68 protein-coding genes (1 of these 68 running past the window's edge) are annotated in these 54,530 nt (G+C 70.9%); 16 read left to right on the forward strand and 52 right to left on the reverse strand.

Annotated features, from left to right (window positions below):
- Together Mam01_RS04650 and guaB are read right to left on the reverse strand one after the other, a co-directional pair.
- The coding region (locus Mam01_RS04650; RefSeq protein ID WP_204284245.1) for a GuaB3 family IMP dehydrogenase-related protein at positions 1–733 on the reverse strand (733 nt) is incomplete at its 3' end.
- Between the two features lie 33 nt (positions 734–766).
- Positions 767–2,251, reverse strand: a complete 1,485-nt coding sequence (guaB, locus tag Mam01_RS04655; protein ID WP_138460484.1) for an IMP dehydrogenase — start codon at positions 2,249–2,251, stop codon at positions 767–769.
- Positions 2,252–2,736: 485 nt separating this feature from the next.
- Here guaB and Mam01_RS04660 point away from each other — a divergent pair, with 485 nt between their 5' ends.
- Both Mam01_RS04660 and Mam01_RS04665 read left to right on the forward strand, forming a co-directional pair.
- Positions 2,737–3,741: a helix-turn-helix transcriptional regulator gene (locus tag Mam01_RS04660; protein ID WP_204284246.1), complete on the forward strand. Its 1,005-nt coding sequence runs from the start codon at positions 2,737–2,739 to the stop codon at positions 3,739–3,741.
- A gap of 144 nt (positions 3,742–3,885) precedes the next feature.
- Positions 3,886–4,263 (forward strand): DUF5319 family protein, encoded by a 378-nt coding sequence (locus Mam01_RS04665; RefSeq protein WP_191909912.1) that lies wholly within the window; start codon positions 3,886–3,888, stop codon positions 4,261–4,263.
- Here Mam01_RS04665 and Mam01_RS04670 read toward each other — a convergent pair.
- The 6 genes from Mam01_RS04670 to Mam01_RS04695 all read right to left on the reverse strand — a co-directional run bounded on the left by Mam01_RS04670 (position 4,224) and on the right by Mam01_RS04695 (position 9,922).
- The gene (locus Mam01_RS04670) at positions 4,224–4,439 is read right to left on the reverse strand and encodes a hypothetical protein (RefSeq protein ID WP_150930771.1); all 216 of its coding nucleotides are present in this window, start codon (positions 4,437–4,439) and stop codon (positions 4,224–4,226) included. The genes Mam01_RS04665 and Mam01_RS04670 overlap by 40 nt on opposite strands.
- Positions 4,436–5,062: a sigma-70 family RNA polymerase sigma factor gene (locus tag Mam01_RS04675; RefSeq protein ID WP_111699861.1), complete on the reverse strand. Its 627-nt coding sequence runs from the start codon at positions 5,060–5,062 to the stop codon at positions 4,436–4,438. Before Mam01_RS04675 ends, Mam01_RS04670 begins: the two co-directional genes overlap by 4 nt.
- A 304-nt stretch (positions 5,063–5,366) precedes the next feature.
- A complete protein-coding gene (locus Mam01_RS04680; RefSeq protein ID WP_204284247.1) occupies positions 5,367–6,536 on the reverse strand; it encodes a hypothetical protein in 1,170 nt (389 codons plus the stop codon).
- Between the two features lie 215 nt (positions 6,537–6,751).
- Positions 6,752–8,377 carry a chaperonin GroEL gene (gene groL / locus Mam01_RS04685; protein ID WP_204284248.1) on the reverse strand — a complete coding sequence of 542 codons (1,626 nt, stop codon included), beginning with the start codon at positions 8,375–8,377 and terminating at the stop codon, positions 6,752–6,754.
- Positions 8,378–8,449: 72 nt separating this feature from the next.
- On the reverse strand, positions 8,450–8,761 hold the full coding sequence (gene groES / locus Mam01_RS04690; protein WP_030508383.1) for a co-chaperone GroES: 312 nt from the start codon (positions 8,759–8,761) through the stop codon (positions 8,450–8,452).
- 321 nt (positions 8,762–9,082) lie between these two features.
- A complete protein-coding gene (locus Mam01_RS04695) occupies positions 9,083–9,922 on the reverse strand; it encodes an NAD-dependent epimerase/dehydratase family protein (RefSeq protein ID WP_204284249.1) in 840 nt (279 codons plus the stop codon).
- 91 nt (positions 9,923–10,013) lie between these two features.
- Between Mam01_RS04695 and Mam01_RS04700 the strand changes: the two genes are divergently transcribed.
- The 3 genes from Mam01_RS04700 (at position 10,014) to Mam01_RS04710 (ending at position 13,141) form a co-directional block, all read left to right on the forward strand.
- Positions 10,014–10,616 (forward strand): MarR family winged helix-turn-helix transcriptional regulator, encoded by a 603-nt coding sequence (locus tag Mam01_RS04700; RefSeq protein WP_307819835.1) that lies wholly within the window; start codon positions 10,014–10,016, stop codon positions 10,614–10,616.
- 38 nt (positions 10,617–10,654) lie between these two features.
- On the forward strand, positions 10,655–12,007 hold the full coding sequence (locus Mam01_RS04705; protein ID WP_239101042.1) for a class I SAM-dependent methyltransferase: 1,353 nt from the start codon (positions 10,655–10,657) through the stop codon (positions 12,005–12,007).
- 159 nt (positions 12,008–12,166) lie between these two features.
- Positions 12,167–13,141, forward strand: coding sequence for a hypothetical protein (locus tag Mam01_RS04710; protein WP_204284250.1), 975 nt, complete (start codon positions 12,167–12,169; stop codon positions 13,139–13,141).
- Between the two features lie 12 nt (positions 13,142–13,153).
- On the opposite strand, the gene tsaD is transcribed toward Mam01_RS04710, so the two are convergent.
- The 10 genes from tsaD to Mam01_RS04760 form a co-directional block, all read right to left on the reverse strand.
- The gene (tsaD, locus tag Mam01_RS04715; protein ID WP_150930781.1) at positions 13,154–14,191 is read right to left on the reverse strand and encodes a tRNA (adenosine(37)-N6)-threonylcarbamoyltransferase complex transferase subunit TsaD; all 1,038 of its coding nucleotides are present in this window, start codon (positions 14,189–14,191) and stop codon (positions 13,154–13,156) included.
- Entirely contained in the window at positions 14,188–14,688 is a 501-nt protein-coding gene (rimI, locus tag Mam01_RS04720) for a ribosomal protein S18-alanine N-acetyltransferase (protein ID WP_345530596.1), read from the reverse strand. Before rimI ends, tsaD begins: the two co-directional genes overlap by 4 nt.
- Positions 14,689–14,707: 19 nt before the next feature.
- On the reverse strand, positions 14,708–15,430 hold the full coding sequence (gene tsaB, locus Mam01_RS04725; protein ID WP_150930783.1) for a tRNA (adenosine(37)-N6)-threonylcarbamoyltransferase complex dimerization subunit type 1 TsaB: 723 nt from the start codon (positions 15,428–15,430) through the stop codon (positions 14,708–14,710).
- A gap of 42 nt (positions 15,431–15,472) precedes the next feature.
- Complete coding sequence (locus Mam01_RS04730) at positions 15,473–16,027, reverse strand: class F sortase (RefSeq protein ID WP_204284251.1); 555 nt, start codon at positions 16,025–16,027, stop codon at positions 15,473–15,475.
- Between the two features lie 2 nt (positions 16,028–16,029).
- Positions 16,030–16,677 (reverse strand): hypothetical protein, encoded by a 648-nt coding sequence (locus Mam01_RS04735; RefSeq protein ID WP_204284252.1) that lies wholly within the window; start codon positions 16,675–16,677, stop codon positions 16,030–16,032.
- Positions 16,678–16,943: 266 nt separating this feature from the next.
- A complete protein-coding gene (tsaE, locus tag Mam01_RS04740; RefSeq protein ID WP_239101049.1) occupies positions 16,944–17,357 on the reverse strand; it encodes a tRNA (adenosine(37)-N6)-threonylcarbamoyltransferase complex ATPase subunit type 1 TsaE in 414 nt (137 codons plus the stop codon).
- 164 nt (positions 17,358–17,521) lie between these two features.
- Positions 17,522–18,574, reverse strand: a complete 1,053-nt coding sequence (locus Mam01_RS04745; RefSeq protein ID WP_204284254.1) for an alpha/beta fold hydrolase — start codon at positions 18,572–18,574, stop codon at positions 17,522–17,524.
- 25 nt (positions 18,575–18,599) lie between these two features.
- Positions 18,600–19,745: an alanine racemase gene (alr, locus tag Mam01_RS04750; protein ID WP_204284255.1), complete on the reverse strand. Its 1,146-nt coding sequence runs from the start codon at positions 19,743–19,745 to the stop codon at positions 18,600–18,602.
- A 52-nt stretch (positions 19,746–19,797) separates the two neighbouring features.
- Complete coding sequence (locus Mam01_RS04755; protein WP_204284256.1) at positions 19,798–21,372, reverse strand: NAD(P)H-hydrate dehydratase; 1,575 nt, start codon at positions 21,370–21,372, stop codon at positions 19,798–19,800.
- 160 nt (positions 21,373–21,532) lie between these two features.
- Positions 21,533–21,883 carry a holo-ACP synthase gene (locus tag Mam01_RS04760; protein WP_204284257.1) on the reverse strand — a complete coding sequence of 117 codons (351 nt, stop codon included), beginning with the start codon at positions 21,881–21,883 and terminating at the stop codon, positions 21,533–21,535.
- A 124-nt stretch (positions 21,884–22,007) separates the two neighbouring features.
- On the opposite strand from Mam01_RS04760, the gene coaA reads away from it, so the two are divergent.
- From coaA to Mam01_RS04800, 8 genes are all read left to right on the forward strand, one after another.
- Positions 22,008–22,931 (forward strand): type I pantothenate kinase, encoded by a 924-nt coding sequence (gene coaA / locus Mam01_RS04765; RefSeq protein WP_204284258.1) that lies wholly within the window; start codon positions 22,008–22,010, stop codon positions 22,929–22,931.
- Between the two features lie 10 nt (positions 22,932–22,941).
- Positions 22,942–23,871, forward strand: a complete 930-nt coding sequence (locus tag Mam01_RS04770; protein WP_204284259.1) for a DUF389 domain-containing protein — start codon at positions 22,942–22,944, stop codon at positions 23,869–23,871.
- A 78-nt stretch (positions 23,872–23,949) separates the two neighbouring features.
- Complete coding sequence (locus Mam01_RS04775; RefSeq protein ID WP_150930802.1) at positions 23,950–24,876, forward strand: ABC transporter ATP-binding protein; 927 nt, start codon at positions 23,950–23,952, stop codon at positions 24,874–24,876.
- Positions 24,873–25,739 (forward strand): ABC transporter permease subunit, encoded by an 867-nt coding sequence (locus tag Mam01_RS04780; protein WP_204284260.1) that lies wholly within the window; start codon positions 24,873–24,875, stop codon positions 25,737–25,739. Before Mam01_RS04775 ends, Mam01_RS04780 begins: the two co-directional genes overlap by 4 nt.
- The gene (locus Mam01_RS04785; protein WP_239101043.1) at positions 25,736–26,689 is read left to right on the forward strand and encodes an ABC transporter ATP-binding protein; all 954 of its coding nucleotides are present in this window, start codon (positions 25,736–25,738) and stop codon (positions 26,687–26,689) included. The genes Mam01_RS04780 and Mam01_RS04785 overlap by 4 nt, the downstream gene beginning before the upstream one ends.
- Positions 26,686–27,402, forward strand: coding sequence for an ABC transporter permease subunit (locus Mam01_RS04790; RefSeq protein WP_204284261.1), 717 nt, complete (start codon positions 26,686–26,688; stop codon positions 27,400–27,402). Before Mam01_RS04785 ends, Mam01_RS04790 begins: the two co-directional genes overlap by 4 nt.
- 183 nt (positions 27,403–27,585) lie before the next feature.
- The gene (locus tag Mam01_RS04795; protein WP_204284262.1) at positions 27,586–27,816 is read left to right on the forward strand and encodes a FitA-like ribbon-helix-helix domain-containing protein; all 231 of its coding nucleotides are present in this window, start codon (positions 27,586–27,588) and stop codon (positions 27,814–27,816) included.
- Positions 27,813–28,205, forward strand: a complete 393-nt coding sequence (locus Mam01_RS04800) for a type II toxin-antitoxin system VapC family toxin (RefSeq protein WP_204284263.1) — start codon at positions 27,813–27,815, stop codon at positions 28,203–28,205. Before Mam01_RS04795 ends, Mam01_RS04800 begins: the two co-directional genes overlap by 4 nt.
- Positions 28,206–28,288: 83 nt before the next feature.
- Here Mam01_RS04800 and glmM read toward each other — a convergent pair whose 3' ends face one another.
- The 3 genes from glmM to rplM are packed head-to-tail and all read right to left on the reverse strand — an operon-like array spanning position 28,289 to position 30,671.
- Positions 28,289–29,674: a phosphoglucosamine mutase gene (glmM, locus tag Mam01_RS04805; protein WP_204284264.1), complete on the reverse strand. Its 1,386-nt coding sequence runs from the start codon at positions 29,672–29,674 to the stop codon at positions 28,289–28,291.
- A 1-nt stretch (position 29,675) separates the two neighbouring features.
- Positions 29,676–30,197 carry a 30S ribosomal protein S9 gene (rpsI, locus tag Mam01_RS04810; protein ID WP_150930818.1) on the reverse strand — a complete coding sequence of 174 codons (522 nt, stop codon included), beginning with the start codon at positions 30,195–30,197 and terminating at the stop codon, positions 29,676–29,678.
- Positions 30,198–30,227: 30 nt separating this feature from the next.
- Positions 30,228–30,671, reverse strand: coding sequence for a 50S ribosomal protein L13 (gene rplM, locus Mam01_RS04815; RefSeq protein WP_150930820.1), 444 nt, complete (start codon positions 30,669–30,671; stop codon positions 30,228–30,230).
- Between the two features lie 338 nt (positions 30,672–31,009).
- Between rplM and Mam01_RS04820 the strand changes: the two genes are divergently transcribed.
- From Mam01_RS04820 to Mam01_RS04830, 3 genes are all read left to right on the forward strand, one after another.
- Positions 31,010–31,741: a CAP domain-containing protein gene (locus Mam01_RS04820; RefSeq protein WP_204284265.1), complete on the forward strand. Its 732-nt coding sequence runs from the start codon at positions 31,010–31,012 to the stop codon at positions 31,739–31,741.
- Positions 31,742–31,782: 41 nt separating this feature from the next.
- A complete protein-coding gene (locus Mam01_RS04825; protein ID WP_204284266.1) occupies positions 31,783–32,946 on the forward strand; it encodes a hypothetical protein in 1,164 nt (387 codons plus the stop codon).
- 106 nt (positions 32,947–33,052) lie between these two features.
- On the forward strand, positions 33,053–37,030 hold the full coding sequence (locus Mam01_RS04830) for a hypothetical protein (RefSeq protein ID WP_204284267.1): 3,978 nt from the start codon (positions 33,053–33,055) through the stop codon (positions 37,028–37,030).
- A 13-nt stretch (positions 37,031–37,043) separates the two neighbouring features.
- On the opposite strand, the gene truA is transcribed toward Mam01_RS04830, so the two are convergent.
- From truA to rplD, 31 genes are all read right to left on the reverse strand, one after another.
- Positions 37,044–37,934 (reverse strand): tRNA pseudouridine(38-40) synthase TruA, encoded by an 891-nt coding sequence (gene truA, locus Mam01_RS04835; protein ID WP_204284268.1) that lies wholly within the window; start codon positions 37,932–37,934, stop codon positions 37,044–37,046.
- An 86-nt stretch (positions 37,935–38,020) separates the two neighbouring features.
- Positions 38,021–38,545 (reverse strand): 50S ribosomal protein L17, encoded by a 525-nt coding sequence (rplQ, locus tag Mam01_RS04840; RefSeq protein WP_204284269.1) that lies wholly within the window; start codon positions 38,543–38,545, stop codon positions 38,021–38,023.
- A 146-nt stretch (positions 38,546–38,691) separates the two neighbouring features.
- Positions 38,692–39,708, reverse strand: a complete 1,017-nt coding sequence (locus Mam01_RS04845) for a DNA-directed RNA polymerase subunit alpha (RefSeq protein WP_030508347.1) — start codon at positions 39,706–39,708, stop codon at positions 38,692–38,694.
- Between the two features lie 157 nt (positions 39,709–39,865).
- A complete protein-coding gene (gene rpsD / locus Mam01_RS04850; protein ID WP_150930830.1) occupies positions 39,866–40,492 on the reverse strand; it encodes a 30S ribosomal protein S4 in 627 nt (208 codons plus the stop codon).
- Positions 40,493–40,512: 20 nt separating this feature from the next.
- Positions 40,513–40,917 (reverse strand): 30S ribosomal protein S11, encoded by a 405-nt coding sequence (gene rpsK, locus Mam01_RS04855; protein WP_020542285.1) that lies wholly within the window; start codon positions 40,915–40,917, stop codon positions 40,513–40,515.
- Between the two features lie 95 nt (positions 40,918–41,012).
- Positions 41,013–41,393, reverse strand: a complete 381-nt coding sequence (gene rpsM / locus Mam01_RS04860; RefSeq protein ID WP_111699893.1) for a 30S ribosomal protein S13 — start codon at positions 41,391–41,393, stop codon at positions 41,013–41,015.
- Positions 41,394–41,612: 219 nt separating this feature from the next.
- Positions 41,613–41,726: a 50S ribosomal protein L36 gene (gene rpmJ, locus Mam01_RS04865; RefSeq protein WP_003956441.1), complete on the reverse strand. Its 114-nt coding sequence runs from the start codon at positions 41,724–41,726 to the stop codon at positions 41,613–41,615.
- Between the two features lie 46 nt (positions 41,727–41,772).
- The gene (infA, locus tag Mam01_RS04870) at positions 41,773–41,994 is read right to left on the reverse strand and encodes a translation initiation factor IF-1 (protein WP_030508344.1); all 222 of its coding nucleotides are present in this window, start codon (positions 41,992–41,994) and stop codon (positions 41,773–41,775) included.
- 250 nt (positions 41,995–42,244) lie between these two features.
- The gene (locus tag Mam01_RS04875) at positions 42,245–42,688 is read right to left on the reverse strand and encodes a DUF1707 SHOCT-like domain-containing protein (protein WP_204284270.1); all 444 of its coding nucleotides are present in this window, start codon (positions 42,686–42,688) and stop codon (positions 42,245–42,247) included.
- Positions 42,689–42,753: 65 nt separating this feature from the next.
- A complete protein-coding gene (map, locus tag Mam01_RS04880) occupies positions 42,754–43,596 on the reverse strand; it encodes a type I methionyl aminopeptidase (protein WP_204284271.1) in 843 nt (280 codons plus the stop codon).
- Positions 43,597–43,682: 86 nt separating this feature from the next.
- Positions 43,683–44,336 (reverse strand): adenylate kinase, encoded by a 654-nt coding sequence (locus Mam01_RS04885; RefSeq protein WP_204284272.1) that lies wholly within the window; start codon positions 44,334–44,336, stop codon positions 43,683–43,685.
- Entirely contained in the window at positions 44,336–45,643 is a 1,308-nt protein-coding gene (gene secY / locus Mam01_RS04890) for a preprotein translocase subunit SecY (RefSeq protein WP_150930837.1), read from the reverse strand. Before secY ends, Mam01_RS04885 begins: the two co-directional genes overlap by 1 nt.
- A gap of 181 nt (positions 45,644–45,824) precedes the next feature.
- Positions 45,825–46,280 carry a 50S ribosomal protein L15 gene (gene rplO, locus Mam01_RS04895; protein ID WP_150930840.1) on the reverse strand — a complete coding sequence of 152 codons (456 nt, stop codon included), beginning with the start codon at positions 46,278–46,280 and terminating at the stop codon, positions 45,825–45,827.
- A 2-nt stretch (positions 46,281–46,282) separates the two neighbouring features.
- Positions 46,283–46,465, reverse strand: coding sequence for a 50S ribosomal protein L30 (gene rpmD, locus Mam01_RS04900; protein WP_111699899.1), 183 nt, complete (start codon positions 46,463–46,465; stop codon positions 46,283–46,285).
- A gap of 2 nt (positions 46,466–46,467) precedes the next feature.
- Positions 46,468–47,100 (reverse strand): 30S ribosomal protein S5, encoded by a 633-nt coding sequence (gene rpsE / locus Mam01_RS04905; RefSeq protein ID WP_030508336.1) that lies wholly within the window; start codon positions 47,098–47,100, stop codon positions 46,468–46,470.
- Positions 47,101–47,164: 64 nt separating this feature from the next.
- Positions 47,165–47,548 carry a 50S ribosomal protein L18 gene (gene rplR, locus Mam01_RS04910; RefSeq protein WP_111699900.1) on the reverse strand — a complete coding sequence of 128 codons (384 nt, stop codon included), beginning with the start codon at positions 47,546–47,548 and terminating at the stop codon, positions 47,165–47,167.
- A gap of 2 nt (positions 47,549–47,550) precedes the next feature.
- The gene (gene rplF, locus Mam01_RS04915; protein WP_150930842.1) at positions 47,551–48,093 is read right to left on the reverse strand and encodes a 50S ribosomal protein L6; all 543 of its coding nucleotides are present in this window, start codon (positions 48,091–48,093) and stop codon (positions 47,551–47,553) included.
- Positions 48,094–48,111: 18 nt separating this feature from the next.
- On the reverse strand, positions 48,112–48,510 hold the full coding sequence (gene rpsH, locus Mam01_RS04920; RefSeq protein WP_111699902.1) for a 30S ribosomal protein S8: 399 nt from the start codon (positions 48,508–48,510) through the stop codon (positions 48,112–48,114).
- 110 nt (positions 48,511–48,620) lie between these two features.
- Entirely contained in the window at positions 48,621–48,806 is a 186-nt protein-coding gene (locus Mam01_RS04925) for a type Z 30S ribosomal protein S14 (protein WP_030451489.1), read from the reverse strand.
- Positions 48,807–48,808: 2 nt separating this feature from the next.
- Positions 48,809–49,378: a 50S ribosomal protein L5 gene (gene rplE / locus Mam01_RS04930; RefSeq protein ID WP_150930844.1), complete on the reverse strand. Its 570-nt coding sequence runs from the start codon at positions 49,376–49,378 to the stop codon at positions 48,809–48,811.
- Positions 49,378–49,677: a 50S ribosomal protein L24 gene (gene rplX, locus Mam01_RS04935; RefSeq protein ID WP_150931294.1), complete on the reverse strand. Its 300-nt coding sequence runs from the start codon at positions 49,675–49,677 to the stop codon at positions 49,378–49,380. The genes rplE and rplX overlap by 1 nt, the downstream gene beginning before the upstream one ends.
- 8 nt (positions 49,678–49,685) lie before the next feature.
- A complete protein-coding gene (gene rplN / locus Mam01_RS04940; RefSeq protein ID WP_150930845.1) occupies positions 49,686–50,054 on the reverse strand; it encodes a 50S ribosomal protein L14 in 369 nt (122 codons plus the stop codon).
- A 187-nt stretch (positions 50,055–50,241) separates the two neighbouring features.
- A complete protein-coding gene (gene rpsQ / locus Mam01_RS04945; protein ID WP_150930847.1) occupies positions 50,242–50,541 on the reverse strand; it encodes a 30S ribosomal protein S17 in 300 nt (99 codons plus the stop codon).
- On the reverse strand, positions 50,534–50,770 hold the full coding sequence (rpmC, locus tag Mam01_RS04950) for a 50S ribosomal protein L29 (RefSeq protein WP_030508328.1): 237 nt from the start codon (positions 50,768–50,770) through the stop codon (positions 50,534–50,536). Before rpmC ends, rpsQ begins: the two co-directional genes overlap by 8 nt.
- Positions 50,770–51,189, reverse strand: a complete 420-nt coding sequence (gene rplP / locus Mam01_RS04955; RefSeq protein ID WP_030508327.1) for a 50S ribosomal protein L16 — start codon at positions 51,187–51,189, stop codon at positions 50,770–50,772. Before rplP ends, rpmC begins: the two co-directional genes overlap by 1 nt.
- A 2-nt stretch (positions 51,190–51,191) precedes the next feature.
- Positions 51,192–52,040, reverse strand: coding sequence for a 30S ribosomal protein S3 (gene rpsC / locus Mam01_RS04960; protein WP_111699906.1), 849 nt, complete (start codon positions 52,038–52,040; stop codon positions 51,192–51,194).
- The gene (gene rplV / locus Mam01_RS04965; RefSeq protein WP_111699907.1) at positions 52,040–52,393 is read right to left on the reverse strand and encodes a 50S ribosomal protein L22; all 354 of its coding nucleotides are present in this window, start codon (positions 52,391–52,393) and stop codon (positions 52,040–52,042) included. Before rplV ends, rpsC begins: the two co-directional genes overlap by 1 nt.
- 33 nt (positions 52,394–52,426) lie before the next feature.
- Positions 52,427–52,705, reverse strand: coding sequence for a 30S ribosomal protein S19 (gene rpsS / locus Mam01_RS04970; RefSeq protein ID WP_055506384.1), 279 nt, complete (start codon positions 52,703–52,705; stop codon positions 52,427–52,429).
- 11 nt (positions 52,706–52,716) lie between these two features.
- The gene (gene rplB / locus Mam01_RS04975) at positions 52,717–53,553 is read right to left on the reverse strand and encodes a 50S ribosomal protein L2 (protein ID WP_150930849.1); all 837 of its coding nucleotides are present in this window, start codon (positions 53,551–53,553) and stop codon (positions 52,717–52,719) included.
- Between the two features lie 130 nt (positions 53,554–53,683).
- Positions 53,684–53,986, reverse strand: a complete 303-nt coding sequence (gene rplW, locus Mam01_RS04980) for a 50S ribosomal protein L23 (protein ID WP_139573662.1) — start codon at positions 53,984–53,986, stop codon at positions 53,684–53,686.
- On the reverse strand, positions 53,986–54,530 hold the 3' portion of the coding sequence (rplD, locus tag Mam01_RS04985; RefSeq protein ID WP_150930851.1) for a 50S ribosomal protein L4. It continues 106 nt past the right edge of the window; only the last 545 of its 651 coding nucleotides appear in the window; the start codon falls outside the window, past its right edge; the stop codon is at positions 53,986–53,988. The genes rplW and rplD overlap by 1 nt, the downstream gene beginning before the upstream one ends.

A 54,530-nucleotide genomic window follows, 5' to 3' on the forward strand; every position in this document is an offset into this window, starting at 1 on the left:
GGCGGGCCGCCGCGACGTCGGAGATCGCGGTCGCCATCGGCACGACCACGCCGAGCACGTTGCGGGTGGTGTGCGAGGCGCCGCCGCCGAAGCCGACCAGCACGCCCGCCGCGCCGGTCCGCATGAGGTGCAGCGCGGCCGTGTACGTCGCGCAGCCGCCCACGATCACCGGGACGTCGAGTTCGTAGATGAACTGCTTGAGGTTGAGCGGCTCGGCCCGGCCCGACACGTGCTCGGCGGAGACGGTCGTGCCGCGGATGACGAAGATGTCGACGCCCGCGTCGATGACGGCCTTGTGGTGCTGCACCGTCCGCTGGGGCGACAGCCGTACGGCGGTGGTGACGCCGGCGGCGCGGATCTCCTCGATGCGCCGGCCGATCAGCTCGTCCTTGATCGGCGCGGTGTAGATCTCCTGCAGCCGCCGGGTCGCGGCCTCCCGGTCGAGGGTGGCGACCTCCTCCAGCAGCGGCGCCGGGTCCTCGTAGCGGGTCCAGAGCCCTTCCAGGTCGAGCACGCCGAGGCCGCCCAGGCGGCCGATCTCGATCGCCGTCGCGGGCGACACGACGCTGTCCATCGGGCTCGCCACGAGCGGAGAGTCGAAGCGGTAGGCGTCGATCTGCCAGGAGATCGACACCTCCTCCGGGTCGCGGGTGCGCCGGGAGGGCACGATGCCGATCTCGTCCAGCGCGTAGGCCCGCCGCCCGCTCTTGCCGCGCCCGATCTCCTGAGTCATATCGCCTTTTCTTTCTGTTCTTCCGCTACCGGGCTATCGCCGGTGGTAGTTCGGGGCCTCGACCGTCATCTGGATGTCATGCGGGTGGCTCTCCTTGAGCCCGGCCATCGTGATCGGCATGAGCTGCGCCTTCTCGTGCAGCTCCTCGATCGTCCGGGAGCCGGTGTACCACATGCCCTGCCGGAGGCCGCCGACGAGCTGGTGGGCCACCGCCGCGGCCGGGCCGCGGTAGGGCACCTGGCCCTCGATGCCCTCGGGGATGTACTTGTCCTCCCCGGACACGTCGGCCTGCGCGTACCGGTCCTTGCTGAACGACGCGCCGCCGCGCTCGCGGTTGCGCACCGCGCCGAGCGAGCCCATGCCGCGGTACGACTTGAACTGCTTGCCGTTGATGAAGATCAGCTCGCCGGGCGACTCCTCGCAGCCGGCCAGCAGCGAGCCCAGCATGACCGTGTCGGCCCCGGCGGCCAGCGCCTTGGCGATGTCGCCCGAGTACTGCAGGCCGCCGTCGCCGATCACCGGGATGCCGGCCGGGCCGCAGGCCAGCGCCGCCTCGTAGATCGCGGTGAGCTGGGGCGCGCCCACGCCCGCGACGACCCGGGTGGTGCAGATCGAGCCGGGCCCCACGCCCACCTTGACGGCGTCGGCCCCCGCGTCGACCAGCGCCTGCGCCCCCGCCCGGGTGGCCACGTTGCCGCCGATGACGTCGACCCGCCCGTTGTTGGCCTTGACCTTGGCGATCATGTCGCACACGCCGCGCGAGTGCCCGTGCGCCGTGTCGACGATGATGACGTCGGCGCCCGCGTCGATGAGGGCCATCGCGCGCTCCTCGGCGTCGCCGGCCACGCCCACCGCGGCGCCGACCATCAGGCGGCCGTCCGCGTCCTTCGTGGCGAGCGGGTACTGCTCGCTCTTGGTGAAGTCCTTCACTGTGATCAGGCCCTGAAGGCGACCGGCCTCGTCCACGAGCGGGAGCTTCTCGACCTTGTTCTGCCGCAGCAGCCGGAAGGCCTCCTCGCGGTCGACGCCCACCGGCGCCGTCACCAGCGGCATCGGGGTCATGACGTCGCGCACGGCCTTGCCCTGGTCGCTCTCGAAGCGCATGTCCCGGTTGGTGACGATGCCCACGAGCACGCCGTCGGCGTCGGTGACCGGAACGCCGGAGATCCGGTAGGTCGCGCACAGCCGCTCGACGTCGGCGAGGGTGTCCTCGGGGGAGCAGGTGACGGGGTTGGTCACCATCCCCGCCTCCGAGCGCTTGACCAGGTCGACCTGCTGCGCCTGCTCCTCGATGGAGAGGTTGCGGTGCAGTATGCCGATGCCGCCCTGCCGCGCCATCGCGACCGCCATGCGCGCCTCGGTGACCGTGTCCATCGCGGCCGAGACCAGCGGGATGCGCAGCGTGACGTTCCGGGACAGCCGGGTCGTCGTGTCGGCCTCGCCCGGCTGCAGGTCCGAATAGGCGGGAACGAGGAGCACGTCGTCGAACGTGAGTCCCGGTTCGGTGAACTTGGCCATCTGACTGCACCCTCCTCCTGGATCCCTCGCCAGACCCGAGGTCAGTCTAGTGGCCGCCCGAAACCGCACCGGGCACACCTGTCAAGAGGGGCGACACAAAAAGTGGGGGGACCGGATTCCGGTCCCCCCACTCGGGGCGCGTCCCGCCCGCCGCTCTCGTCGAGCCCCCCTCCGCGCCCCGCCGAGGCGGCGTTCCGGCTAACGCTGCGTCAAGAATGCGTCACGCAGCGTCCACGCGCAATGTCGCAAGCTGCAACTGCACAAAGATGCATTCCCCGCCAATTCGAAGATCCACCCGGAACAATTACAAACCATCGCATTCATACATGAACAATCAGGCGCGGTGATGCCGAATGTGCGAACGGAACGGACAACGCGAAAAGGCCGGGTTATTCTCGCGGGCCGAGGCGTGACGGGGATCTGAGCGGGGAGTTCACACTTCCCGCCAGTGCGACCACCGACGTGCGACCACCGACGGAGCGAGCATGAGTACGACGGGAAACGCCGTCCCGCGGACCGGCCCATTCGAAAGTCTCGGGCTCTCCCCCGGCCAGGCGGCCCTCTACGCGGCCGCGCTCCGCCTCCACCGGGCCACCCCGGCCGAGCTCGCCGAGGCGGTCGACCGGCCCGCCGCCGACGTGCTCGACGCCCTCGACTCCCTCGTACGGCTCGGCGCGGTCGACCGGCGGCGGGAGGAGGTCGTCGCGCGGCATCCGGCCGAGGTGATCGGCCGGCTGGTCGCCGAGCGGCTGGACCGCATGGCCCGGGAGAGCCGGTGTCTCGACGAGATGATCACGGCGGCCGGGCGCCTGGCCCGCCACTACGACACCGGGCGCGACTGGCGGGGCGGAGGACTGCCGGTCGAGCGGGTGAGCGGCGCCGGCGCGCTCTACGAGGGCGTCATCGGCCACGCCCTGCAGGCGCCTCCCGCCGATCTGGTCATGGCCGTCCCGGACCACCGCACCGTGGTGCGGTTCGCGAACACCCACAGCGCGCAGTGGATCCGGGCCGCCGCGGACGGCGTCGTGCGGTTGCGCGCGATCGTCCCGCACGCCGCTCTGTCGTCGCCCGCCGTACGGGAGATGTATGAACGGTTCACGGCGGCGGGTGCGAATCTGCGCGCGCTCGACGAGGTGCCGAGCTGGTTCCTCGCGCTCGGCGACGGCACCGCCTGGCTGCCGGTCCAGTGGGGCGTCCCGCTGCCCGACAACGCCTACAACTGCTGCGTCGTCCACGCCCCGGCTGCGGCGGGAGCCCTGCGCGCGCTGTTCGGGGAGCTGTGGGCCCGGGCCGCCCCGATCTCCCCGCACAGCGGCGCCCGGCAGGTGCTGCGACTCGCCGCCCAGGGGCTCTCCGACGACGCCGTCGCCCGCCGTCTCGGGGTGTCCGTGCGCACGGTGCGGGCCAGATTCGCCGAGGCGATGGCGGAGCTGGGCGCCCAGTCACGCTTCCACGCCGGGGTCGAGGCCGCCCGCCGCGGCTGGCTGTGACCCGCCCCCAGATCCGGCGGCGAATGCGGCAGCGAATTCGGCGGCGGACCCGGCCGCGGACCGTGCCGCCGGAGCGGCGGGCCTGACGAGCAGATGAGGCGCACTTTCGCTCCCGGAGGGGGCCGTGGTCATAAGGTGGGATGCGTGCTCGAAGACGTCCCCCGCGACCCGTTCGCGGATGACCCTGACGACCCCGCGGCGGAGCTCGGATCGCCCGACGACGTGGAACCGCTGTCGCTCGCCGAGCGCGACGAGGCACTGACCGATCTCGCCGACGTGGAGGTCTTCCGTTCCCTGCTCGAACCCCAGGGCGTGCTCGGGCTGGTCCTCGACTGCCCCGAGTGCGGCGAGCAGCACTACTTCGACTGGGACCTGCTGCGCGGCAACCTGCGCCAGATGATCGACAACGGCCGGCCGCAGGTCCACGAGCCCGCCTTCCAGCCCGATCCGTCCGACTACGTGAGCTGGGAGTACGCCCGGGGCTACGTGGACGGCGTGATCGACACCGAGGAGAGCCGCTGACTGTCCACGTCGGCGACCAGTGCGCCGAGCAGCCGGAGGGCCGCGTCGGTCCCGCCCAGGGGCTCCCGGCGGGCGAGGGCGTCGAGGAGGACGTCCGTCCGAACTACGTCGCCCTCCACGTCGCCATCGCCGTACGGCCCGGGAAGGCCCGCCGTACGACGACGTTTCATGGTCACGCAATCGACTCCAGCTCGGCCAGCTGCCGGAGCCTGGCGAGCGCACGATGTTGCGCGACCCGGACGGCACCAGGGGTCATGCCGAGTACATTACCCGTCTCCTCGGCGGAAAGACCCGAGACGACCCGCAGGATGAGAAGCTCGCGCTGGGTGTCCGGCAGCCGGGCCAGCAGGTCCCGGGCGTGCTGCGCCTCGATGTAGCGCACCACGGTCTCCTCCGGCCCCGGGCCCTCGTCGGGCCCGTCCGGCAGGTCCTGCGTCGGCACCGCGGAGCGCACCGAACTGCGCAACGCGTCCGCCACCTTGTGCGAAGCGATGCCGAACACGAACGAGGCGAAGGGGCGGCCCATGTCGCGGTAGCGTGGCAGCGCCGACAGCACCGCGATGCACACCTCCTGAGCCACGTCGTCGGCGATGTGGTACTGACCGGAGACCCTCCCCAGTCGGGCCCTGCAGTACCGGACCACCATCGGGCGCAGTTGTCCCAGCAGTGATTCGATCGCGGTGCGATCTCCTTGTACGGCAAGGCTGGTCAGTTCCCTGAGGTCGGACTCATCCGATCTCGTCGCAAGCCTTACCCCAGTTGCGGCGTCGGCGACGCATCCCTCGGTCACGTTAGGCATGATGCCCGCCACGATCGTTCATGTCGTCATGGTTAACGGCTACGGATTGGTCACATTGACGCGTCGATAACCCTTTGTAATCAATCGACCACACGACCGTTGGAACATTCCAACCAGAATGACCAATTCGAGAGATATATGCCGGATGCCTTGACAGGTATTAAGAAGTATGCGGCGTCTGCCTATTGCCGGGCGGCCCTTCGATGCCGCGCGTCACCGGTATGGACCGCGCCGCCCGAACACGCCCCTACCGGGAAGCGGACACGTATCCCACCGGTATAGACCACCGTTCAGGCGCCGGCCCTCATCGGAGCGTGGAGGAGACCACCCGGGGAGCGCGGCCGGCGCCGAGGTAGAAGACGCCGGGGAAGCCGCGCGTCTCGAACCCGCCGCTGACGTTGCGGCGCAGCGTCGAGTGCTCGATGCGCAGAGAGCCGCTGCGGTCGTTGCTGACGAAGAACACCGCCCCGCCGCCCTCGTTGGCGTGGTTGCCGGTCATCAGCGAGCCGGCGATCCGGACGGCGTACCTGTTGCCGTCCGCGTACACGGCCCCGCCGTTGCCGCCCCCAGGGGTTCCGGCCTTGGCCGGGTTGGCGCCGCGTCCGACCGCCCGGTTCCCGACGAAGACGCTGTTGACGATCTGCCAGGAGACGCCGATGCCGCTCAGCGCGCCCCCGTTCGAGCAGACGCCGTTCTCGAAGCTGCTGCCGGCGACGTACACGGGCAGGTCGTGCCACTGGTCCAGCACGCGGATCGCCGCGCCGCCCAGGTCGGGGCCGGTGCGGTCACAGCGGTTGCGGACGAACCGTGAGTTGACCACTTTGAGCCTGCCACCGCGGGCGAAGACCGCCCCGCCACCACCGCCGTCGGTCCTCTGGCCGGTGGAGTCGCCGTCGGCGAACGTCAGGTTCTGCAGGGTCAGCGCGGGTGCCGGCTGGTCGTCGCAGTGCGAGGTCGTCCACACCTGGGCCCGGTCACAGGTGTTCATGTAGAGGATGCGCCGTTTGCCCGCGCCGCTGAGCGTCACCTTCCCGCCGCCGTCGACGACGACCCGGGCGCTGGTGTTGCGGACCTTCGCCGTGGCGGTCAGCCTGATGGTCACCGGGCGAGGGCCGCAGGAGAAGGTGATGACGCCGCCGCGGGCCACGGCCCTGACGAAGGCCTGGGAGGTGCAGCTCGCGGGCGTGCCCCGGCCGACGACGGTCGTCGGGCGCGAGACGTCGGCGGGCCGCGCCTCGGGCGGCACGGGAACCGTCCCCGTGAGGCTCCCCGCCCCCGTCGCCGGGACGGATTCCGCGACGGCGGGCGGAGCCGTCGCCCCGGCCGGCGTCACTCCGATCACCGTCACACCGTCCACCGTCATGCCGTCCACCGTCATGCCGTCCACCGTCATGCCGTCCACCGTCATGCCGGACATGGAGAGACCGGCACCCGACACCAGCACGGCGGTAAGAGCTCTGCGTCCGAATCGCACGCCGACGATCGTATTGACCCCGATTAGGCATATAGGGGGTTTCAGGGAATCTCCCGGAAAAAGCGCGCGCCCCGCGGTCCGCCCGTGAGGGCGGCGCGGGGCGCGGTTGCCGAATCCGATCGGTCGCCGATCGGGTGCCTCTGCCGAGCGACTCCCGATCGATCGCCTGCTGTCAGCGGCCGTCGATCAGTGGCCGCCGATCAGTTGGCCGTCGATCAGTGGCCGTGACCGTGGCCGTGGCCGTGACCGCCGCCGGCGGCCGGGGCCTCCTCCTCGGGCTTGTCCACCACGAGGGCCTCGGTGGTCAGCAGCATGCCGGCGATGGACGCGGCGTTCTGCACGGCCGAGCGGGTCACCTTGACGGGGTCGATGACGCCCTGGGCCACCAGGTCGCCGTACTCGCCGGTGGCGGCGTTGAGACCCTCACCGGCGTTCAGCGCGGCGATCTTCGTGGTGACGACGTAGCCCTCGAGGCCCGCGTTCTCGGCGATCCAGCGGGCCGGCTCGACCAGGGCCTTGCGGACGATCGAGACGCCGGTGGCCTCGTCGCCGGTCAGGCCGAGGTTGTCGAGGTCCTTGGACACGTGCACGAGCGCGGAGCCGCCACCGGAGACGATGCCCTCCTCGATCGCGGCGCGGGTCGCGGAGATCGCGTCCTCCAGGCGGTGCTTCTTCTCCTTCAGCTCCACCTCGGTCGCGGCGCCGACACGCAGCACGCAGACACCGCCGGCGAGCTTGGCGAGGCGCTCCTGGAGCTTCTCGCGGTCCCAGTCGGAGTCGGACTGCTCGATCGCGATCTTGATCTCGCGGATGCGGTCCTCGATCGCCTGGGCGTCACCGGCGCCGTCGACGACCGTGGTGGTGTCCTTGTTGACCACGACGCGGCGGGCCGTGCCGAGGACCTCCAGGCCCACGTGCTCCAGCTTGAGGCCGATCTCCTCGCTGACGACCTGGCCGCCCGTGAGGGTGGCGATGTCCTGCAGCATGGCCTTACGGCGGTCGCCGAAGCCCGGAGCCTTGACGGCGACGGAGGTGAAGGTGCCGCGGATCTTGTTGGTCACCAGGACGGCCAGGGCCTCGCCCTCGACGTCCTCGGCGATGACCAGAAGCTGCCGCTTGGTCTGGGCGACCTTCTCCAGCAGCGGGAGGAAGTCCGCGATGGAGGAGATCTTGCCCTGGTGGATCAGGACGTACGGCTCCTCGAGCACCGACTCCATGCGCTCGGCGTCGGTGACCATGTAGTGCGAGAGGTAGCCCTTGTCGAACTGGAGACCCTCGGTGAACTCCAGCTCCAGGCCCATCGCGTTGGACTCTTCGACGGTGATGACACCGTCCTTGCCCACCTTGTCGAACGCCTCGGCGATCAGGCCGCCGATCTTCGCGTCCTGCGCGGAGATCGTCGCGACGTTGGCGATCTCCTTCTTGTCCTCGACGTGGCGGGCGGTGCTGAGCAGCCGCTCGCTGACGGCCTGGGCGGCCTTGTCGATGCCGCGCTTGAGCGACAGCGGCTGCGCGCCGGCCGCCACGTTGCGCAGGCCCTCGCGGACCATGGCCTGGGCCAGGACGGTCGCGGTGGTGGTGCCGTCACCCGCGATGTCGTTGGTCTTGGTCGCCACCTCCTTGGCGAGCTGGGCGCCAAGGTTCTCGTACGGCTTCTCCAGCTCGACCTCGCGAGCGATGGTGACACCGTCGTTCGTGATCGTCGGGGCACCGAACTTCTTGTCGATGACGACGTTGCGGCCGCGCGGGCCGAGGGTCACCTTGACGGCGTCGGCGAGAGCGTTCACACCACGCTCGAGAGCGCGCCGCGCGTCCTCTTCGAACTCCAGGATCTTCGGCATTCAGGTCTCCTTGTGAGCGCGTCGGAGCCCCGGGCACGTGGACCCGGGGCTCCTCATGGCTTGCGCGGCCTACTACTTCTCGATGATGGCGAGCACGTCGCGAGCCGAGAGCACCAGGTACTCCTCGCCGCCGTACTTGACCTCGGTGCCGCCGTACTTGCTGTAGAGGACGACGTCGCCCTCCTTGACGTCGAGCGGAATGCGCTTCTCGCCGTCCTCGTCCCAGTTGCCCGGGCCCACAGCGAGCACGCGGCCCTCCTGCGGCTTCTCCTTGGCGGTGTCCGGGATGACCAGGCCGGAGGCGGTGGTCTGCTCGGCCTCAAGCGGCTGGACCACGATGCGGTCGCCGAGCGGCTTAACGGGAACCTTGGTGGCGGTCGTCACGATCGGACCTCCCCTTCAGATTGCGATGAATGAGCTGAAGAGGCGACCAGCGGCCTGCCGTCGCGGGTGTCAGACCTGTCTCGTCGCTGTTGGCACTCTCAATGGCAGAGTGCCAACACGAAACAGTATGCAAGTGGCGCGTGACAGTCAACACGAACCCGCCCCGCAGGTCAGACCCGTCTCCCGGCAACGCGTCCGAGGCCCCCCGTTCAGCCCCCCGCCGCTCACACGTCACCGCCGCGACCCCCCGAACGGCCCAGGCCAGCGGGCGGGTCAGCGGGCGGGTCAGCGGGCGGGTCAGCGGGCGGGTCAGCGGGCGGGTCAGCGGGCGGCGTACGAACCGGAGCGGACGTCGTCGACGAGGCCCGGCCGGCTGGGGTTCCAGCCGAGGTTCTTCCTCGCGAGATCGCCGCTCACCACCTGGCTCAGGGCGAGCCCCTCGGCGAACGGGCGGCCGAGCACCTCGCTCGCCTCGCCGATCGGCCACGGCACGGCCTTCCCGCTGCGACCGGCGGCCGCGGCGACGTCGGCGACGCTCACCGCCTCTTCGGCGACCGCGTGGAAGAGGTTGCCCGGCGCGGCCTTCTCGATCGCGAGCACGATCAGGTCCGCCAGGTCGTCCACGTGCACGGTCGCCCAGGTCGGCGCCGGGCCGCCCGCGTGGACGTACCTGCCGTCCTCCCCGCCCGGTGCGGCGAGGAGGGCGGGGATGCCCACGCCCCGGCCGTACACGACGCCGGGCCGTACGACGATTCCGCCGCCGTCCAGCACGAGCCTCTCCACCCGCGGACGGTAGCCGGACAGGGCGATCGGGTTCACCGGCGCGTCCTCGTCCGCCGCCTCGGTGGTGGCGCCGAGCACCCACACGCCGCTGACGTAGACCAGGCGCGCGCCGCCGCCGGCCAGCGCCTCGATCGCGGCGACGTCCACCGCCTCGTCCCCGACGGGGTTCGCGGCGTGGACGACGACGTCGATGTCGGAGGTCACCGCCTTCGCGAGCGTCTCGGGCTCATTGAGGTCACCGTGACGCACCTCGCCCGGCAGGGCGGCCTCGCGCGGCTTCGGCCGGACCAACGCCACCACGTCGTGGCCGTGCTCGGCGAGCCGCTCCGCGAGCACCGAGCCGATGTAACCCGTCGCGCCGAGAACGAGAACCTTCATCGTTTCACCTCGAAAATTTTGATGTCTGACTTTTCGACCTGGAGGCTAGCGTAGAAGGCATCGACATTTCAACGTCGAAGCAAGCGTTACGATGAGACGAGGAGGAGCGGCGGGTGGACCTTCGGCCGCGCGCATCATGAACCACAACCTCGTGGACGGCACCACCGCGATCGGCGCCACCGGGAACGGCACCGTGAACGACGCCATCGAGCAGATCCTCGGCGACTGGGCCCGGGTGCGTCCGGACGTGGACTGTTCGGCGATGGGCGTCGCCGGGCGGATCTCCCGGGCGTCCCGCCTGATGGAGAAGGGCGTCAAGGAGCACTTCGCCCGGTACGACCTGGAGCCCTGGGAGTTCGACGTGCTCGCCACCCTTTTCCGCGCCAACTCCGCGCACCGGCTCTGCATGGGCGACCTCGCCACCGCCGCGATGGTGAGCTCGGCGGCCCTCACCAACCGGGTGGACCGCCTCACCGCCAAGGGGCTGGTGCACCGGGAGGTCTCGCCGTCGAACCGCCGCATGGTCCTGATCACCCTCACGGACCGGGGCCACGCGATGGTCGACGAGTTGCTGGAGGGCCACGTGGCCAACGAGAACCGGCTGCTCGCCGGCCTCACTCCGGAGGACCGGGAGCAACTGTCCGGCCTGCTCTGTAAGCTGCTCACCTCCCTCGGCGACGTACGCACCTGCTGACTGGGTGAGCGCCGGCCACGGGCGATAGCGTCGCGAGCGTGGACCTGGAAACCTTCCGCATGCTGCTCGCCCCCGCCGGACGCGGGGCCCTGGACGACGCCGTGCGGATCCTCGCCGACGGCGCGGACCCGGTGGCCGCCGCGAGCGCGCTGCGCCGATCCCACTCCCCCGAGCTCGCCGCCGCGGCGCTCACGCAGGCGTCGCTGCGGCGGCGTGCCGAGACCAAGTTCGGCGCCGACGCCGCCGTCATGTACTTCACCCCGCACGGACTCGAGCAGGCCACCCGGCCCGAGGTCGCCGCCCACCGCGCCGCCAGGATCAGCGCCGCCGGGATCAGGACCGCCGGCCCCGGACCCGCCGCGATCGGACCCGCCGCGATCGGAGCCGCCGGACGCGGCTCGGCCGGGGTGGAGCCGACCGGTGCCGGGCCGGCTGGGGCTCCGTCGACCGGCATGGGCGAGGCCGGAGGCGTGAGGGCTGCGGAGGGGCCGCGTGTGCTCGACGTGTGCTGCGGAATCGGCGGCGACCTGCTCGCGCTGGCCCGCGCGGGATGCGCGGTGGACGCGCTCGACCTCGACCCGCTGACGGTGGAGATCGCCCGTGCCAACGCGGCGGCGCTCGGCCTGTCCTCCCTGGTGACGGTCCGTACGGCGGACGCCGCGGCGGCCGACCCGGGGGGATACGACCTGCTGTTCGCCGACCCGGCCAGAAGGGGGGCGAGAGGGCGGACGTTCGACCCGATGGCCTACTCCCCCCCGTGGCCGGTGGTGCTCGACCTGGTCGCCCGGGCTCCGGCCGCCTGTCTGAAGACGGCCCCCGGCATCCCGTACGAGTTCATCCCGGAGGGCGCCGAGGCCGAATGGGTCTCCTACCGGGGCGAGGTGAAGGAGGCGGCCATCTGGACCGGGATGGGCATCTGGACCGGGATTGGGACGAGCGGTCGGCGCGCCACCCTGCTGCCCTCCGGCGCCACGCTCACGGCCTCGGGCGCGGAGGCCGATGCCGGGCCGGTGAGCCGTTATCTCTACGAGCCCGACGGCGCCGCCGTACGGGCGCACCTGGTCGCCGAGGTGGCCGCCCTCGTGTCGGGTCACCTCGTCGATCCGCGCATCGCGTACATCACCGGCGATCGCCTCGTGCCCACGCCGTGGGCGGCGTGTTACGAGGTCACCGACGTGATGCCCTTCTCGTTGAAGCGGCTGCGCGCGGCGCTGCGCGAGCGGGGCGTCGGCGCGGTGACGATCAAAAAACGCGGGTCCGCGGTCGACGTCGAGCGGCTGCGGAAAGACCTCCGGCTTTCCGGGAGTGAATCCGTGGTGATTGTGCTCACCCGGATAGAGGACCGGCCCTTCGTCTTGCTTTGTCAGCCTGTGACCAGCCAGAAGGGCTGAACTCCCGGCAATTCACCGGCAATCATCGCCTTTCCCAGTCCACGCCTGACGGCCGCGGGTCAGGGCCTAAAGTTGGCCGTCGGGCAGTGCCGCCTGCTCGTTCGTCTGCGCGAGACCGGGCCGAACCCAACGTTTCGGCGAGCTGAAGGAGCATTCTCGGTGGAGCATTCCAGCCACAACCTCCTCCAGGCGGGCAGCCAGACCGCCATCTCCGACCGGATGCGCGAACTACTCGCCCGGGCGGCCCAGGACCACGTCTACGAGCAGCGGACGCAGGGCGCCGCGCTCGACGACATCCGCCAGCGGCTGGAAGGCATGGAATGGCTGCTCCGCGAGGTGCGCGAGCGTGAGCTCGGCGGCCTCGGCGCGGCACTGGAGGCGATCACCCAGCGGCTCGACGACCTGGCGGCCAGACCGCCGGCCTGGGCCGAAGGTCTCGCCCAGCACGTGGAACTGCTGCGCGGCCACGTAGAGGAGGCCGGCGGCCGGACGCAGGGGCTGGCCGACCGGATGACGGAGTTCGCGCACCGGCTCGGCAAGTTCCAGGGCGGCATGGAGGCGGCCGCCGGGCGCTTCACCCGGCTCGACAAGGCCCTCACCTCGCTCACCGAGCGGACCGAACGCCTGGAGGCCGTCGTGATCGAGCGGCTGGAGTCGGTCGGCGGCAGGATCGAGGCGGTGGAGAGCGGCGTCGAGGCGGTCGGCGAACGCGTCGGGATGCTCCCCGCCGAACTGGGCATCGGGGACCTGCGCGGCACCGTGGCGGGGCTGGGCTCCAGCGTGGACGGCGTGAACGCCACCGTGGCCGGGTTGAGCGCCGGAGTGGGAGACGTCGCCGCGAGCGTGGACGAGATGAGCACGACCATGGCGGGCATGAACGCCGATCTCACCCTCACGGCGGGGGCGGTGGCCCCGCTCGCGGAGGCGGTGCGAAGCAGACCCGACCGCGAGCAGATCGCCGAGACCGTCTCGGGCGCGGTCACCAGTGCCATGGAGCCCGCACGCGGCGACGTGGCCCGGCGGCTCGCCGCGCTGGAGGAGACCATGCTGGCGCTCGCGGAAGCCCTGCTGCGCCCCGCCCACGGCCCCGGCCACAGCTCAGGCCACGGTCACCCCCGCGACCGCGCCGACTGACTCAGTCGCCGCTCAGACGTGGACGACGGTGATCGGGAGGGACGAGTCGGCCGGGATCCGCAGCGTCGAGGGCGTGGCTCCGGCCGCGACCAGGTCGGCGCCGAGCGCCGCCACCATCGCGCCGTTGTCCGTGCACAGACCCGGCCGGGGCACCCGCAGGCGCACCCCCGCCGCGTCGCAGCGCTCCTGGGCCAGCGCCCGTAGCCGTGAGTTGGCCGCCACGCCACCACCGATCAGCAGGTCCTTCACGTCGTAGCGGGCACACGCCTGCAGCGCCTTGCGGGTGAGCACGTCCACGACCGCCTCCTGGAACGACGCGGCGACGTCGGCCACCGGGACCGGCTCGCCCGACGCCTCGCGGGCCTCGACCCACCGGGCCACGGCCGTCTTCAGGCCGGAGAAGGAGAAGTCGAGCGTGCCGTCGTCGTACTTGCCGCGCGGGAAGGCCACCGCCGAGCCCGAGCCCTCGCGGGCGGCCCGGTCGATGTGCGGCCCGCCGGGGAACGGCAGCCCCAGCACCCGGGCCACCTTGTCGAACGCCTCGCCCGCCGCGTCGTCCACGGTCGAGCCGAGCGAGATCACGTCCTGCGCGACGTCGGGCACGAGGAGCAGCGAGGAGTGCCCGCCCGACACCAGCAGCGCGATCGCGGGCTTGGGCAGCGGGCCGTGTTCGAGCTGGTCGACGGCGACGTGCGCGGCGAGGTGGTTGACCCCGTAGAGCGGAACGCCGAGGCCCAGCGCGTACGCCTTGGCGGCGGCCACACCGACGAGCAGCGCGCCCGCCAGGCCCGGGCCCGCCGTCACGGCGACCGCGTCGATGTCGGAGAACCGCAGCCCGGCGCCCGCCAGCGCGCTCTCGACCGTCGGCGTCATCGCCTCCAGGTGCGCCCGTGAGGCCACCTCGGGCACCACCCCGCCGAACCGGGCGTGTTCGTCCATGCTGGAGGCGATGGTGTTGGCCAGCAGCGTGTGGCCGCGGACGATGCCCACGCCCGTCTCGTCGCAGGACGTCTCGATCCCCAGCACGATCGGCTCGTCGCGCCCCATCATGACTCCTTCTGTGCTTCCCGCTCAGCGTCGGGACGCTCGCTCCCGAGGTCCTTCGTCATGGTGATGGCGTCCGTTCCGTCCTCGTAGTAGCGCCTTCGCAGGCCGAGGCGGCGGAAGCCGAACCGCTCGTACATCGCCTGTGCCGGGGGGTTGTCCGCGCGCACCTCCAGGAACACCGAAGCCGCGCCGCGCCGTACCGCCTCGGCGAGCAGCGCGTCCATCAGCGCGGCGCCGACGCCGGCGCGGCGGTGCGCGGCGAGGACGGCGATCGTCTGCACGTCCGCCTGGTCGGCCGCCACCGCGAGCCCGGCGTACCCGACGACGCGCTCGCCCACCTCCGCGACCAGGTAGTGCCGGGTGCGCGGCTGGTCGCGCAGCTCGCCCCGCAGCATGGCCTCGCTCCAGGCGTCCGCCGGGAACGTGGCGCGCTCGATTTCCATGACCGCGGGCAGGTCCTCCGCGGTCATCTGACGCAGGACGACCTCCGCCTGCCTCACTGCGTCGCCCCGGCGCGGGTCACGCCGTCACCCTCTTCGGCGTCCCGGGCACCTGCGCGTCGGGACGCCGCAGGTAGATCGGCCGCGGCGGGCCGAGCACGGACAGCTCCCGCGCCTTCTCCACGGAGTCGACCCGCCCCTCGGGCACGCGGGCGATCTCTGCCGCCTCCTCCTCGCTCAGCGTGGCGAGGCGCCCGGCCGCGAGGGCCGCGAGCGCCCCGGCCGAGGGGTGCAGCGGGCCGCGTATCCGGTCGGCGCCGATGACGTCCGCGTACATGGCGCCGCCCGCCCCGATCACGGGCAGTTCGCCGGGCAGGTCGTGCGGCCGGTCCACGCGCGGCCCGTCGAGCCGCGTGCGCGGGTCGCCGTACCGGGCCCAGAAGACTTCCTTGCGGCGCGCGTCGGTCGCGACCAGGAACGGCCCGCTCTCCTCCGCGGCGTACGCGAGGGCGTCGAGCGTGCACACCCCGAACGCCGGCACGCCCGCGGTCAGCGCCAGCGCCGTCGCCGTCATCAGGCCGACCCGCAGACCGGTGTACGGCCCGGGCCCGGTCCCCGCGACGATGGCGGTGACGTCCCTGAGCGTCGCCCCCGACTCACGCAGGACCTGCTCGACGGCGGGCGCGAGCAGCTCCCCGTGCCGCCGCGCGTCGATCGTCGTCGACTCCGCCACCACACGCTCGCCGTCGTGCAGCGCGGCGGTGACGGCGGGAGTGGCGGTGTCGAAGGCCAAGACAAGCACGAAGGTCAAGCGTAGTCGCTCCGCTCAGGCGGCCGGACACCGTCAGGCGGAGCGGACCAGGGAGGCGTAGACGATGACGTTGTCGCGGTATTCGTGCTGTTTCCAGTCGAAGTCGCCGCCACAGGTGATCAGGCGCAGGCCGTCCTCGGTGTAGACGCGCTCGGCCGGGAAGTCGTTCTTGGGCACGCGCTCCACGGAGTCCACCGTGTAGGAGGCGGTCTTGCCGTCGCTGCGCACCACCTTCACGACCGCTCCCTTGCGCAGGTCGCGCAGGCGGTAGAAGACGGCGGGAGCGGTCTTGGTGTCCACATGGCCGATGATCACGGAGGCGCCGGGATCGCCCGGCACGGCGCTGCCGGTGTACCAGCCCGCCGTGGTCGGCTTGTCGAAGGGCGGCAACTCCACGTCGCCCTCGTCGGAGAGGCCGAGCTTCATCAGCGGCGCCTTGAGGCGGAGCGCCGGGATGTCGATCCGCTTGGGGACGACGGACGTTCTGACCTCCGCCTGGTCACCCGCGTCCCTGCCCCCGGTGATCACGGCGAAGACGAGCCCGGTGACCACCCCGGCGACGATCACCCCCCGGGTGGACAGCGCCAACGTCAGGCTCCGGAGCGCCTGCGGGCCACCCCGACGCCGACGCCGAGCGCGGCCAGCAGCACGACGACGGTGACACCCACCGGCGGCCCGGACGCGTCTTCAGGGCCCCCGGCGGCCGTGCCGCCGCCACCCGCGTGCGGGGCACGGGTGGGAATCCTCGTGTGGTCCTCGGTGTCGTCCGGCTCCTCCTGCGGCGCGACGATCCTGAACGACGCCTCGCCGACGTCGTTGGTCGCCTCGCACCGCACCTGCACGCGGTAGCCGCCCGCCTTCGCGCCGGCCCGTACGGTGGCGCTGCCCGTCACCAGCGGCATGGCGGTGGCGGAGGCCGGGGTGCCGGACTTCGCCGGCGGCGGCACCAGCGTGACGAGCCCCGTGAACGCGTCGGAACGCGCGGTCGCGCGGTATTCGGGACCGCCCTCCGACAGCGGGCAGCGGGCGCTGACGCGCACGCTCCTGGTCGCCCCTCCGGTGATCCGCTTCGGCTCGACCGTCACCCGGATGTCCTGGCGCGAGATCGAGACGAGCGGTGTCGGCACAGGCGGGGTCAGCGTGATGGTCGGTTCGGCCTGAACCGAGGCCTGCGCGGTGCAGCCCATGGCCCCGAACAGAAAGGCTCCCGCGACGGCGACCTGTGTGACCCTGCTCAACCGCACACCTCTTCCACCCCGGTCCCTTACCCAGAAAATCCAGACCGATTCATGACCGAGGATCTTCCTTCGTCCCGATGATCCACAGGAACGCGGACAGGCGTCAAGGACTGCGCGGCGGACCGGTCTGAATCGCGTACGGACGACGCCCGGCTTGTCCCCGGGCGTCCTTGTCGCACGTCAGAGTCTGGGTTGCGGTCGTTTGTGGCGAGAACGGCACCGCTCGGCGGAGGCGACTCAGGCCTGGGCTAAGCCTCAGGCTGGGCTCAGGCGAGGGAGACGGCGGACCACCGCGGGCCCACGCCCGCCAGCCGTACGAGCCGTTCCTCGTCCTCGGCTCCGCGCTCGATGTGGACCTCCAGGCGGTCCTCCGACAGCCCCTCGACCAGGCCCTCGCCCCACTCGACCACGGTGACCGACTCCTCCAGAGAGGCGTCGAGATCGAGGTCGTCCACCTCCACGAAGCCGCCGAGCCGGTAGGCGTCCACGTGCACCAGCGCGGGCCCGCCCGACAGGGACGGGTGGACCCTGGCGATCACGAAGGTCGGGGAGGTGATCGGCCCGCGCACCTTGAGGCCCTCGGCGAGGCCCTGCACCAGGGTGGTCTTCCCGGCGCCGAGCGGCCCGCTCAGCACGACCAGGTCTCCCGGCCCGAGCAGCGCGGACAGCCGCGCGCCCAGGGTCCGCGTCTCCTCGGCGGTCGCGGCCCGGAACTCGGCGGTGCGGAGCTCGTCGCCTCGGGACTCAGCCGCCCCGGACTCAGTGGCCCCAGACCCGGTGGTCCCAGACCCGGTGGCCCGGGAATCAGCGGCCCCGGACTCGGCGGCCCGGGACGCACCGGTGGTCACGCGCTGCCCCTCTCGGCTCGCTTCAGCAGCTCGCGCAGTGCCTCGTTCACGGCGTCGGGCCGTTCGAGCTGCACGAGATGCGACGTCTCCGGCATGGTGGTGAGCTGGGCGGTGGGCACGGCGGCCGCGATCGCCCTGCTGTGGTCGAGCGGCGTCAGCCAGTCGCCCTCACCGACGATGATGGCGGTCGGCACCTTGTTCAGCACGTCGAGCGCGGTCAGCTTGTCGTGCGACATGAGCGCCGGGTAGAAGTCGGCGATCACCTCGGAGGGAGTGGCCCGGATCATCGACTCGACGAAGTCCACGACGGTCGGGCTGACGCTCTTGGAATCGCCGAACGCGAGATGGCGCAGCGCGAGGAACGACAGGTCGGTGCCGGCCTGCCGGCCGCGGTCGACGAGCGCGCCGCTCCGGCGCATGACCGAGACGGCGGACGGCACCGCGAGGTTCACCACCTTGGAGACCAGAGCGGGCAGACCCAGGGTGATCTCGGCGAGCTTGCCGGCCGAGGTCGCGATCAGCGACACACCGCGGATCTTGTCGCCGAACAGCTCGGGCCGCCGCTCTGCCAGAGCCATGATCGTCATGCCGCCCATCGAGTGGCCGACCACGACGCACGGCCCGGGGACGAGCTCGTCGAGCACCAGCGCGAGGTCCTCGCCGAGCCGCTCGATCGTGCAGTCGCTCGACGGCGCGCGGGCCGACAGCCCGTGGCAGCGCTGGTCCCACAGCACCAGGCGGTAGGAGTCGCGCAGGACGCGCCGCTGGTAGTGCCAGGAGTCGGAGGACAGGCAGTAGCCGTGGCACAGCACCACGGTCAGCGGCGCGTCCTCCACGCCGTCGACCTCCGCGTGGATCTGGACGCCGTCGGATGTGGTGAGCGTCACCGGCCGTCCGCGCAGCTCGCCGAAGGGCTCGCCCCCCTCCAGGTCGGGCCGCAGGCGGATGCGGCCCACGGCGTACCTCTTGGCGAGCGTGGCCGCCGCCACCCCCGCCGACGCCGCGCCGAAGACCGCGCCGGCGATCCCGACCTTGCGACGTGTTCTCATGCCTGCCCTCCTCGCAGCCGCGTGCTCAGCGTCCGTCCGTGTGGACGCGAGGCACGCGGGATCCGATCCTCGTCACGATCTCATGAGTAATCGTGCCCAGGGAATCCGCCCACTCCTGACAGGTTGGCTCGCCGTGGTCACCGGGGCCGAAAAGGATCACCTCGTCCCCCGATTCCGCCGCGTCGTCGCCGAGGTCGATGACGAACTGGTCCATGCACACCCGCCCGGCGATCCGCCGCCGCCGGCCCGCCGCCAGCACCTCCGCCCGATTGGTCCCGTTTCGCAGGATGCCGTCCGCATACCCGAGAGGAACGAGGCCAAGCGTGGTTTGCCGGTCGGTGACGTACAGGTGCCCGTACGACACGCCCGTCCCGGGGGCGACCCGCTTCACGCTCGCGAGTCTGGCGGTCAGGGTCATCGCGGGCCGGAGCCCGAAGTCGCCGAGCTCGGGAACCGGGCTCAGCCCGTAGATCGCGATGCCGGGACGGATCATGTCGTACCTCGACTGCGGCAGTGTGACGGCCGCGGCGGAGTTCGCGATGTGCCGGACGGCGTCGCTCGGCACCCCGGCCTTGTCCGCGACGACGAGCGCCTCGTCGAACGTGGCGAGCTGGGCCTCGATGGAAGGATGGCCGGGGATGTCGGCGCACGCGAGGTGCGACCAGATGCCCACGATTTCGACGGCGCCGGTCGCCCGCGCGGCGAGGGCATGCTCGACCAGCGACGGCCAGTCGGCGGCGGTGGCGCCGCCCCGGGAGATGCCGGTGTCGATCTTCAGGTGGACCCGGGCGGTGCGCCCGGTCCTGCCGGCGGCCGCGACGATCTCGTCCACGACCCAGGGGGCGCCGGCGGACAGGTCGACGTCCGCGAGCAGCGCGGCGTCCAGCGGCTCGCCCGGCGTGATGAGCCACGACATGACCGGCGCGGTGATCCCCGCCTCGCGCAGGGCCAGCGCCTCGCGTACGAAGGCGGTGCCGAGCCGGGCCGCGCCCGCCTCCAGGCACGCGTTCGCCACCGGCACCAGGCCGTGCCCGTACGCGTCGGCCTTGACCACGGCCATCGTCTCGGCGCCGCCCGCACGCTCGGCCAGCAGCCGCACGTTGTGCCTGATCGCGGACAGATCCACCCGTGCCTCAGCCGGGGTGGCCCCACCCGCCGTCGAGAAGCTCATTTTCCCAGTGTGTCAGGTGGACCCGGGTGGATGCGCCCATAGACGCCGCACGTCAGAGCATGCGCAGGGCCGCGGGGATCGCCTCCGCGACGTCGAGGGCCGCGATCGGCGCCTCCCCACGCCCCCCGTCACCGCCCCCGTAGCGGGCCTCGGCGCGGCCCCCGGCGTCTGCCCTGGCGTCTCCCCTGGCGCCTCCGCCGTCGCCGCCCCTGGCGGCGATCCGCGCGGCCAGGCCGTGGATGTACGCGGCGCACGAGGCCGCGTCGTAGCCGGACAGGCCGGCGGCGAGCAGGGCGCCCGTGATCCCGGACAGGACGTCGCCGGTGCCGCCCGTGGCGAGCCAGGGCGTCCCGGTGGTGTTGACCCGCACCGGCCGGTGCTCCTCGGCGACGAGGGTGGTCGAGCCCTTCAGCAGCACCGTCGCCCCCAGCTCGGCCGCGGCCCGCCGCACATGGTCGAGCCGCGCGGCCTCGATCTGCTCCCTCGGCACGTCGAGCAGCCGCGACAGCTCGCCCGCGTGCGGCGTGAGCACGGTGGGAGCGGTCCTGCGCAGCAGCGTCCGGTCCCTGGCGACCAGCGTGAGCCCGTCGGCGTCCACCAGCACCGGCACGTCGGACGAAAGCACGGCGCGGGCCACCGCGTGCGCCTCCGGGCCGGTGCCGAGCCCGGGCCCGAGCACCCACGCCTGCACCCGCCCGACCTCTTCCAGCAGGCTGTCGGGTGACGACGACGGGTCGAGCACGGTCGTGACCGCCTCGGGCCAGCGGGCCCTGACCAGTCGCACCGGCTCGGCGGTGCTCGCGAAGCGGACCATGCCCGCGCCGGCGCGCACCGCGCCGCCGACGGAGAGCACGGCAGCTCCCGTGTACCTGTCGCTGCCCGCGGCGATCCCGACGACCCCCCGGCGGTACTTGTCGCTCTCCGCGCCGGGCCGGGGCAGCAGACCGGCCACGTCGTCGCCGGTCGGCGCGGCCACCTCGGGCCCCGGTAGGTGCGGCCCGAGGCCGATGTCCACCAGTTCGACCGATCCCGCGTGGGAGGCTCCCGGATCGACGAGCAGACCGGCCTTGTAGGCCCCGAACGTCACTGTCAGGTGCGCGCGGACCGCCGGTCCCTCGACCCGCCCGCTGCTCGCGTCCACCCCGCTCGGCACGTCGACCGCCACGACGAGACCGGCGGCCTCGGCGGTCAGCTCCGCGAGCGTGCCGTACGGCTCCCGCAGCGTGCCGCCGCCCCCGATGCCGACGAGGCCGTCGAGCACGACGTCGGCCCGCGCGAGCAGGTCACCGGCCCGCGCGGCGTCGAACGGCCCTGCCCGGCCACCGGCCGCGAGCAGCGCGGCCAGGCCGCCCTCGTGGGCGCGTGAACCGGCCAGAACGGCCTCCACCCGGGCTCCCCTGCGGGCCAGGAGCGCCCCGGCGTACAGGGTGTCGCCGCCGTTGTCCCCGCCGCCGACCAGCAGCGCCACGTGGGAGCCGTACACCCGGCCGCGCACGCCTTTGAGCAGGTTCGCGCAGACCATGGCGAGGCCGGCGGCGGCCCGGCTCATCAGGGTCCCCTCGGGGAGCCTCGCCATCAGCGCCGTCTCGGCGGTCCGGATCTGGTCGGAGGTGTAGGCGGTCCGCATGCGTCCGACCGTAGCCTCCCGCCCCGGCGATCGCGATCACCACACCCACCGGTTGCCGGAACACGCCGTCTCAGCGCCCCCGCGGGCCCGGCGGTTCTGGGACCCGGCAACGTCGAGATTTGGCGGTCTCAGGACGCGGGCACTCCAGGACTCGGCGGCCTCAGGACTCGGCGATCACGTAGGCGACGGCGATGCCGCCGTCGTGTGACAGGGAGACGTGCCACCGGCGCACGCCGAGGCCCCGCGCCACCTCCGCGGCCCTGCCGGTGATTCGCACCTCGGGACGGCCGTGCGCGCCGCGCACCACCTCCGCGTCGAGGTGGCTCAGGCCAGGTGGGGCTCCCAGGGCCTTGGCGACCGCCTCCTTGGCGGCGAACCGCGCCGCCAGCGACTCCGCCGGCAACTCGGCCTCGGCCTCGGTGAACAGGCGGCGCCGCAGCCCGGGCGTGCGCTCCAGCGCCGCGCGCAGCCGCGCGACCTCGACCACGTCCACCCCGATGCCCACGATCACACCGCCAGCGTAAGGGGACCTCACTCTTTCCCCGTCTCACGAGAAAGTAATCCATCGATTTTTGTCCACAGGCTGTGCACGACCCCGCGCGGACGCGGCGATCGGCCGTGGCTACGCTTGCCGCGTGGCAGATGGGGACGCGTACGTCGAGCTCAGCCGGGAGCAGTGGCGTGACCTGCGCAGGAACACGCCGCTCACGCTCACCGAGGCGGAGCTGCGGGAGCTGCGCGGCGTCCACGACCCGATCGACCTCTCCGAGGTCACCGACGTCTACCTGCCGCTCACCCGGCTGCTGAACCTGCACTTCACCGGCTCCCGGCAGCGCGGCGCCGCCGTCGGCGCGTTCCTCGGCGAGCACGGGACGCCCCCGCCGTACGTGCTGGGCATCGCGGGCAGCGTCGCGGTCGGCAAGTCGACCACGGCGCGGCTGCTGCACACGCTGCTCGCCCGCTGGCCCGAGCACCCCCGCGTCGACCTGATCACCACCGACAGCTTCCTCCACCCCAACAAGGTGCTGGAGGAGCGCGGGATCACGCACCGCAAGGGCTTCCCGGAGAGCTACGACCGGCGGGCGCTGGTGCGGTTCGTCGCCGACGTGAAGGCGGGCCGTCCCTCGGTCGAGGCACCCGTATACAGCCATCTGGAGTACGACATCGTGCCCGGCGCGACACACGTCGTCGACCGGCCGGACATCCTGATCGTGGAGGGGCTCAACGTCCTGCAGCCCGCGCCGCCGGACGCCCTCGCCGTCTACGACTACTTCGACTTCTCCATCTACGTGGACGCCCGGATCGAGGACATCCGCACCTGGTACGTCGAGCGCTTCCACAAGCTGCGCCGTACGGCCTTCGCGGACCCGAAGTCCTACTTCCGGCACATCGCGGCGCTCTCGCACGAGGAGGCGACCGCGTTCGCGCAGGGCGTCTGGCGGGACGTCAACGAGCGCAACCTGGTGGAGAACATCGCGCCGACGCGCGAGCGGGCCGGGCTGATCCTCCACAAGGGTTCCGACCACTCGGTCACCCACGTACGGCTCCGCCGTACCTGATAATCGTCCGGTGCTGCATCTGCGGGTGATCGCCCCTTATGAGCGTACTGACCGGGTCGTCGAGGCGCTCGACCGCGCGCCGGGCGTCACCAACATCGTGGTCCTGACCAAAGCGGCCCGGCGGCCGGAGGGCGACATGGTGCTCGCCGACGTCGCCAGGGAGGCCGCCAACTCCGTCATCGAGGACCTCAAGGCGCTCGGCCTGGAGGAGGACGGCTCGATCTCGGTCGAGGAGATCGAGCTGTCGATCTCCCGGGGAGCCGACGAGGCGGAGGAACGGGCGCCCGGCGAGGGCGACGACGCGGTGGTGTGGGAGCAGTTCGAGGCGCGGGTCGCCCTCGACAGCCGCATCACCTGGGCGTTCCTGGCGTTCCTCACCATCGCCACACAACTCGCGGCCATCGGCGTGCTGATCCCCTCGCAGATCCTCATCGTCGGCGCCATGGTGCTCGGCCCGGAGTTCGGCGCGGTCGCGGCGGTCTCCTTCGGCCTGCTCGGCCGCCACTGGGCGCTCATCGGCACGGCGGCCCGCACGCTCGCGGCGGGATTCGCGGTCGCGATCGCCGTCACGCTGGCCTGCGCGCTGGTCTCACGCGGGCTCGGCATGATCACGCCCGACATGCTCCGGCACAACGACGAGGTGCACTTCATCGTCAAGCCCGACACGTGGTCGGTCATCGTGGCGCTGCTCGCCGGAGCGGCCGGCGTGCTGTCGATCACGGCGGGCAAGTCGTCGGCCCTGGTCGGCGTCTTCATCTCGGTCACCACCGTCCCGGCGGCGGGCTACATGGCGGTGGCCCTGGCATTGTGGCGCTGGGACGAGGTCGGCGGCTCCGCGCTGCAGCTCGTCGTCAACATCGCCGGGATGGTCGTCGCCGGGACTCTGACGTTGTTCCTCCAGCGCCTCCTGTGGAGCCGGTACGGCGGAAGTCGCGCGTGACAGGCATACCTGAGGCGTAGATCGGTTCCTCCGTCAGACGGAGGGCCGACGGGGGCGTCGCCGAGTAGGGTGCCAGTCATGACAGCGAGCGCGACTCCATGCTTCGCGACCGAGGGGCTGACCAAGCGGTTCCCCCGCGTCACGGCGCTCGACCACCTCACCGTCGCGGCCGGGACCGGCGTGACCGGCCTGGTCGGCGCGAACGGCGCGGGCAAGTCCACCCTGATCAAAATCCTGCTCGGCCTGGTGCCGCCCACCTCGGGGAGCGCCTCGGTGCTGGGCCTGGACACGGCCACGCAGGGCCTGGAGATCCGGCGGACCGTGGGCTACATGCCCGAGCACGACTGCCTGCCCCCGGACATCTCGGCGACCGAGTTCGTGGTCCACATGGCCCAGATGTCCGGCCTGCCGCGCACCGCGGCCCGTGAGCGCGCCGCGGACACGCTGCGCCACGTCGGGCTGGACGAGGAGCGCTACCGCCCGATGGGGGGCTACTCGACCGGCATGCGGCAGCGCGTCAAGCTCGCCCAGGCCCTCGTCCACGATCCTCGGCTGGTCTTCCTCGACGAGCCCACCAACGGGCTCGACCCGCAGGGCCGCGACGACATGCTGGCGCTGATCCGGCGGGTCGGCACCGAGTTCGGCATCAGCGTCCTGGTCACCTCCCACCTGCTCGGCGAGCTTGAGCGGGTGTGCGACCACGTGATCGTCATCGACGGCGGGCGGCTGCTGCGCTCCTCGGCGATCCGGGAGTTCACCCGGGCCGAGCAGACCATCGCGGTGGAGGTCGAGGAGGGGCAGCGGCAACTGGCCGACCGCCTCACGGGCGGCGGCGAGACGGTGGCGGTGCAGGGCAGGCTGCTGACGGTGCAGGTGTCCCCCGACGACCCCGGCCGCACCTACGACGCGGTGCGCGACGCCGTCAGCGACCTCGGCCTCAGCCTCCTGCGGCTGGAGCAGCGCCGAGGCCGCATCGAGGACGTCTTCAAGGAGCCGGTGGCATGACGATCGAGCCGACCGCGGTCATCCACGACATCGGATACCGCCATTACGACGGCGTACGGCTCGGGCGAGGCCGGGCGACGCTCGCCCTCGGCGTGCAGAGCCTGCGCGGCGTTTTCGGGCTGGGCCGCACGATCCGTGCCAAGATCATGCCGCTGTTGCTGGCCGCGATCATGCTGATGCCGACGGTCGTGTCGATCGGCGTGATGGCGCTCGCCAAGCAGTTCGTCATGCCCTATTCGCAGTACGCCGTCTTCATGCAGGCGGTGATCGCCGTCTTCCTGGCCGCGCAGGCGCCGTACCTGGTCGCGCCGGACCTGCGGTTCCGCGTGCTGCCGCTGTACCTCTCCCGCCCGCTGACGGTGACCGACTACGTCGTGGCGAAGCTGGCCGCGCTGACGGTCGCGCTGTTCTGCCTGATGGCGATCCCGATCACGATCGAGTTCGTCGGCGAGATGCTGATCGACATGCCGATGCCGCTGCACACGGGCGACTTCCTCGGCGCGCTGGGCGGCACGGTCCTGCGCGCGGTGCTGCTGGCCGCCCTGGGCGTCGCCCTGGCGTCGTTCACCCCGCGCCGCGGCCTCGGGGTCGCCGTGGTGATCGCGTTCTACATGTTCACCGCCGCCGTCTCCGGGCTCTTCTACGCCGTGCTCGCCTCGACCGGCCGGGACGACGTGGCCCCCTGGGCCCTGCTCCTCAACCCGTTCTTCCTCGTCGACGCCGTCCAGTCGTCGCTGTTCGGCACCGAACCGGCGACCGGCGAGGGGTATCCCCCGGGCGTCGCCTCGTGCCTGATCCTGCTGGCCGTGATCGCCCTGGCCGTGACGGGCGTCCTCCTGCGCTACCGGAAGGCGGCGTCGTGACCACCACGAGTCCCCCCGTGACCACCCGCCAGGGCGTGCTGGAACTCGCCCAGGTCTCCCGCTGGTACGGCAACGTCGTGGCGGTCAACGACGTCACGATGACGATCGGCCCCGGCGTCACCGGCCTGCTCGGCCCGAACGGCGCCGGCAAGTCGACGCTGCTGCACATGATGGCCGGGTTCCTCGCGCCGTCGAACGGCACGGCGACCCTGGACGGCCGGCAGATCTGGCACAACCACGACATCTACCGGCAGATCGGCCTGGTGCCCGAGAAGGAGGCCGTGTACGGCTTCCTCACCGGCCGGCAGTTCGTGCTGTCGGCGGCCCGGCTGCACGGGCTGCCGTCCCCCGACGACGCGGCCCGCCGGGCCCTCGACCTGGTGGAGATGACGGAGGCGTCCGGCCGCCGCATCGAGACGTACTCCAAGGGCATGCGGCAGCGTGTGAAGGTCGCCGCGGCCCTCGTCCACGACCCGCAGGTGCTGCTGCTGGACGAGCCGTTCAACGGCATGGACCCGCGGCAGCGGCTCCACCTGATGGACCTCGTCCGCCGGATGGGCGAGGAGGGCCGGACGATCCTGTTCAGCTCGCACATCCTCGAAGAGGTCGAGCGGGTGGCCCACCACATCGAGGTCCTGGTCGCCGGACGGCACGCCGCGTCGGGGGACTACCGGGAGATCCGGCGGCGCATGGCCGACCGGCCACACAGGTTCCGGGTCAGGTCGAGCGACGACCGGCGGCTCGCCGCCGCCCTCATCGCCGATCTCTCCTCCAGCGCCGTCTCGCTGACGGAGCAGGGCATCGAGGTGCAGGTCACCGACTTCGCGCGCTTCACCGCGCTGCTGCCCCGGACGGCCCGCGACCTCGACGTCCACCTGTGGCAGGTCTCCCCCACCGACGAGGACCTGGAAAGCGTCTTCTCCTACCTCATCTCCGGGAGCTCCCGATGAACACCGTGGTCGCGGACATCACGTACCGGGCCATGCTCGGACGCAAGCGGATCTGGCTGCTGGTGCTGCTCCCGGTGGCGCTCGTCGCGATCGCCCTGCTGCTCAGGCTCCTGAACGGCCAGTCCGAGCAGACGGCCGTGACGCTGATGAAGACCTTCGCGATCGGCACGATGCTGCCGCTGCTCGGGCTGATCGGCGGGACCGGCGTGATCGCCCCGGAGATCGAGGACGGCACGATCATCCACCTGCTGTCCAAGCCGATCTCCCGCCCGGTGATCGCGGTGACGAAGTTCGTGGTCGCGGCCTCCCTCATCGCCGTCTTCGCAGCGGTCTCGACGTTCGCCGCCGCCTATCTCCTGACCGGCATGGAGTCGGGCGTGGCGACCGGGTTCACCTTCGGGGCGCTGTTCGGCGGGGTCGCGTACGCGGCGGTGTTCCTGCTGCTGGGCGTGCTCACCCGGCACGCGGTCGCGATCGGCGTGATCTACGCCCTCGTCTGGGAGGGCGTCGTCGGCGGCTACGTGCCCGGAGCGCGCAAGTTCTCCATCCAGCAGTGGGCCCAGTCGCTCGCCGACCACCTCTCCTCCTCGGCCTTCTTCTCCACCGAGGTGACGCTGGGCTTCGCCGTACCGGCCATGGCCATCGTCACCGTCGGGGCGGTCCTGTGGACCGGCCAGCGCCTGCGCTCCCTCTCCCTCACCGGCGACGACTAGCGCCGGCTGGTGGTCAGAGGTTGTAGCCACCCGATACCTCGATGTCCTGGGCGGTGATCCAACGGCTCCCGTCCTAGACCGGTGTGGTGATCACCGCGCCGAGGTCGCAGCGCGCCCGGCCTTAGACGAGCCCTCCCTGGGCCGTCTCGCGCCATACAAGCGCTAAAGCGCTAGAATAGCGCTATGGCGACCATCCAGATTCGGAACATTCCGGACGAGGTGTACCTCACGTACAAAGCCCGCTCCATGCGCGCTCACCAGTCGCTGCAGGAGTATCTGCTCGCGAAGCTGATCGACGATGCGCGCCAGCCGACCTTGGACGAGATCCTGGACAAGGCAGAGGCCAACGCGGCAGATGGAATCGAGACGAGCGACATACTCGACGAGCTCGACAAGGGCCGGGACGTCCGTTGATAGTCATCGACGCGAGCGCCCTGGTGACCGTCCTCGTCGAGAAGGGGTCGCCGGGGAGGGCTCTTCGTAAGAGGTTGAGAGGCGAGGCGCTCGCGGCGCCGGCTCACATCGACGCCGAAGTGCTCTCGGTGCTCCGAGGACTGACTCTGTCCGGCAAGCTCGACGTGCAGCGCGCGGAGAAGAGCCTGGGACTGCTGAAGGCGATGCCGCTGACCCGGGCACCGCTGACGGTTCACCTGGGCAGGAGTTGGCAGCTCAGGGGCAACTACAGCGCCTATGACGCGCTTTACCTCGCTCTGGCGGAATCCTTGGCCTGCCCGCTGGTCACCAGCGACGCGCGCATCGCGAAGGGCTGCGGCGCACAGTGCCCGATCGAGGTCTTCGTATGACGCGAGGACCCGCCGGGCGGGTGCCCGGCGGGGTCCTCGGAGTGTCGTGGTGTCAGGCGCGTCGGCGTCCGTACCGATGGGGGTCAGGCGCAGACCTCGCGGACGACGCCCGCGAGGTGGTCCGCCACGGTCCTGGCCTGCTCCTGTGACTCGGCTTCGACCATGACCCGGATCATGGGCTCGGTGCCGCTCGGCCGGATCAGCACCCGCCCGGTCTCCCCGAGCTCGGACTCCGCCTCCGCGACGGCCGCCCGCAGCTCGGGCGCCGAGGCCTTGGACCTGGCCACGTCCCGCACGTTGACGAGCACCTGCGGCAGCTTCGTCATCACCGACGCCAGGTCGGCGAGAGAACGGCCCTGCCGTGCCACCTCCGCCATCAGGTGCAGCGAGGTGAGCAGGCCGTCGCCGGTCGTGGCGTGATCCAGCATGATCACGTGACCGGACTGCTCGCCGCCGAGGTTGTAGCCGCCGTCCTGCATCGCCTCCAGGACGTACCGGTCGCCGACCGTGGTCTCCACCACGGACAGGCCGGCCTCCCGCAGGGCGATCTTGAACCCGAGGTTGGACATCACCGTGGCGACGACCGTGTCCTTGGCGAGGCGGCCGTCGGCGTGCATCGCCAGGGCCAGGATCGCCATGATCTGGTCGCCGTCGATCTCCTCTCCCGCGCCGGTCACCGCGAGGCAGCGGTCGGCGTCGCCGTCGTAGGCGATGCCGAGGTCGGCGCCGCGTTCGAGGACGGCCGCCCGCAGGGGGGCCAGGTGGGTCGACCCCACACCGTCGTTGATGTTCAGCCCGTCGGGTGCGGCGCCGATGGTCTCCACGGCCGCGCCCGCGCGCAGCAGCGCCTCCGGAGCGACCATGTGCGCCGCGCCGTGCGCGCAGTCGACGACGACCCGCAGCCCGTCGAGACGGTGGGGCAGGGTGGTCAGCAGGTGCGAGACATACCTGTCCGCCTCGCCGTACGCCTCCCGGACCCGGCCCACGGCCGGGCCGACCGGGCGGTCCCACTTCTCCCCGAGCCGCTGCTCGATCTCGTTCTCCACCGCGTCGGGCAGCTTGTAGCCGCCCCGCGTGAAGAACTTGATGCCGTTGTCGGGCGCGGGGTTGTGCGACGCCGAGAGCATGACACCGAGGTCGGCGCCCAGGGCGTTGGTCAGGTACGCGACCGCCGGGGTGGGCAGCACACCGAGTCGAAGGACGTCCACGCCGGACGACGCGAGGCCGGCGACCACAGCGGCCTCCAGGAACTCTCCTGAAGCCCGCGGGTCCCGGCCTACGACGGCGATCGGGCGGCCGCGCCGCCCGACACTGGCGTGGAACGCCCCGGCGTCTCCGAGCACGTGCGCGGCGGCCACGGACAGATCCATGGCCAGTTCCGCGGTGAGGTCGCGACCGGCGACCCCACGTACCCCGTCGGTGCCGAAGAGGCGCCCCCCGGAGGAGGCGCCTACGGGCTCCCGCGCCACGTTAGCGCTTGCTGTACTGCGGAGCCTTGCGGGCCTTCTTGAGGCCGTACTTCTTCCGCTCCGTGGCACGGGCGTCACGGGTGAGGAAGCCGGCCTTCTTCAGCGGCGGGCGGTTGACCTCGGCGTCCAGGATGGCGAGCGCGCGGGACAGGCCCATGCGCAGGGCGCCGGCCTGGCCGGTCACGCCACCGCCGTCGATGCGGGCGATGACGTCGAACGCGTCCTCGGCCCCGAGGACGACGAACGGCTCGTTGATGAGCTGCTGGTGCACCTTGTTCGGGAAGTAGCTCTCCAGCGAGCGGCCGTTGATGGTCCACTTGCCGGTGCCCGGCACGATGCGGACCCGGGCGATGGCCTCCTTGCGGCGGCCGGTGCCGTACGAGTTGCCCGTGGTGACGGGCTTGCGCGCGGCGCCCTCGCCGGCGGGGGCCGACTCGCTGGTGTACTCGGAGGGGAACTCCTCCGGGGAGTAGTCTTCCGGCTCGCCCTCGACGAGCGTCTCGATACCGGTGGGCTCGGCCACGGTTCTCCTCTTAACTTTCCTGGCTCGCGATTACTGGGCGATCTGGGTGATCTGGAAGGCCACCGGCTGCTGGGCCTGGTGCGGGTGCTCGGCACCGGCGTAGACCTTCAGCTTCTTGGCCATCTTCCGGCCCAGGGAGTTCTTGGGAAGCATGCCCCGGACGGCCTTCTCGACGGCCCGGTCGGGGCGCTTCTCCATGAGCTCGCCGTAGCTGACGGCGCGCAGACCGCCGGGGTAACCCGAGTGGCGGTACGCCTTCTTCTGCTCCAGCTTGTTGCCGCTGAGAGCGACCTTGCCGGCGTTGATGACGATGACGAAGTCACCCGTGTCGACATGCGGGGCGAAGATCGGCTTGTGCTTCCCGCGGAGCAGGGTCGCCACCTGGCTGGCCAGCCGACCGAGCACGACGTCGGTCGCGTCGATGACGTACCACTGACGTTCGACGTCGTTGGGCTTCGGTGAGAACGTGCGCACGGCAGTGCCTTCTGTCGGAATGTGAACTCTCGGTAGGTTGCGCAGGCACGGCGACAACCTCCGTCTCCACATGTACGGGAGAAGACGCCGGACGCGCCGTGCACCGGTCTGCGGGCAGACCGGTCCACACACAACGAACTCGCAGACTACCGCCCTCGTTCCGCGTGGTCAAAACGACGGACGGAAGGGGTGCCTGGAACGACACAATTGAACGTTCATCAAATCCATCCCCATGCGCCTCTTCTTCCCCCCTGCCGCAGGTCCCTATATTTGACGGCGGAATGTCGCAGACCCCTCACAAAAGGAATACCCTTCGGGGCCCCTTCCGGGTGACTCAGATGGGTTTGCTGGCGTGCGCCGTCGCCGTCCTTCTCACCGGCGTCGTCATCGGCCGGGTGACCGCCGCCCCCGATCGCGTCGGGAACGTCTACCTTCGCGAGTCGCAGCCCGGGCCGCCGTCTCCCCGCGCGGACGCCCTCGCCCCGGCGCGGCGGGACCGGCCGCCCCTCGAACCCGTGGCGCGCACGGAGGCGCCCCAGGTCACTGCCAGTGCGACCCCGGTGCCCAGATCCCGGCGGGAGCGGCCGTCGACCATGATCGACGGCTCCGGCGGCGGATCGTCGTACACCACCACGCTCACCCCGGAGACCGGCGGGGAAGGCGGCTCCTACGGCGAGGACCCGATGCGCTTCGCCTCGATGGAGGCCGAGCTCGTGCGCCTGGTGAACATCGAGCGCCGCAGGCACGGATGCGGGCCGCTGCGTGTGGACCCCCGTCTGGTCACCTCCGCCCGCGCGCACTCGGAGGAGATGGCGGCGGGCAACCGGTTCCGGCACACCTCGCCGGGAGGAGCCACCCCCTGGGACCGCATGGGGGCCGCGGGTTACCGCGACGGCGGGGCCGAGACGATCGCGCGGGGCTACGACACCGCCGAGCAGGTCGTACGCGGCTGGATGGCCGGCCCGACGGACCGCGCCACGCTGCTCAACTGCCGCCTGGTCGCGACCGGGGTCGGCGTGAGCGCGGGCCCCGGAGGCCCGTGGTGGACCGAGGACTTCGGTTATTCCTGACCCTTCCTCATCTGTCCGGATCGCCGACTAATCTCAGCGCCATGGGTTATCCCGGCGACCAGCAACCACCTCGCCAGCCGCACTTCCCCCCCGATCCCCGCAGGCGGGACCTGCCGCCGTACGGAGCCGGGGACGACTCGCCCCCGCGCTCCCCCTCCCGCCGCGAGGCGCCCTACGGCGGCGAGCAGCCTCCGTACGGGGACCGTGATCAGGGGCGGGAGCAGGGGCGGGAGCAGCCGCTCTACGGAAACCGTGAGCAGCCGCCGTACGCCGGTCGGGAGCCTTCGCCGTACTCCGGCCGCGACCAGTCGCCATACGCCCCGCGCCGGGAGGCCGGCCCGGGCGGGCCGTACGACCCCGTGAGCGTGCCCCGGCTGGGCGAGATCGGCCCGGACCAGGACCAGGAGAACCGGGAGATACGGCGCGAGGCCGCCGTTCCGCGGGTGGCGCCCCCGCCCGAGCCCCAGTGGGATCCCGACGACCGCGGCCCCCTGTGGCGCCGTCCCTGGGTGCTCGGCCTCGCCCTGCTGGCCCTGATCGGCGCGCTTCTCACCGGTCTTTGGTACGCCGCCCACAACGAGGAGCCGCCCCCGCCGGACCCCGGCCCCACGGGCCGTCCCACACCGCTCGTGTCCGACCGCCCGATGACCAAGTACGGCTACGCGGCCTCGCGGGCGACCGACAAGAGCCCGCTGTCGCTGCGAGAGGTCTTCGGCAAGGCCAAGCCGGTCAACAACAAGCGGGTGTACGTCCGCACGGCGACGCGCAAGGAGAAGAAGTGCGCTGACGGCGTCACCGGCGAGAAGATCACGAAGGCGCTCAAGACGGCCGGCTGCACGCAGTTGCTGCGCGCGAGCTTCGCGGACGCCAAGGGCACGATCATCGGCACCGTGGGGGTCGCCAACCTCAGGACCTCGGCGATGGCGAAGAAGGTCGCCTCCGCCGGAGCCGGCGACGAGCGCAAGGACTTCCTCAAGCCGCTCCCCGGCAAGGACGAGGCCACCAAGCACCTCGGCAGCGGTGAGGCGTCCGCGGGAGGCTGGACTTACGGGCACTACGCGGTGCTGTTGTGGTTCCAGTTCAAGGACGGCCACAAACCCACCAAGAGCGAGCTCAAAAAGCTGTACCAGGCGGCGACGGACATAGCCGACGCGTCTGTTTACCCTGCCCTCGACACGCGTGCGCTCAACGGCGGTCCCAGCTGAGACGACACGTTCACTGAGGTGAGGGCGGCGCGGGCGGGTCCGGGAAGGCAGACCGAAACCCCCATGAAGGCACGCCGATCGCGTCCGCGCCGTTACGCTTCCGGCTATGCGTGGCAAGGATTCCGGTTCCGAGCACGAACGTGACACGGCGTGGGCTCGCAGCGAGGCGGACGCCGACGGCTCGGCGACGGCACCCGCGACGCCACCGCCGAGCTTCGGGCAGACGCCGCCGTCCGGCCACGGCCGGGCGGAGCCGGACGAGGACTCCGCCTGGGCTCCCGACGCCGCCCGCGCGGCGGGCGAGGGAGACCCGTGGACGCCTCCGGCCGTCCCCTATCCGACCCGGTACGGCTTCCAGGGCGGCCTGCGGGCGCAGGGCGGCTACGACGACGATGACGACCCGGAGAACACCAACAGGTTCAGGGCCATCCCGGCCTATGACACCCCACCGGCCGAGGGTGGTGGCATCCCCGCCCACGGCGCTCACTCCGCTCCCCCCGGCCCCCAGCCGGGCCCGCTCGGCAGTCACCCCGTCCCCCCGGGCGCACAGCCCGGCCCGCACGGCGACCACCCCGGCCCTCAGCCAGGCACGCAACCCGGCCCGCACGGCGGTTACCCCGTCCCACCCGGCCCTCAGCCAGGCACGCAACCGGGCACACAGCCCGGCCCGCATGGCGGTTACCCCGTCTCTCCCGGCCCGCACCCCGGCGCACCCGGCGGTCACGCCGTCTCTCCCGGCCCGCACTCGAGCGCGCCCAGCGGTCATCCCGTCCCACCCGGCCCGCACCCCAGCACGCCCGGCGGCCACGCCGTCTCTCCCGGCCCGCAGCCTGCCCCGCCAGGCACGCATCCGCTTCCACCCGGCGGTCACCCCGGCTCCCAGGCCGGCCCTCAGCCGGGCACGCAGTACGGCCCATACGACGCCCATCCGCTTCCGCCGGGAGCGCAGCCCGGCCCTCCCGCCCCGCAGTACGGCATGCCCGGCATCCAGCATGTCCCGCCCGGTCCTCAGCCGGACGCCGGGGCTCTCCCCGCGCCGCGCCGTCCGGGCGACGCCGAGGAGAACCTGGGCCGGCCCGTTCCCGGCGATCCGTACGCGGGCCCGCACCCTGGCCCGCAGACGGATCCGGGGGCCGGGCCGTACGCCGGCGGCCCGGCCGCGCCGCGCCCCGCACCCCACTCCGAGCCGGGCCTTGGCTGGGTTCCACGGCAGCCCGCGCCGGGGCCGGACCTGCCCCCGTGGCAACAAGGCGGGGGCCCGCCGTCCTGGCAACATCCCGCACAGGGAGGACCATCCACCTGGCAGCCTCCCGCCCAGGGGGGACCGCCGCCCTGGCAACCTCCCGCGCAGGGCGGACCACCGGCATGGCAGCCTCCCGCCCAGGGCGGCGGCTCACCGGGCTGGCAGGGAGCGGCCCACCCCGGCCCGGTCCCGCCCCAGCAGAACTCCGGCGCGTCCGAATGGCAGTCTCCGGAGGGCGCCGAGCCCCCGTCGCCGTCGCAGCCGGCGCAGGAGCCCCAGGCTCCCTGGTGGCGGCAGGTGGGCCCCGACGGGACGCAGGCGTACCCGCCCGAGGGCCCACGATCCGACGAGCCCTCGCCCGGGGTGCCGTCGTTCGCCGCATGGACGCCGGACCCCGTGGAGGGGCAGCCGGCGGAAGACGCGAGGTGGGCGCCCGGAGACCCCGGTCAGCCGGGAGCCCGGAGCGTGCCCTCGCAAACGGCGGAACCTCGTCAGGCACAACAGGCGGAACCGGCGCGGGACGTCAGCGGCGGCGCCGCGCCCGTCCCCTCACCGTCCCCGGACTCGACCGCCGCGCCGGGCACCCCGGTGTCCGCACGGCCCGGCGACGCGCTCCCGGCACCGGCTTCGGGCGAGCCGGGCGACGCGTACGGCGAGGCCCACGCCGCCTCCGCCGCGTCGATCCGCCCCGGGGAACCCGGTGACGTGCCCGTGTGGCCGCCGAGGCTGCCGGGTGAGCCCGATCCCCAGGGAGAGGGCCGCGCCGGGAGTTCGTGGCCGCCCTCAAGCGTCTACCGGGGCACTCACGAGAGCGGCGAGAGCGGCCCATCCGGTGCCGGCGGCAGCGGCAACGGTGACAGCAAGGATCAGAGCGGTGATCGGAGCGGCGGAAGCGGACCAACCGGCGCCTCCCCCGTCACCGGGCAACCCGGCATTCCCGGTGATCAGGCCGCCCCATCCGGCGAGCTGAGCGGGCGGGCCGGTCGGCACTCCGGCACGGCCGGGGCGAGCGACCAGCACTACGCCGCCGCCTCACCGAGCGGCCACCCCGACCGCACGGACGGCTGGGCGGGGGACGCGTCCGGTGAGCTGAGTGGACCGGGCGACCAGCACCACGGCGCCGGTGCGAGCGGCGCCCCCGGCCGCACGGACAGCCCGGCAGATGGCACGGCGGGCGACGCGGCCTCTGCCGCCGGCGCCCTGACCGGCGATCCCGGCTCGGGCCCCACGCCGTACCTTCAGGGCGCCGGTGACCGGCCGTCCTCCCAAGACAGGAACGACGCGGGCAGGGACGACGCAGGCAGAGGCGACGCGGGCAGAGGCGAGGCCGGCGGAGACGAACACGGCGGGCACGAGGCCGTTGGGAACGCCTCCTCGCCCTACGGCGTCCTGCCGCCCGGAACCGCCGAGCCCTATGACACCCTGCCGCCCGGAGCCGCCGACGACGGCGCGGGCGCCGCATCCGGCCCGTACGCCCTTCCGGCGGAGCCGCCCGCGGGCTTCGGAGCGGAGATCGGCCAGGCGGTGACCCCGATCGAGGGGTTCCCGATGCCGGGCGGGCCGTACGAGCCCGGTCAGCAGGTCCCGCACCCGGGTCAGCACGCCGCGCACCACGACCAGGGCGGCCCAGGCCCGTACGGCGGCCCGCCGCCCTCCCCGCAGGAGGGGACGTGGCCGGTGCCCCCGCCGTCCCCCGAGGGCCCCTACACCACACCGTCGCAGTCGCCCGGCCAGGCGCCGAGCCACCACCCGGGCCAGATCCCGGGCCTGCTTCCGGGCCAGATCCTCAATCTGCCTCCTGGCTACGCACCGTCCGGAACGTCCCCCGGGGACGCTCCGCCCGCCGCGCCGGACCCCGGCACGGCACCGTACGACGCGCCGCCCGTGAGCCCGTCCGAGACCGACGACGCTCAGCGGGCGGCCTCCCCCGACACCGATTCAGGACAGATGCCAACGACCTCCCCTGCAACCGGCTCCTCCACTCAGCCGAACGGCGAGACCCCGTTCGCGTTCACGCCGGTGACCCCGGCCAGTGCGGGCAGGCCCGCCCCTCCGCCCGGGTTCGGGCCGCCCCCGGCAGCGCCCGGCAGCAACCTGCCCGCGACTCTCGGGTCCACCACCCCTCCCCCCCAGGGCGGGAAGGTCAAGCGGATCCTGATGGCCGCCGGCGCGGTGGTCGTCGTGGGCGCGATCGGCACCGCGGCCTACTTCGCGTACGCGGGCGAGCCGGAAAGCGGCCCGCAGCCCCGCACATCGCCGGTCGGCGCCGCTCCGTCCCCCGCGGCGCCGCAGCCGAGCGCCGCGGTCGCCTCCACCATCCTGGACACCGAGCAGACCGATCCCCGGACCCTCAAGCCCGGCGAGGCGTTCCCCGACGAGAAGGTGACGCTCGACGGACGCACCTACCGCCGCGTCAAGGTCGACGTGACCGACGACTGCGGCAAGGCGGCCGTGGGCGCGTTCGCCACCGCCCTCACCGACCAGCAGTGCCGGCGGGTGCTCAGGGCCACGTACGTGGACGGCAAGCGCGACTACGCGGTCACCGCGGGCATCGCGGTGCTGCCCAGCAAGGTGGCGGCGCTCGCGGTGGACCGGGAGAAGAACCTCGGCGCCAACGTCTGGTTCCGCGGCCTCAACGGCACGCAGGCGAGCGGGGCCGACAAGGTGACGATCTCCGGCGGCTACGCGGCGGGGATGGTCTGGGGACGCTACATCGTCTTCAGCTACGCCACCTACGCCGACGGGCACACGCCGGACGCCAAGGACACGGGCCTCGGCCCGATCAGCGGCGCCTTCCGCGACCACATGACGAAGGTCATCCAGAAGCGCGCCACCCGCTGAGCCCGGCGGAGCCTCAGGCGGTCGGCGTACGCACCCGGCGCGTGGCGGCGGCGCGCCGGGCCAGTTCCCCGGGCTCCGGGTAGCGCACCTCCTCCAGCGTCAGCCCGTGCGCGGGCGCGACGTGCACCCCCGAGTCCCGTACGGCTGTCGCCAGCACCTCGCCCGGCCACTCGACGGGCCGCCTGCCCTCCCCGACGGTCAGCAGCGAGCCGACCAGCGCCCGGACCATCGAATGGCAGAAGGCGTCGGCGACCACGGTGGCGAGCAGGATGCCGTCCTCGCCCCTGACCCAGTCGAGCCGCTGCAACTCGCGGATCGTGGTCGCGCCCTCCCGCCTCCGGCAGAACGCGGCGAAGTCGTGCTCCCCCAGCAGGCGGGCGGCGGCGGCGTTCAGCAGGCCGACGTCGAGCGGCCGGGCGTACCAGAGCACCTCACGTCGCCGCAGCGGGTCGACGCCGCCCGGCGCGTCGCCGACGCGGTAGCCGTACCGGCGCGACAGCGCGGAGAAGCGGGCGTCGAAGCCCTCGGGCGCCACGCTGACGGCGTGCACCCGCACATCCGGAGGCAGGACACCCGCCAGCCGCCGCGTCAGCGCAGCGAGCAGCTCAGCGCCGCGCTCGCGCCAGACCCCCTCCGGGTCCTCGGGAGCGGGCCCACGCCCGGACGAGAACGCGACGGTCGCGGCGAGCGGCACGTCGACGTGCGCCACCTGTCCCCGCGCGTGGACGCCCGCGTCGGTGCGGCCCGCGACGGTCAGCGACGGCGCGGGATCCAGGCGCAGGATCCGGCCGAGGGCGTCCTCGATCTCCCCCTGCACGGTCCGCCGCCCCGGCTGGCGGGCCCATCCCGAGAAGTCGGTGCCGTCGTAGCCGAGGTCCAGCCTCAGCCGTAGTTCTCGCTCCACGACATCCCTCGTACCGGTCCGAAAACGAAGAACGGGCCCAGCGTCCCCCGGAAGGGAAACTGAGCCCGCTCACTGGGCCTGTCGGATCAGGCCTCGTCCTTCTTCTCACCCTGTGCAGTCTGCTCGGCGGCCTCGGGAGCCTCGGCCGTCTCGTCCTGCGCCGCGGGCGTCTCCTCGACGTCCGCCTCCACCGGAGCGGCGGCGGGCGCGGCCTGCGCGGCCGGAGCCGTACGGGTGGTCCGCACCGGGTTGAGCTGCTCGGTCACCAGCTCGATGATCGCCATGGGGGCGGCGTCGCCCTTGCGCGGGCCGAGCTTGGTGATCCGGGTGTAGCCACCGGGACGCTCGGCGAACGTCGGCGCGATCTCGGTGAAGAGGTGGTGGAGGACGCCCTTGTCACGGACGACCGTCAGCACCTGGCGACGGTTGTGGATGTCGCCCTTCTTCGCCTTGGTGATCAGCTTCTCCGCGAGCGGGCGGAGGCGCTTCGCCTTGGCCTCGGTGGTGCGCACCCGGCCGTTCTCGAACAGCGCGGTGGCGAGGTTCGCCAGGATCAGCCGCTCGTGGGCCGGGCTGCCGCCGAAGCGGGGGCCCTTGGTGGGCTTGGGCATGTGATGCTCCTCATGGATAACCCGCCCCGGCCGTGTCAGGTACCGGGGTCGGGCCGACCGGCGTACCGGTCGTGACTGTCATCGCCGTTTCGTGCCGCCTCGCGGGGCGGCACGAAACGGTGGTGCCGCTGCTGGAGAACGGGTGATCAGTACTGCTCGGTCTCGATGAACCCGCCGTCCTCGTCGTCGTACCCGCCGCCGGCCACGGCGGAGGGGTCGAACCCGGGCGGGGAGTCCTTGAGAGCGAGGCCCATCTCGTGCAGCTTCTGCTTGACCTCTTCGATCGACTTGGCGCCGAAGTTGCGGATGTCCAGCAGGTCCTGCTCGCTGCGGGCGACGAGCTCACCCACGGTGTGGATGCCCTCGCGCTTGAGGCAGTTGTAGGAGCGAACCGTGAGGTTGAGCTCCTCGATCGGCAGCGCCAGGTCGGCCGCCAGGGCGGCGTCCGTCGGCGACGGGCCGATGTCGATGCCCTCGGCCTCGACGTTGAGCTCGCGAGCCAGGCCGAACAGCTCGACCAGGGTCTTGCCGGCCGAGGCCACCGCGTCGCGGGGCTTCATGGACGGCTTGGTCTCGACGTCGAGGATCAGGCGGTCGAAGTCCGTGCGCTGCTCGACACGGGTCGCCTCGACCTTGTAGGTGACCTTGAGGACCGGGGAGTAGATCGAGTCGATCGGAATCCGCCCGATCTCCTGGCCCGGCTGCTTGTTCTGCGCGGCGGAGACGTAGCCGCGACCGCGCTCGACGGTCAGCTCCATCTCCAGCTTCGCCTTGCCGTTCAGCGTGGCGATGTGCAGGTCGGGGTTGTGCACCTCGACACCGGCCGGCGGCGCGATGTCGGCCGCGGTCACCTCACCCGGACCCTGCTTGCGCAGGTACATCACCACGGGCTCGTCGTGCTCGGAGGAGACGACCAGCGACTTGAGGTTCAGGATGATGTCGGTGACGTCTTCCTTGACCCCGGGCACGGTCGAGAACTCGTGCAGCACGCCCTCGATGCGGATGCTGGTGACCGCCGCCCCCGGGATGGAGGACAGCAGCGTGCGCCGCAGCGAGTTGCCGATGGTGTAGCCGAAGCCCGGCTCCAGCGGCTCGATGATGAACCTGGACCGGTGCTCCTCGAGCGACTCCTCCTGGAGGCTCGGGCGCTGTGCGATGAGCATGTGGTTACTCCTGACCGGGATCCCCCGTGTCGCTCAGAACGAGGGGCCCCTCGGTTACGGCGACGCCCGCTATTTGACGCCGCTCGCCTACAACCAATGATGCCGTACGGCCGGGAATGCGCCGGGCCGTACGGCGTCACGAGGTCGCCGGGCTCTGCTACTTCGAGTAGAGCTCGACGATGAGCTGCTCCTGGACCAGCGTGTCGATCTGCTGGCGGACCGGGAGCTGGTGCACGAGGACGCGCAGGTTCTCGGCGGAGGCGCCCAGCCACGCCGGGACGGTCTTGTCACCGGCGGTCGCGCGGGCGACCTCGTACGGGAGCAGGTTGCGCGACTTCTCGCGGACCTCGACGATGTCGTGCTCGCGCACGCGGTACGACGGGATGTCGACCTTCTTGCCGTTCACCAGGAAGTGGCCGTGGCGCACCTGCTGGCGGGCCGCGTCCCGCGACTCGGCGAAGCCGGCGCGGTAGACCACGTTGTCGAGACGGCTCTCCAGGATCTGGAGGAGGTTCTCACCCGTCTTGCCGGCCTTGCGGTTGGCTTCCTCGTAGTAGTTGTGGAACTGCTTCTCGAGGACGCCGTAGATCCGGCGGGTCTTCTGCTTCTCACGGAGCTGGAGCTGGTACTCCGACTCCTTCGGACGGCCGCGGCCGTGCTCACCCGGCGGGTACGGCCGGATCTCGATGGGGCACTTGGCGGACTCGCACTTCTTGCCCTTGAGGAAGAGCTTCGTCTTCTCACGACGGCAGAGCTTGCAGTCCGGACCCGTGTAACGAGCCATTTCTCTCTACTCTCCTGAGCTCAGACGCGGCGGCGCTTGGGCGGACGGCAGCCGTTGTGCGGGACCGGGGTCACGTCCTGGATGGACCCGACCTCGAGGCCGGTCGCCTGCAGCGACCGGATCGCGGTCTCACGGCCGGAACCGGGGCCCTTGACGAAGACGTCGACCTTCCGCATGCCGTGCTCCATGGCGCGGCGGGCGGCGTTCTCGGCCGCCATCTGCGCGGCGAACGGGGTGGACTTGCGGGAGCCCTTGAACCCGACGTGACCGGCGCTGGCCCAGGAGATCACATTCCCGTTCGGGTCGGTGATCGATACGATCGTGTTGTTGAACGTGCTCTTGATGTGGGCGTGCCCGTGAGCGACGTTCTTCTTTTCCTTGCGGCGCACCTTCTTCGGTGCGCCCTGGCGGCTCTTCGGCGGCATTTAAGCGCTGTCTCCTGGAATGTGGCTGCTTGCCCCATCCCCTGGACCTTCCTAACCGGTGTGACCGGCGAGATCCTCGGGCCGGGGCCTAAGGACTACTTCTTGCCGGGCTTCTTCTTGCCGGCGACGGTCTTCTTCTTGCCCTTGCGGGTGCGCGCGTTCGTCTGCGTCCGCTGACCGTGGACGGGCAGGCCCTTGCGGTGCCGGATGCCCTGGTAACAGCCGATCTCGATCTTGCGCCGGATGTCGGCCTGGACCTCGCGCCGGAGGTCACCCTCGATCTTGTAGTTCGCCTCGATGTAGTCACGCATCGGGATGATCTCGGCGTCCGTGAGCTGGTGGACGCGCAGATCGGGGCTGATGCCGGTCGCGTCAAGGATCTCCTTGGCGCGGGTGCGGCCGATTCCGAAAATGTAGGTGAGAGCGATCTCCAGCCGCTTGTCGCGGGGGAGGTCGACGCCAACCAGGCGAGCCATGGTCGGGCATTCTCCTTCGATGTGGCGGAGGTCTTACGCCTCGCTTCCCCTCCCATGCCCGGGCGAGGGCCCCGGCCTCCGACCGGGGGTCTCCCGCGTGGTACGGCTTTCGCCGCCTGCGCGGGTGCGAGACGCGACTACAGTGTGGCCCTCACGCGGGTCGAGCCCGTCACCTGGACGGACTCACCTGCGGGCCTGGTGGCGACGTGTCTGAGAGACTCAGCCCTGGCGCTGCTTGTGGCGCAGGTTGTCGCAGATCACCATGACGCGACCGTGCCGGCGAATCACCTTGCACTTGTCGCAGATCTTCTTGACGCTCGGCTTGACCTTCATAGTCCTTATTCGTTCCGCATACGGGCCCGTCCTTCGACGGAGGGGCCTACTTGTACCGGTAGACGATCCGCCCACGGCTGAGGTCGTAGGGGCTCAGTTCCACGACCACCCGGTCATCGGGAAGGATCCGGATGTAGTGCATCCGCATCCGCCCGCTGATGTGGGCCAGGACCTTGTGACCGTTGTCGAGCTGCACCCTGAACATGGCGTTCGGGAGCGACTCAATAACAGTGCCCTCAATCTCGATGGCGCCGTCTTTCTTGGCCATGGCCCTCGCGTTTCGCTGATCGGATCGTCAGAGGCTTCGGAACACTAAGCAGCCGCGACCTTCGGGCGCTTCCAGAGAGCGGCGACCAGCCAGGCCGCCTGAGCGCGAAAGGTCATAGTGAACCGACAAAGGAGTGTACGACAACCCGGGCCGAAATGCGAAACGACGGCAGGGGTCGCGACACAACCAGATGACAGGGTACCCCCGGAGAGGGCGTACGGCCAACGCCCGGCGCGACGCCGGGCCCGGATCAGCGACGCGGCCGGGACTGGCCGATGGTGCCGAAAACGGTGCCGACGAGGAGGACGGTGCCCCAGGGGCCCATGACCCAGAGCGGCCAGGGGTAGACGAAGTGCCCGCCGGTGATTCCGATGATCAACCAGACCACCCAGTTCACGGCGACGGCGCTGGCCCAGGTGGCCCAGGCCACCTTCACCGCGGTCCGCGCCTTGTTGCGCCGGGCCGGCGGGGGCGGGTCGGCTTTCGCCGCGGCGGGCAGGCGGTGCAGGTCCATCTCGGGCAGGTCGGCGGTCAGCGTGGCCAGCTCGCCGTACGTACGGCTCCGGTAGAGCTGCTCCAGCCGCTCGTTGAACTCCTCGACGCTGAGCCTGCCCTCGGCCACATGCTCCCGCAGAGCCGCGGCGACCCGGTCCCGGTCGCCGTCCGAGGCCCGCATGTCGGGCGTAGCCGCCATCACCATCTCCCGGTCATCGGAACGTTACGCCCCATTATGGTTCACGAGCCGTCCGGGCGGGCCGATCAGGGAGTGGTGTCTCCGGTCTCTGGGGTCACCCCTGCCCCGGCCCGGGGGAACCGGGAGGCGCCGCCGTCCAGCGCGGTGAGCACGAGCGGGCCGTCCTCAGTCACCGCGACGCTGTGCTCGAAGTGGGCGGAGGGCCGGCCGTCGATGGTGACGACCGTCCAGTCGTCGTCGAGCACGCGGGTCCTGTCGGTGCCGAGGTTCACCATCGGCTCGATCGCGAAGCACATGCCCGCCTCGAACTTGGGACCGCGCCCGGGACGGCCGTGGTTGGCCACCCAGGGGTCCATGTGCATCTCCGTGCCGATCCCGTGCCCGCCGTACTCCTGGGGGATGCCGTAGCGGCCCTGAGAGCGCACGTAGCGCTCGACCTGGAAGCCGATGTCGGACAGGTGCCCGCCGACCCGCAGGGCGGCGATACCGGCCCACATGGCCTCCTCGGTCACCCGCATGAGCTCGGTCAGCGCCGGGTCGACCTCTCCGATCCCCACGGTGATCGCGGAGTCGCCGTGCCACCCGTCGAGGATGGCGCCGCAGTCGATGGAGATGATGTCGCCCTCGCGAAGCTTGCGGCGGTCGGTGGGGATGCCGTGGACGACCTCGTCGTTGACGGAGGCGCAGATCGTGGCGGGGAAGCCCTGGTAGCCCTTGAACGAGGGGATCGCGCCCTCGTTCCGGATGGCCTCCTCGGCGACGACGTCGAGATCCAGCGGCGTCATGCCGGGCTGCACGGTCGTCCGAAGCAGCTCGAGCGTACGGGCGACCACCAGGCCGGCCGCGCGCATCTTCTCCACCTGCGCGGCGCTCTTGAGCTGAATGCCGTGTCTGTTCTTCTTGAACACGTAACGCACCCCCTCTCGAAATTGTCCCATATAAGCCTGAACGCCACCCCATGATCTGGAGTGGCGTTCCCGGCCGTGGTAACGACTCAGTCGGCGAACCGCCGCAGCGCCGACATCGCCCGCTGCGTGATCTCCTCGACCGGACCGGTCGCGTCGACGCCCTGCAGGATGCCCTCGTCCGCGTAGAAGGAGATGAGTGGCGCCGTCTGCTCCTGGTAGACCTCCAGGCGCCGCCTGATGGTCTCCTCGCGGTCGTCGTCCCGCTGGAAGAGCTCGCCGCCGCAGGCGTCGCAGACGCCCTCCGTGGCGGGCGGGTCGAACACCAGGTGCCACACCTTCCCGCAGGAGCGGCAGGTGCGGCGGCCCGCGAGGCGCCGTACGACCTCGTCGTCCTCGACGACCAGGTTGAGGACGACGTCCAGCGAGGTGCCGAACTCGGCCAGCATCTTCTTGAGGACCTCGGCCTGGGGCACGTTGCGGGGGAAGCCGTCGAGAAGGAAGCCCTCCTTGGCGTCGTCCTCCGAGAGCCGGTCACGGACCATGGCGACCGTCACCTCGTCGGGGACGAGGTCGCCGCGGTCCATGTACTCCTTGGCGAGCCTGCCGAGCTCCGTGCCGCCGGAGACGTTGGCACGGAAGATGTCGCCTGTCGAGATTTTCGGGATCGACAGGTGCGATGCGATGAACTGGGCCTGCGTCCCCTTACCCGCTCCGGGGGGCCCCACCAGGACGACGCGCACTATCTCAGGAAGCCCTCGTAGTTGCGCTGCTGGAGCTGGCTCTCGATCTGCTTGACCGTGTCCAGACCCACACCAACCATGATCAGAATGCTGGTCCCTCCGAACGGGAAGTTCTGGCTCGCTCCGGCCACCGCCAGCGCGATGATCGGGATGAGCGAGATGACACCCAGATACGGAGCGCCTGCGGCCGTGAGCCGCGTGAGCACGTAGTTGAGGTACTCGGCGGTCGGCCGGCCCGGACGGATGCCCGGGATGAACCCACCGTACTTCTTCATGTTGTCAGCCACTTCCGGGGGGTTGAAAGTGATGGACACGTAGAAGTACGTGAAGAAGATGATCAGCAGGAAGAACACGGCCATGTAGATCGGGTGGTCGCCCCGCACCATGTTCTGGGCCAGCCACTCGATCACGGCGTTCGGCTGGCTGCTGTTGCCGAACAGCGTCACCAGAAGCTGCGGAAGGTACAGCAGCGACGAGGCGAAGATGACCGGGATGATGCCCGCCTGGTTCACCTTGAGCGGGATGTAGGTCGAGGTTCCGCCGTACATCCTGCGGCCGACCATCCGCTTGGCGTACTGCACCGGGATGCGGCGCTGCGCCTGCTCGATGAAGACGACGACGCCGATCATCACGACACCGACGACCATCACCACGACGAACTTGAACGGGCTGAGCCGGTAGATGTTGATCAGCTCGGACGGGAAGACGGCGATGACCTGCGTGAAGATCAGGATCGACATGCCGTTGCCGACGCCCCGGTCGGTCACGAGCTCGCCCAGCCACATGATCACCGCGGTACCGGCGGTCATCGTGATGACCATGGTCACGAGCGGGAAGATCTCCTGGCTCAGCAGGACCTGCTCCTTGCAGCTCGGGAAGAGCTGCCCGCTGCGGGCCAGCGCGATGAACGCGGTCGACTGCAGCACCGCGAGCCCGATGGTCAGGTACCGCGTGTACTGTGTGATCTTCGCGGTGCCCGCCTGGCCCTCCTTCTTCAGGGCCTCGAGCCGCGGGATGACCACGGTCAGCAGTTGCAGGATGATGCTGGCGGTGATGTAGGGCATGATGCCCAGTGCGAAGACTGAAAGTTTCAGCAGGGCTCCGCCGCTGAACAGCTGCACCATCCCGTAGATGTTGCCGGCGTCCCCTGCCTGGGCCTGGTCGAGACACAGGGCGACGTTCTGGGCGTTGACGCCCGGAGTGGGAAGCACCGAGCCCAGCCGGAACAGCGCGATGATGCCCAAGGTGAAGAGCAACTTGTTGCGCAGGTCCGGCGTCCGGAAAGCCCGGGTAATCGCGGTCAGCACGGTCCCTCCTGCGCGCCTGTGACGCGGTAACGGTCGGCGATGGGCCACGAGGCGTCCATCGACGAAACTACTTGCCAAAGAGCTTGTTCGGCCACGGTCGGAGCCGTGTGCCAGGCGAACTCTAACGCACTACGGGCGCGGAGGCTCATAACGAACCTCCGCGCCTCGTGCAGCCTCATGCCTACAGCTCGGAAACCGAGCCACCGGCCGCGGCGATCTTCTCCTTCGCGCTGGCGGAGAAGGCGTGCGCCTGCACGTTCACCGCCACGGAGATGTCGCCGGTGCCCAGCACCTTGACGGGCTGGTTCTTGCGAACCGCGCCCTTGGCCACCAGGGCGTCGAGCGTGACGTCGCCGCCCTGGGGGAACAGCTCCCCGAGCCTGTCCAGGTTGACGACCTGGTAGGTCGTCTTGAACAGGGCGTTGGAGAAGCCCTTCAGCTTCGGCAGGCGCCGCTGGAGCGGGACCTGGCCACCTTCGAAGCCCGGCATCACGGAGGTGCGGGCCCTGGTGCCCTTGGTGCCACGGCCGGCCGTCTTGCCCTTGGACGCCTCGCCGCGGCCCTTGCGGGTCTTGGCCTTGTTGGCGCCGGGGGCAGGACGAAGGTCGTGGATCTTGAGCGGAGCGTTCTCGGTCATGACTAGTCGACCTCCTCAACCTCGACGAGGTGCGACACCTTGGCGACCATGCCCCGGATCTCCGGGCGGTCCTCCTTGACGACGACGTCGCCGATTCGCTTCAGGCCCAGCGAACGCAGCGAGTCACGCTGGTTCTGCTGGCCACCGATCTTGGACCGGGTCTGAGTGATCCTCAGCCGTGCCATCGTCAGCTCACCGCCTTGGCGGCCGCCGCGGCCTCGGCGAGACCCTCCGCGCGGGCCTTGAGCATCGCCTTGGGAGCGACGTCCTCGATCGGCAGGCCACGACGGGCGGCGATCTCCTCGGGCCTGCTGAGGCCCTTCAGAGCCGCCACGGTGGCGTGCACGATGTTGATCGGGTTGTCCGAGCCGAGCGACTTGGACAGCACGTCGTGGATCCCGGCGCACTCCAGGACCGCGCGCACCGGGCCACCCGCGATGACGCCCGTACCGGGCGAGGCCGGACGCAGGAGGACGACGCCGGCGGCGTCCTCGCCCTGCACCGGGTGCGGGATCGTGCCCTGGATCCGCGGGACCTTGAAGAAGTGCTTCTTGGCCTCCTCGACGCCCTTGGCGATCGCCGCGGGCACCTCCTTGGCCTTGCCGTAGCCGACCCCGACGAGGCCGTTGCCGTCGCCGACGATGACCAGCGCGGTGAAGCTGAAGCGCCGGCCGCCCTGGACGACCTTGGCCACACGGTTGATCTTTACGACGCGCTCGATGTACGAGACGCCCTTGTCTGCGGCGCCACCGCGGCGGTCATCACGACGGTCACGCCGCTCGCCACCGCCGCCGGCACCGCGACGCGGAGCTGCAGCCATCAGTGGTTCCTCTTCTCGTTGCTCTTGGGACGGGCCGCCGGTCGCGGCCTCCGGACCGGAGCCATCAGAACTCCAGCCCGCCTTCACGGGCGCTGTCCGCGAGAGCGGCGATACGCCCCGCGTAGCGGTTGCCACCGCGGTCGAACACGACAGCGGTGATCCCGGCGCTCTTGGCCCGCTGAGCGAGAAGCTCGCCGACCTTCTTCGCCTTCTCGGTCTTGTCACCCTCGGACCCGCGCAGCGAGACGTCCATGGTGGAGGCGCTCACCAGCGTGTGGCCCTGGGTGTCGTCGACGATCTGCACGAACAGGTGACGCGTGGACCGGTTGACGACCAGACGCGGACGCTCGGTGGTGCCGAACACGTTCTTGCGGACGCGGTTGTGACGGCGGGCCCGGGAGACCGTGCGGGCGGCCGTGTGCTTGCCGAACGCAGTCTTTCCAGCCATGCCTACTTACCAGCCTTTCCGACCTTGCGGCGGACAACCTCGCCCTGGTAGCGCACACCCTTGCCCTTGTACGGGTCGGGCTTGCGCAGCTTCCTGATGTTCGCGGCGACCTCGCCGACCTTCTGCTTGTCGATGCCGTCCACGTGGAACAGGGTCGGCCGCTCGACGCGGAAGGTGACGCCCTCGGGAGCGTCGATGATCACCGGGTGACTGAAGCCCAGCGAGAACTCCAGCTGCGTCGGGCCCTTGGCCGCGACGCGATAACCGACGCCGACGATCTCCAGCGTCTTCGTGTAGCCCTGCGTGACGCCCGCCACCATGTTGGCGATGAGCGTGCGCGACAGGCCGTGCAGCGCCCGGACCTTGTTCTCGTCGTTCGGGCGGGAGACGGCGATGTTGCCGTCCTCACCGCGCGAGACCTCGATGGGCTCGGCGACCGTGTGCGTGAGCGTGCCCTTGGGTCCCTTGACCTGGACCGCCCGGCCGTCGATCGTGATGTCGACACCCGCCGGTACGGGGATGGGCAGCCGTCCGATTCGCGACATGCTGGGTTCCTCCCCTCGTTACCAGACGTAGGCGAGGACTTCCCCGCCCACTCCACGCTTGCTCGCCTGCCGGTCCGTCATCAGACCGCCGGACGTCGAGATGATCGCGACGCCCAGGCCGCCCAGAACGCGGGGCAGGTTGTCCTTCTTTGCGTAGACCCGCAGACCGGGCTTCGACACCCGGCGCAGGCCCGCGATGGAGCGCTCGCGGGTGGGGCCGAACTTCAGCTCCATCACGAGGTTCTTGCCAACCTTCGCGTCCTCGACGCTCCAGCCCTGGATGTAGCCCTCCTGCTGGAGGATCTCCGCGATGTGTGCCTTGATCTTCGAGTAAGGCATGCTCACGGTGTCGTGATAGGCCGAGTTCGCGTTCCGCAGACGCGTCAGCATGTCTGCGATCGGGTCGGTCATCGTCATGGCCGGTGGCCTTCCTCACCGCGGTTTCCCGATGGGACCTTCGGTGCGGTCGTGGGCGCTGTGGTCAGCGCCCGGTTGATAAGACTTCTGTACGGCTGGCCCGGGAGGGCTTACCAGCTCGACTTGGTGATGCCGGGCAGCTCGCCCCGGTGCGCCATCTCGCGGAAGCACACACGGCAGAGCCCGAACTTGCGGTAGACAGCGCGGGGACGGCCGCAGCGCGAACACCGAGTGTACGCCCGGACCTCGAACTTCTGCTTGCGCGCTGCCTTGACCTTCAGCGACGTCTTCGCCATGATCAGGCCTCCTTGAAGGGGAAACCGAGGAGCTTCAGCAGCGCCCGGCCCTGCTCGTCGTTCTTCGCGGTGGTCACGACCGTGATGTCCATGCCCCGCTGCCGGTCCACCTTGTCCTGGTCGACCTCGTGGAACATGACCTGCTCGGTGAGGCCGAAGGTGTAGTTGCCGTTGCCGTCGAACTGCTTCGGCGACAGGCCCCGGAAGTCCCGGATACGCGGCAGCGCCAGGGACAGCAGGCGGTCGAGGAACTCCCACATACGGTCGCCGCGCAGCGTGACGTGCGCGCCGATCGGCATGCCCTCGCGCAGCTTGAACTGCGCGATGGACTTGCGGGCGCGGGCGACGGCCGGCTTCTGGCCGGTGATCGCGGTCAGGTCGCGCACGGCGCCCTCGATGAGCTTCGAGTCGCGGGCGGCCTCGCCGACACCCATGTTCACCTTGATCTTGGTGATCGTGGGCACCAGCATGATGTTCTCGATGCCGAACTCCTCGCGCAGCTTCGCGATGATCTCCTCGCGGTAGCGCTGCTTGAGGCGCGGAAGGGTCCGCTCTTCAGTCGTGGCGGTCATCAGCTGTCCTCACCCGTCGCCTCGGCGTCGCCCTTCGCGGCGGCCTTCTTCTCGGGCTTCTTCTCGTCATCCTTGAGCTTCTTGACGTTGCTCACGTGGATGGGAGCCTCCATGGTCTGCACGCCGCCTTCCTTGGCGCCGCGCGGTCCCTGGTTGGTGACCTTGGAGTGCTTCTTGATCATGTTGACGCCCTCGACCACCACGCGCTCCCTGTCGGGGTAAGCGGCGATGATCCGGCCCTTGGCGCCCTTGTCCTTGCCGGCGATGACAAGGACGAGGTCGCCCTTCTTCACGTGCAGCTTCGGCATCACAGCACCTCCGGCGCGAGCGAGATGATGCGCATGAACCTCTTGTCGCGCAGTTCACGGCCCACCGGGCCGAAGATGCGGGTGCCCCGCGGGTCGCCGCTGTCCTTGATGATGACCGCGGCGTTCTCGTCGAAGCGGATGTAGGAGCCGTCGGGGCGGCGGCGCTCCTTCACGGTGCGCACCACGACAGCCTTGACAACGTCGCCTTTCTTAACGCCTCCGCCGGGAATGGCGTCCTTCACCGTGCCCACGATGATGTCGCCGATTCCCGCGTAGCGCCGACCCGAGCCGCCGAGAACGCGGATGCAGAGAATCTCCTTGGCACCCGTGTTGTCGGCGACCTTGAGCCGCGACTCCTGCTGGATCACGTCTACTCCTGTGTGTCGTGCCGGTTCTCACCCAGCGGTGAGCCTGGCCGAACCTGATGTGGTCTTTTTCCCCCGGCGACAGTCTGCGACCGCCGCCGCGGGCGGACCGGGCCGATGGACGGCCCCGCCCCTTGGACACCGTCATGGGGGGTGGTCTCCCACCCCCCACGAGGCGCGTCTAGATCTGTTACTTGGCCTTCTCGAGGATCTCCACGACCCGCCACCGCTTGGTGGCGGACAGCGGCCGGGTCTCCATCAGGAGAACGCGGTCGCCGACGCCGCAGACGTTCTGCTCGTCGTGGGCCTTGTACTTGGTCGTCCGACGGATGACCTTGCCGTACAGCGGGTGCTTGACGCGGTCCTCGACGGCGACGACGACGGTCTTGTCCATCTTGTCGCTGACGACCAGGCCCTCACGGGTCTTGCGGTAGTTCCGCGCCGTACCGGCGGTGGCGTCGGTGGTCGGGGTCTCGGTTGCTTCAGACATCGCTCGGCTCCTTCTCGACCGTGACGATGCCGAGCTCGCGCTCGCGCATCACGGTGTAGATACGGGCGATCTCGCGGCGGACGGCGCGCAGCCGCCCGTGGCTCTCCAACTGCCCCGTCGCCGACTGGAAGCGGAGGTTGAACAGCTCCTCCTTGGCTTCCTTCAGCTTCTGGACCAGAACCTCCTGGTCCTCGACACGCAGCTCCGCGGCGGTCAGACCCTTAGCCATCACGCCTCACCCACTTCACGCTTGACGAAACGGCACTTCATGGGGAGCTTGTGCATCGCGCGCCGCATGGCCTCGCGGGCCACGGGCTCGGCGACGCCGGAAAGCTCGAACATGACACGGCCGGGCTTGACATTGGCGATCCACCACTCCGGAGAGCCCTTACCGGAACCCATGCGGGTCTCGGCCGGCTTCTTCGTGAGGGGGCGGTCCGGGAAGATGTTGATCCACACCTTGCCGCCACGGCGGATGTGCCGGGTCATGGCGATACGAGCGGCCTCGATCTGGCGGTTGGTCACATAGCTGTGCTCAAGCGCCTGGATGCCGAACTCGCCGAAGACGACCCTGGTGCCGCCCTTGGCGGCGCCGCTGCGGTCGGGCCGGTGCTGCTTGCGGTGCTTGACCCTGCGCGGGATCAGCATGGTCAGCTCCCTTCAGCACCCGGCTGCTCCGCCGGGCCGGTCTCGGGGGCGGCCTGCGCGGCCGCCTCGGTCCTGGGTGCGCGGTCGGGACGACCGGCACCACCACGACGGGGACGGTCGCCGCCGCCGCGACGGGGACGGTCGCCCGCGCCGCCACGACGGTCGTCACGCTCACGACGCTGGCCCGCACGGGCGCCGGCCGCGGCCGCCTCCCGCTCGGAACGGCTGGTCGGAGCCTCGCCCTTGTAGATCCACACCTTCACGCCGATGCGGCCGAAGGTGGTGCGGGCCTCGTAGAAGCCGTAGTCGACGTCCGCGCGGAGCGTGTGCAGGGGCACGCGGCCCTCGCGGTAGAACTCCGAGCGGGACATCTCGGCGCCGCCCAGACGTCCGGCGCACTGCACCCGGATGCCCTTGGCGCCGCTCTTCATGGCGGACTGCATGGCCTTACGCATGGCCCGGCGGAACGAGACGCGGCTGGACAGCTGCTCGGCCACGCCCTGCGCGACGAGCTGCGCGTCGATCTCGGGGTTCTTCACCTCGAGGATGTTCAGCTGGACCTGCTTCTTGGTCAGCTTCTCCAGGTCGCCGCGGATGCGGTCGGCCTCGGCGCCGCGGCGGCCGATGACGATGCCCGGCCGGGCGGTGTGGATGTCGACCTGGACGCGGTCGGTCGTACGCTCGATCTCGACCTTGGAGATGCCGGCCCGCTCCATGCCCTTCTGCAGCATGCGACGGATCGCCACGTCCTCGGCGACGTACGACTTGTACAGCTTGTCGGCGTACCACCGGCTCTTGAAGTCGGTCGTGATGCCGAGGCGGAACCCGTGCGGGTTAACCTTCTGGCCCACTAGCGGGTCCTTCCCTTCGGCTCGCGGGACTCCACGATCACGGTGATGTGGCTCGTCCGCTTGTTGATCCGATAGGCACGACCCTGGGCGCGCGGGCGGAATCGCTTGAGGGTCGGCCCCTCGTCGACCCACGCGCGGCTCACGAAGAGCGTCTCCCGGTCGAGCTTGAAATTGTGCTCAGCGTTCGCGATCGCGCTCGAGAGCACCTTGTAGACGGTCTCGCTCGCCGACTGGGGAGCGAACTGCAGCACGGCCTGCGCCTCCGAAGCGGGCAGCCCGCGAATGAGGTCCACCACACGGCGGGCCTTCCGGGGCGTGTGGCGCGCGAACCGCGCCTGTGCCCTGGCTTCCATCGCTTTCTCCTCTAACTGCTGGCTTGAAGGCGCTTACCGCCGGCTGCGGCGGTCTTCCTTGACGTGGCTGCGGAACGTCCGCGTGGGGGCGAACTCACCGAGCTTGTGACCGATCATCGAGTCGGTGACGAACACCGGAACGTGCTTGCGGCCGTCGTGCACGGCGATCGTGTGGCCGATCATGTCGGGCACGATCATGGAGCGCCGCGACCACGTCTTGATGACGTTCTTGGTGCCCTTCTCGTTCTGGGCGTCCACCTTCTTCTGCAGGTGGTCGTCCACGAAGGGACCCTTCTTAAGGCTACGTGGCATATCGGCTGCTCCTACCGCTTCTTCCTCTTGCTCCGACGACGGATGATCAGCCGGTCGCTCGGCTTGTTCGGCTGCCGCGTACGGCCCTCGGGCTTGCCCTTCGGGTTCACCGGGTGGCGACCACCGGAGGTCTTGCCCTCACCACCACCGTGCGGGTGGTCGACCGGGTTCATGGCGACACCGCGGACCGTGGGGCGCTTGCCCTTCCAGCGGTTGCGGCCGGCCTTGCCGATGTTGATGTTGGACTGCTCGGCGTTGCCCACCTGGCCCACCGAGGCCCGGCAGCGCACGTCGACCTGGCGCATTTCACCGGACGGCATACGCAGCGTGGCGTACATGCCCTCCTTGGCGAGCAGCTGGATCTGCGCGCCGGCGCTGCGGCCGAGCTTGGCGCCGCCACCGGGGCGAAGCTCCACCGCGTGGATGAAGGTACCGGTCGGGATGTTGCGCAGCGGCAGGCAGTTGCCCGGCTTGATGTCGGCCGTGGGGCCGTTCTCGATCTGGTCGCCCTGCTTCAGGCCGGCCGGAGCGAGGATGTAGCGCTTCTCGCCGTCGGCGTAGTGCAGCAGCGCGATGCGGGAGGTGCGGTTCGGGTCGTACTCGATGTGCGCGACCTTGGCCGGGATCCCGTCCTTGTCGTGGCGGCGGAAGTCGATGATCCGGTAGGCGCGCTTGTGCCCGCCTCCCTGGTGCCGGGCGGTCACCCGGCCGTGGACGTTGCGGCCGCCCTTGCTGTGCAGTGGGGCAAGCAGCGACTTCTCCGGCGTGCTGCGCGTGATCTCGGCGAAGTCCGAGACGCTCGCGCCGCGCCGACCCGGAGTCGTCGGCTTGTACTTACGGATGCCCATCTTTTTCGTTCATCCTTCGTCGGTTCGTACCGGTCGGGGTCCGCCTCACGGCGGTCCCCCCGGTGCTCTCTTCCTCGGGGCCGGTCCCTCGCACGATGGCGAGGGGCCCCTCTCCCCGCTGCGGCAGGTGCTAGCCGATCTGACCGAAGATGTCGATCCGCTCGCCCTCGGCCAGGCTCACGATCGCGCGCTTGGTGGTCGGGCGCTGGCCGTAGCCGTGCTTGGTCCGCTTGCGCTTGCCCTGGCGGTTGATCGTGTTCACGCCGGTCACCTTGACGCCGAAGATCTGCTCGACGGCGATCTTCACCTGCGTCTTGTTGGCACCCTTGCGCACCAGGAACGTGTACTTGTTGTGCTCATCGATCAGGCCGTAGCTCTTCTCGGAGACGATCGGCTTGAGGATGATGTCACGCGGGTCGGCGATCTTCTGCATCAGGCCTCTTCCTTCCCGCTGTTCCCCAGCCGCGCCACGACCTGGTCGTAGGCCTCACGGGTGAAGACCACGTCGTCGTGGCAGAGCACGTCGTAGGTGTTGATCTGCCCCGCGTCCAGCAGGTGGACCTCGGGGGCGTTGCGCAGGCTGAGCCAGGTGAGCTCGTCGTTCTCGTCGACCACGACGAGAACGCTGCGGGCCTGCGTAATCTTCCGCAGCGCCTCCAGGGCGGCGCGGGTCCCGGGCGTGTCACCCGTGACGAGGCCGCTCACCACGTGGACGCGGCCGCCGCCGGCGCGGTCGGACAGCGCGCCCTTCAGGGCCGCCGCCTTCATCTTCTTGGGCGTCCGCTGCTCGTACGAGCGCGGCTGCGGGCCGTGGACGACGCCACCGCCGGCGAACTGCGGAGCACGGGTCGAGCCCTGGCGGGCGCGGCCGGTGCCCTTCTGCCGGTACGGCTTCTTGCCGCCGCCGGAGACGTTGCCGCGGGTCTTGGTGGCGTGGGTGCCCTGCCGGCGCGCGGCCAGCTGGGCGACGACCACCT

It is taken from the genome of Microbispora amethystogenes (assembly GCF_016863015.1).
Classification (GTDB): Bacteria; Actinomycetota; Actinomycetes; order Streptosporangiales; family Streptosporangiaceae; genus Microbispora; species Microbispora amethystogenes.

Coding starts and splice junctions, on each gene's coding strand:
- guaB (WP_138460484.1), bottom strand. CDS start 2,251: ATGGCCAAGTTCACCGAACCGGGACTCACGTTCGACGACGTGCTCCTC.
- Mam01_RS04845 (WP_030508347.1), bottom strand. CDS start 39,708: ATGCTCATCGCACAGCGCCCGAGCCTCCAGGAGGAGTCGCTCGAGGAG.
- rpsM (WP_111699893.1), bottom strand. CDS start 41,393: ATGGCTCGCCTGGTTGGCGTCGACCTCCCCCGCGACAAGCGGCTGGAG.
- rpmD (WP_111699899.1), bottom strand. CDS start 46,465: ATGGCACGGCTGAGGATCACTCAGACCCGGTCCAAGATCGGTGGCCAG.
- rplF (WP_150930842.1), bottom strand. CDS start 48,093: ATGTCGCGAATCGGACGGCTGCCCATCCCCGTACCGGCGGGTGTCGAC.
- rpsE (WP_030508336.1), bottom strand. CDS start 47,100: ATGGCTGCAGCTCCGCGTCGCGGTGCCGGCGGCGGTGGCGAGCGGCGT.
- rpsS (WP_055506384.1), bottom strand. CDS start 52,705: ATGCCACGTAGCCTTAAGAAGGGTCCCTTCGTGGACGACCACCTGCAG.
- Mam01_RS04820 (WP_204284265.1), top strand. CDS start 31,010: ATGGGTTTGCTGGCGTGCGCCGTCGCCGTCCTTCTCACCGGCGTCGTC.
- Mam01_RS04695 (WP_204284249.1), bottom strand. CDS start 9,922: ATGAAGGTTCTCGTTCTCGGCGCGACGGGTTACATCGGCTCGGTGCTC.
- rplP (WP_030508327.1), bottom strand. CDS start 51,189: ATGCTGATCCCGCGCAGGGTCAAGCACCGCAAGCAGCACCGGCCCGAC.
- Mam01_RS04830 (WP_204284267.1), top strand. CDS start 33,053: ATGCGTGGCAAGGATTCCGGTTCCGAGCACGAACGTGACACGGCGTGG.
- rpsK (WP_020542285.1), bottom strand. CDS start 40,917: ATGCCGCCGAAGAGCCGCCAGGGCGCACCGAAGAAGGTGCGCCGCAAG.
- groL (WP_204284248.1), bottom strand. CDS start 8,377: ATGCCGAAGATCCTGGAGTTCGAAGAGGACGCGCGGCGCGCTCTCGAG.
- tsaD (WP_150930781.1), bottom strand. CDS start 14,191: ATGATGGGGCGCGACGAGCCGATCGTGCTGGGGATCGAGACGTCCTGC.
- rplR (WP_111699900.1), bottom strand. CDS start 47,548: ATGGCTGGAAAGACTGCGTTCGGCAAGCACACGGCCGCCCGCACGGTC.
- Mam01_RS04775 (WP_150930802.1), top strand. CDS start 23,950: ATGACAGCGAGCGCGACTCCATGCTTCGCGACCGAGGGGCTGACCAAG.
- Mam01_RS04780 (WP_204284260.1), top strand. CDS start 24,873: ATGACGATCGAGCCGACCGCGGTCATCCACGACATCGGATACCGCCAT.
- Mam01_RS04790 (WP_204284261.1), top strand. CDS start 26,686: ATGAACACCGTGGTCGCGGACATCACGTACCGGGCCATGCTCGGACGC.
- infA (WP_030508344.1), bottom strand. CDS start 41,994: ATGGCCAAGAAAGACGGCGCCATCGAGATTGAGGGCACTGTTATTGAG.
- rplW (WP_139573662.1), bottom strand. CDS start 53,986: ATGCAGAAGATCGCCGACCCGCGTGACATCATCCTCAAGCCGATCGTC.
- Mam01_RS04660 (WP_204284246.1), top strand. CDS start 2,737: ATGAGTACGACGGGAAACGCCGTCCCGCGGACCGGCCCATTCGAAAGT.
- rplO (WP_150930840.1), bottom strand. CDS start 46,280: ATGACCGAGAACGCTCCGCTCAAGATCCACGACCTTCGTCCTGCCCCC.
- Mam01_RS04745 (WP_204284254.1), bottom strand. CDS start 18,574: ATGAGAACACGTCGCAAGGTCGGGATCGCCGGCGCGGTCTTCGGCGCG.
- rplB (WP_150930849.1), bottom strand. CDS start 53,553: ATGGGCATCCGTAAGTACAAGCCGACGACTCCGGGTCGGCGCGGCGCG.
- Mam01_RS04755 (WP_204284256.1), bottom strand. CDS start 21,372: ATGCGGACCGCCTACACCTCCGACCAGATCCGGACCGCCGAGACGGCG.
- rpsD (WP_150930830.1), bottom strand. CDS start 40,492: ATGGCTCGTTACACGGGTCCGGACTGCAAGCTCTGCCGTCGTGAGAAG.
- alr (WP_204284255.1), bottom strand. CDS start 19,745: ATGAGCTTCTCGACGGCGGGTGGGGCCACCCCGGCTGAGGCACGGGTG.
- rplQ (WP_204284269.1), bottom strand. CDS start 38,545: ATGCCCAAGCCCACCAAGGGCCCCCGCTTCGGCGGCAGCCCGGCCCAC.
- rpsH (WP_111699902.1), bottom strand. CDS start 48,510: ATGACGATGACCGACCCGATCGCAGACATGCTGACGCGTCTGCGGAAC.
- Mam01_RS04925 (WP_030451489.1), bottom strand. CDS start 48,806: ATGGCGAAGACGTCGCTGAAGGTCAAGGCAGCGCGCAAGCAGAAGTTC.
- rpmJ (WP_003956441.1), bottom strand. CDS start 41,726: ATGAAGGTCAAGCCGAGCGTCAAGAAGATCTGCGACAAGTGCAAGGTG.
- Mam01_RS04700 (WP_307819835.1), top strand. CDS start 10,014: ATGAGACGAGGAGGAGCGGCGGGTGGACCTTCGGCCGCGCGCATCATG.
- Mam01_RS04875 (WP_204284270.1), bottom strand. CDS start 42,688: ATGGCGGCTACGCCCGACATGCGGGCCTCGGACGGCGACCGGGACCGG.
- rpmC (WP_030508328.1), bottom strand. CDS start 50,770: ATGGCTAAGGGTCTGACCGCCGCGGAGCTGCGTGTCGAGGACCAGGAG.
- rpsQ (WP_150930847.1), bottom strand. CDS start 50,541: ATGTCTGAAGCAACCGAGACCCCGACCACCGACGCCACCGCCGGTACG.
- rplE (WP_150930844.1), bottom strand. CDS start 49,378: ATGACCGCCACGACTGAAGAGCGGACCCTTCCGCGCCTCAAGCAGCGC.
- Mam01_RS04825 (WP_204284266.1), top strand. CDS start 31,783: ATGGGTTATCCCGGCGACCAGCAACCACCTCGCCAGCCGCACTTCCCC.
- Mam01_RS04795 (WP_204284262.1), top strand. CDS start 27,586: ATGGCGACCATCCAGATTCGGAACATTCCGGACGAGGTGTACCTCACG.
- rplV (WP_111699907.1), bottom strand. CDS start 52,393: ATGGAAGCCAGGGCACAGGCGCGGTTCGCGCGCCACACGCCCCGGAAG.
- Mam01_RS04675 (WP_111699861.1), bottom strand. CDS start 5,062: ATGCCTAACGTGACCGAGGGATGCGTCGCCGACGCCGCAACTGGGGTA.